Source organism: Aquimonas voraii, assembly GCF_900101825.1.
Classification (GTDB): Bacteria; Pseudomonadota; Gammaproteobacteria; order Xanthomonadales; family Xanthomonadaceae; genus Aquimonas; species Aquimonas voraii.
This window is the reverse complement of the sequence record NZ_FNAG01000002.1, coordinates 453,572-511,242: the sequence shown is the minus strand read 5'-3', so window position 1 is coordinate 511,242 and position 57,671 is coordinate 453,572. Positions and strand designations below refer to the sequence as shown.

47 protein-coding genes and 1 tRNA gene (2 of these 48 running past the window's edge) are annotated in these 57,671 nt (G+C 68.1%); 30 read left to right on the top strand and 18 right to left on the bottom strand.

The window, feature by feature from the left end; translation table 11 throughout:
* Together BLP83_RS06805 and pulA are read left to right on the top strand one after the other, a co-directional pair.
* Window positions 1-114, top strand: the 3' portion of a protein-coding gene (locus tag BLP83_RS06805) for an alpha-amylase family protein (RefSeq protein WP_091240464.1). Its footprint begins 1,383 nt before the window's first position; the window shows 114 of its 1,497 coding nt (coding positions 1,384-1,497); the start codon falls outside the window, past its left edge; the stop codon is at window positions 112-114.
* Window positions 115-353: 239 nt separating this feature from the next.
* Window positions 354-4,547, top strand: coding sequence for a pullulanase-type alpha-1,6-glucosidase (gene pulA, locus BLP83_RS06800; RefSeq protein WP_176764042.1), 4,194 nt, complete (start codon window positions 354-356; stop codon window positions 4,545-4,547).
* Between the two features lie 335 nt (window positions 4,548-4,882).
* On the opposite strand, the gene BLP83_RS06795 is transcribed toward pulA, so the two are convergent.
* Entirely contained in the window at window positions 4,883-5,407 is a 525-nt protein-coding gene (locus BLP83_RS06795; RefSeq protein WP_091240461.1) for a hypothetical protein, read from the bottom strand.
* Window positions 5,408-5,771: 364 nt separating this feature from the next.
* Complete coding sequence (gene hemP, locus BLP83_RS06790; protein WP_091240459.1) at window positions 5,772-5,990, bottom strand: hemin uptake protein HemP; 219 nt, start codon at window positions 5,988-5,990, stop codon at window positions 5,772-5,774.
* Between the two features lie 276 nt (window positions 5,991-6,266).
* Here hemP and metF point away from each other — a divergent pair, with 276 nt between their 5' ends.
* Window positions 6,267-7,091 (top strand): methylenetetrahydrofolate reductase [NAD(P)H], encoded by an 825-nt coding sequence (gene metF / locus BLP83_RS06785; RefSeq protein ID WP_091240913.1) that lies wholly within the window; start codon window positions 6,267-6,269, stop codon window positions 7,089-7,091.
* 55 nt (window positions 7,092-7,146) lie between these two features.
* On the opposite strand, the gene BLP83_RS06780 is transcribed toward metF, so the two are convergent.
* The 3 genes from BLP83_RS06780 to rnr form a co-directional block, all read right to left on the bottom strand.
* Window positions 7,147-7,815: a hypothetical protein gene (locus tag BLP83_RS06780; protein ID WP_091240457.1), complete on the bottom strand. Its 669-nt coding sequence runs from the start codon at window positions 7,813-7,815 to the stop codon at window positions 7,147-7,149.
* A gap of 163 nt (window positions 7,816-7,978) precedes the next feature.
* Window positions 7,979-8,707, bottom strand: a complete 729-nt coding sequence (rlmB, locus tag BLP83_RS06775; protein ID WP_091240455.1) for a 23S rRNA (guanosine(2251)-2'-O)-methyltransferase RlmB — start codon at window positions 8,705-8,707, stop codon at window positions 7,979-7,981.
* Entirely contained in the window at window positions 8,704-11,112 is a 2,409-nt protein-coding gene (gene rnr, locus BLP83_RS06770; RefSeq protein ID WP_091240452.1) for a ribonuclease R, read from the bottom strand. Before rnr ends, rlmB begins: the two co-directional genes overlap by 4 nt.
* Before the next feature lie 121 nt (window positions 11,113-11,233).
* Here rnr and BLP83_RS06765 point away from each other — a divergent pair.
* Window positions 11,234-11,318: transfer RNA gene (locus tag BLP83_RS06765), tRNA-Leu, on the top strand.
* A 294-nt stretch (window positions 11,319-11,612) separates the two neighbouring features.
* Here BLP83_RS06765 and BLP83_RS06760 read toward each other — a convergent pair.
* Complete coding sequence (locus BLP83_RS06760) at window positions 11,613-12,092, bottom strand: FKBP-type peptidyl-prolyl cis-trans isomerase (RefSeq protein WP_091240451.1); 480 nt, start codon at window positions 12,090-12,092, stop codon at window positions 11,613-11,615.
* On the opposite strand from BLP83_RS06760, the gene BLP83_RS06755 reads away from it, so the two are divergent.
* From BLP83_RS06755 to BLP83_RS06725, 7 genes are all read left to right on the top strand, one after another.
* Window positions 12,091-12,666 carry a C40 family peptidase gene (locus BLP83_RS06755; RefSeq protein ID WP_091240448.1) on the top strand — a complete coding sequence of 192 codons (576 nt, stop codon included), beginning with the start codon at window positions 12,091-12,093 and terminating at the stop codon, window positions 12,664-12,666. The two genes, BLP83_RS06760 and BLP83_RS06755, sit on opposite strands and share 2 nt — an antisense overlap.
* Window positions 12,667-12,959: 293 nt before the next feature.
* On the top strand, window positions 12,960-14,294 hold the full coding sequence (locus BLP83_RS06750; protein WP_091240445.1) for a DEAD/DEAH box helicase: 1,335 nt from the start codon (window positions 12,960-12,962) through the stop codon (window positions 14,292-14,294).
* A gap of 309 nt (window positions 14,295-14,603) precedes the next feature.
* Window positions 14,604-14,879 (top strand): DUF6116 family protein, encoded by a 276-nt coding sequence (locus BLP83_RS06745; protein ID WP_091240444.1) that lies wholly within the window; start codon window positions 14,604-14,606, stop codon window positions 14,877-14,879.
* Between the two features lie 14 nt (window positions 14,880-14,893).
* Window positions 14,894-15,664 (top strand): TatD family hydrolase, encoded by a 771-nt coding sequence (locus tag BLP83_RS06740; RefSeq protein WP_091240442.1) that lies wholly within the window; start codon window positions 14,894-14,896, stop codon window positions 15,662-15,664.
* 630 nt (window positions 15,665-16,294) lie between these two features.
* Window positions 16,295-18,634, top strand: coding sequence for a glycoside hydrolase family 3 protein (locus tag BLP83_RS06735; RefSeq protein ID WP_091240910.1), 2,340 nt, complete (start codon window positions 16,295-16,297; stop codon window positions 18,632-18,634).
* 157 nt (window positions 18,635-18,791) lie between these two features.
* A complete protein-coding gene (locus BLP83_RS06730; protein ID WP_091240440.1) occupies window positions 18,792-21,461 on the top strand; it encodes a TonB-dependent receptor in 2,670 nt (889 codons plus the stop codon).
* A gap of 237 nt (window positions 21,462-21,698) precedes the next feature.
* Complete coding sequence (locus BLP83_RS06725) at window positions 21,699-23,264, top strand: sodium/sugar symporter (protein ID WP_091240439.1); 1,566 nt, start codon at window positions 21,699-21,701, stop codon at window positions 23,262-23,264.
* A gap of 33 nt (window positions 23,265-23,297) precedes the next feature.
* On the opposite strand, the gene BLP83_RS06720 is transcribed toward BLP83_RS06725, so the two are convergent.
* Window positions 23,298-24,335, bottom strand: a complete 1,038-nt coding sequence (locus BLP83_RS06720) for a LacI family DNA-binding transcriptional regulator (protein ID WP_091240436.1) — start codon at window positions 24,333-24,335, stop codon at window positions 23,298-23,300.
* A 104-nt stretch (window positions 24,336-24,439) separates the two neighbouring features.
* Between BLP83_RS06720 and glk the strand changes: the two genes are divergently transcribed.
* From glk to BLP83_RS06695, 5 genes are read left to right on the top strand one after another with little or no spacing between them, the layout of a single operon-like run.
* A complete protein-coding gene (gene glk, locus BLP83_RS06715) occupies window positions 24,440-25,453 on the top strand; it encodes a glucokinase (protein WP_091240434.1) in 1,014 nt (337 codons plus the stop codon).
* Between the two features lie 59 nt (window positions 25,454-25,512).
* Complete coding sequence (locus BLP83_RS06710; RefSeq protein WP_176764041.1) at window positions 25,513-26,232, top strand: sugar-binding protein; 720 nt, start codon at window positions 25,513-25,515, stop codon at window positions 26,230-26,232.
* Window positions 26,233-26,242: 10 nt separating this feature from the next.
* Window positions 26,243-27,634: an MFS transporter gene (locus BLP83_RS06705; protein WP_091240430.1), complete on the top strand. Its 1,392-nt coding sequence runs from the start codon at window positions 26,243-26,245 to the stop codon at window positions 27,632-27,634.
* A gap of 14 nt (window positions 27,635-27,648) precedes the next feature.
* Entirely contained in the window at window positions 27,649-30,021 is a 2,373-nt protein-coding gene (locus BLP83_RS06700) for a GH36-type glycosyl hydrolase domain-containing protein (RefSeq protein WP_091240427.1), read from the top strand.
* Entirely contained in the window at window positions 30,018-30,524 is a 507-nt protein-coding gene (locus tag BLP83_RS06695; RefSeq protein WP_091240424.1) for a gluconokinase, read from the top strand. Before BLP83_RS06700 ends, BLP83_RS06695 begins: the two co-directional genes overlap by 4 nt.
* 183 nt (window positions 30,525-30,707) lie before the next feature.
* Here the strand turns inward: BLP83_RS06695 and BLP83_RS06690 are convergent, their stop codons facing one another.
* Both BLP83_RS06690 and BLP83_RS06685 read right to left on the bottom strand, forming a co-directional pair.
* On the bottom strand, window positions 30,708-30,929 hold the full coding sequence (locus tag BLP83_RS06690) for a hypothetical protein (RefSeq protein WP_091240421.1): 222 nt from the start codon (window positions 30,927-30,929) through the stop codon (window positions 30,708-30,710).
* A 260-nt stretch (window positions 30,930-31,189) separates the two neighbouring features.
* Window positions 31,190-31,972, bottom strand: a complete 783-nt coding sequence (locus BLP83_RS06685; RefSeq protein ID WP_091240418.1) for a tRNA threonylcarbamoyladenosine dehydratase — start codon at window positions 31,970-31,972, stop codon at window positions 31,190-31,192.
* A 129-nt stretch (window positions 31,973-32,101) separates the two neighbouring features.
* Here BLP83_RS06685 and BLP83_RS06680 point away from each other — a divergent pair, with 129 nt between their 5' ends.
* The 8 genes from BLP83_RS06680 to BLP83_RS06645 all read left to right on the top strand — a co-directional run bounded on the left by BLP83_RS06680 (window position 32,102) and on the right by BLP83_RS06645 (window position 40,232).
* Window positions 32,102-32,512, top strand: a complete 411-nt coding sequence (locus BLP83_RS06680; protein ID WP_091240415.1) for a hypothetical protein — start codon at window positions 32,102-32,104, stop codon at window positions 32,510-32,512.
* A gap of 151 nt (window positions 32,513-32,663) precedes the next feature.
* Window positions 32,664-33,098, top strand: a complete 435-nt coding sequence (locus tag BLP83_RS06675; RefSeq protein WP_091240413.1) for a glycine zipper 2TM domain-containing protein — start codon at window positions 32,664-32,666, stop codon at window positions 33,096-33,098.
* 210 nt (window positions 33,099-33,308) lie between these two features.
* Entirely contained in the window at window positions 33,309-34,013 is a 705-nt protein-coding gene (locus BLP83_RS06670) for an RDD family protein (protein ID WP_091240410.1), read from the top strand.
* Entirely contained in the window at window positions 34,010-35,035 is a 1,026-nt protein-coding gene (locus BLP83_RS06665; RefSeq protein WP_091240407.1) for a stage II sporulation protein M, read from the top strand. Before BLP83_RS06670 ends, BLP83_RS06665 begins: the two co-directional genes overlap by 4 nt.
* Window positions 35,025-36,737 (top strand): DUF4129 domain-containing protein, encoded by a 1,713-nt coding sequence (locus BLP83_RS06660; RefSeq protein ID WP_091240405.1) that lies wholly within the window; start codon window positions 35,025-35,027, stop codon window positions 36,735-36,737. Before BLP83_RS06665 ends, BLP83_RS06660 begins: the two co-directional genes overlap by 11 nt.
* A complete protein-coding gene (locus BLP83_RS06655) occupies window positions 36,734-37,936 on the top strand; it encodes a DUF4350 domain-containing protein (RefSeq protein ID WP_091240402.1) in 1,203 nt (400 codons plus the stop codon). Before BLP83_RS06660 ends, BLP83_RS06655 begins: the two co-directional genes overlap by 4 nt.
* Window positions 37,933-38,934, top strand: coding sequence for an AAA family ATPase (locus tag BLP83_RS06650; protein WP_091240399.1), 1,002 nt, complete (start codon window positions 37,933-37,935; stop codon window positions 38,932-38,934). Before BLP83_RS06655 ends, BLP83_RS06650 begins: the two co-directional genes overlap by 4 nt.
* Window positions 38,931-40,232, top strand: coding sequence for a DUF58 domain-containing protein (locus BLP83_RS06645; RefSeq protein WP_091240396.1), 1,302 nt, complete (start codon window positions 38,931-38,933; stop codon window positions 40,230-40,232). Before BLP83_RS06650 ends, BLP83_RS06645 begins: the two co-directional genes overlap by 4 nt.
* Window positions 40,233-40,326: 94 nt before the next feature.
* Here the strand turns inward: BLP83_RS06645 and BLP83_RS06640 are convergent, their stop codons facing one another.
* The 4 genes from BLP83_RS06640 to BLP83_RS18185 form a co-directional block, all read right to left on the bottom strand.
* Window positions 40,327-40,671, bottom strand: coding sequence for a hypothetical protein (locus BLP83_RS06640; protein ID WP_218121210.1), 345 nt, complete (start codon window positions 40,669-40,671; stop codon window positions 40,327-40,329).
* A 533-nt stretch (window positions 40,672-41,204) separates the two neighbouring features.
* Window positions 41,205-41,960 carry a hypothetical protein gene (locus BLP83_RS18190; protein ID WP_143006569.1) on the bottom strand — a complete coding sequence of 252 codons (756 nt, stop codon included), beginning with the start codon at window positions 41,958-41,960 and terminating at the stop codon, window positions 41,205-41,207.
* A gap of 194 nt (window positions 41,961-42,154) precedes the next feature.
* A complete protein-coding gene (locus BLP83_RS06630; protein ID WP_091240390.1) occupies window positions 42,155-42,700 on the bottom strand; it encodes a hypothetical protein in 546 nt (181 codons plus the stop codon).
* Window positions 42,701-42,781: 81 nt separating this feature from the next.
* A complete protein-coding gene (locus BLP83_RS18185; protein WP_143006568.1) occupies window positions 42,782-43,246 on the bottom strand; it encodes a hypothetical protein in 465 nt (154 codons plus the stop codon).
* Window positions 43,247-43,646: 400 nt separating this feature from the next.
* On the opposite strand from BLP83_RS18185, the gene BLP83_RS06625 reads away from it, so the two are divergent.
* Entirely contained in the window at window positions 43,647-44,648 is a 1,002-nt protein-coding gene (locus BLP83_RS06625) for an oxidoreductase (RefSeq protein ID WP_091240388.1), read from the top strand.
* A 99-nt stretch (window positions 44,649-44,747) separates the two neighbouring features.
* Window positions 44,748-45,131 (top strand): response regulator, encoded by a 384-nt coding sequence (locus tag BLP83_RS06620; protein WP_091240384.1) that lies wholly within the window; start codon window positions 44,748-44,750, stop codon window positions 45,129-45,131.
* 76 nt (window positions 45,132-45,207) lie between these two features.
* On the opposite strand, the gene BLP83_RS06615 is transcribed toward BLP83_RS06620, so the two are convergent.
* The 3 genes from BLP83_RS06615 to surE are packed head-to-tail and all read right to left on the bottom strand — an operon-like array spanning window position 45,208 to window position 47,652.
* Window positions 45,208-46,173 carry a peptidoglycan DD-metalloendopeptidase family protein gene (locus BLP83_RS06615; RefSeq protein ID WP_091240380.1) on the bottom strand — a complete coding sequence of 322 codons (966 nt, stop codon included), beginning with the start codon at window positions 46,171-46,173 and terminating at the stop codon, window positions 45,208-45,210.
* A complete protein-coding gene (locus BLP83_RS06610) occupies window positions 46,170-46,847 on the bottom strand; it encodes a protein-L-isoaspartate(D-aspartate) O-methyltransferase (protein ID WP_091240905.1) in 678 nt (225 codons plus the stop codon). The genes BLP83_RS06615 and BLP83_RS06610 overlap by 4 nt, the downstream gene beginning before the upstream one ends.
* 28 nt (window positions 46,848-46,875) lie before the next feature.
* Window positions 46,876-47,652, bottom strand: a complete 777-nt coding sequence (gene surE / locus BLP83_RS06605; RefSeq protein ID WP_091240377.1) for a 5'/3'-nucleotidase SurE — start codon at window positions 47,650-47,652, stop codon at window positions 46,876-46,878.
* Window positions 47,653-47,738: 86 nt separating this feature from the next.
* On the opposite strand from surE, the gene BLP83_RS06600 reads away from it, so the two are divergent.
* Window positions 47,739-48,302 (top strand): Smr/MutS family protein, encoded by a 564-nt coding sequence (locus BLP83_RS06600; protein WP_091240374.1) that lies wholly within the window; start codon window positions 47,739-47,741, stop codon window positions 48,300-48,302.
* 480 nt (window positions 48,303-48,782) lie between these two features.
* Window positions 48,783-51,524: an aconitate hydratase AcnA gene (gene acnA, locus BLP83_RS06595; protein WP_091240373.1), complete on the top strand. Its 2,742-nt coding sequence runs from the start codon at window positions 48,783-48,785 to the stop codon at window positions 51,522-51,524.
* Window positions 51,525-51,941: 417 nt separating this feature from the next.
* On the opposite strand, the gene BLP83_RS06590 is transcribed toward acnA, so the two are convergent.
* On the bottom strand, window positions 51,942-53,966 hold the full coding sequence (locus BLP83_RS06590; protein ID WP_176764040.1) for a response regulator: 2,025 nt from the start codon (window positions 53,964-53,966) through the stop codon (window positions 51,942-51,944).
* 28 nt (window positions 53,967-53,994) lie between these two features.
* Entirely contained in the window at window positions 53,995-55,131 is a 1,137-nt protein-coding gene (locus BLP83_RS18610; RefSeq protein WP_176764039.1) for an alpha/beta hydrolase, read from the bottom strand.
* Window positions 55,132-55,431: 300 nt separating this feature from the next.
* Here BLP83_RS18610 and BLP83_RS18605 point away from each other — a divergent pair, with 300 nt between their 5' ends.
* Both BLP83_RS18605 and BLP83_RS06580 read left to right on the top strand, forming a co-directional pair.
* Window positions 55,432-57,144 carry a right-handed parallel beta-helix repeat-containing protein gene (locus BLP83_RS18605; RefSeq protein ID WP_176764038.1) on the top strand — a complete coding sequence of 571 codons (1,713 nt, stop codon included), beginning with the start codon at window positions 55,432-55,434 and terminating at the stop codon, window positions 57,142-57,144.
* A 110-nt stretch (window positions 57,145-57,254) separates the two neighbouring features.
* On the top strand, window positions 57,255-57,671 hold the 5' portion of the coding sequence (locus BLP83_RS06580; protein ID WP_143006567.1) for a hypothetical protein. The gene runs 246 nt beyond the window's last position; only the first 417 of its 663 coding nucleotides appear in the window; it begins with the start codon at window positions 57,255-57,257; the stop codon falls past the right edge of the window.

Sequence of the window (57,671 nt, the reverse complement as noted above, 5' to 3'; positions counted from 1 at the left end):
TGGTGGTACGCCAACTACCGCGATGTTCTGGATACCAACAGCGTGGTGAACATCGGCAGCAGCAGCTACACCTTCAGCCTGCCGCCGCGCAGGGCAAGGATGTGGTTGAGGTAGGAGCCGGGAATCGGGAATCGTCGCTCGATGCTCCGCCTCCGCAAGAGGCAAAGCCCAGATTCCTGCACGCGTTGTGAGGGACCCGGCTCTGAGCCCCTCTCCCTGTGGGAGAGGGGCTATCGCGCCGAACACCCTCGATGCCGCGCCCCTTCCAACCGAAGCTCGCAAGAGCTAACAGGCCCCGGATGCCTGAGCGCACACATCACGAATCTCTCCTGCCCGTCTTTCGAGCCTCCCAAATGTACCGATCAGCCACCTCCATAGCCGCCCTCGCGCTCGCCCTCGTCGCCGCCACCGGCCTGCACGCGAACAGTCCCCAACCCGAGCGCGTCACCCTGGTCGGCAACCTGCAGCAAGCCATCGGCTGCAGCGAGAACTGGTCGCCGCCCTGCGATGCCTCGCAGCTGGCCTTCGATGAGGAAGATGGGGTCTGGCAGGCGCGCTTTGACCTGCCGGCCGGCAGCTACGAATACAAGGTCGCGCTGAACGGCGGCTGGGACAGCAACTTCGGCGCCGGCGGAGCGCCCGGCGGCGGCAATATCGCGCTCAACCTGACGAACCCAGCTTCACTCAAGTTCTACTTCCGCAGCGGAACGAATTTCATCACCGAGCCGGTGAGCTCGCTGATTCCCGTGGCCGTCGGCAGCTTCCAGCGCGCGATCGGCTGCGCCAACGACTGGGATCCGACCTGCCTGCGCGGCTGGATGGAGGACCCTGAACGCGTTGGCGTGTACCGCGCCACCGCCGCGCTGCCCGCCGGCAACTTCGAAGCCAAGGTGGCGATGAACGAGTCCTGGGACCTGAACTACGGCGCCGGCGGCGTGCAGGGCGGCGCCAATATCGCCTTCGAGGTTGGCGAGGCCTGTTCGCTGCAGGAATTCCGCTTCGACGGCCTCAGCAATCAGCTCACCGTTGCGCCAGCGCCAGCGGCGCCGCAGCCTGCGAGCGTGACGATTGCCGGCAGCCTGCAGCAGGCGTTGGGCTGCAGCGACAACTGGTCGCCCGCCTGCACAGCCTCACGTCTCACCTATTCGAGCCGCAGCGATGTCTGGCGCGGCGAGTTCCTGCTGCCGGCCGGCAGCTACGAGTACAAGGCCGCACTCAACGGCAGCTGGGACGAGAACTATGGCGCCGGTGCCGCATCGGGCGGCGCCAACATCGCGCTGAGCGCCGACGGGCAGCCGATCCGCTTCTATTTCTCCAACCGAACGAAGTGGGTGACCGACAGCCGCAACACGCCGATCGCGGTGGCCGTCGGCAGCTTCCAGAGCGAACTCGGCTGCGCGGGCGATTGGCAGCCCGAGTGCCTCGCCGCCTGGCTGCAGGACCCTGACAACGACGGCTTCGCCACCTTCGAGGCACGGCTGCCTGCGGGCAGCTACGAAGCCAAGATGGCAATCAACGAGAGCTGGGCAGAAAACTACGGCGCTGGCGGCGCTCCCGGCGGCGCCAACATCGCTTTCGATGTGCCCGAAGGCTGCGGGCTGACCTATTTCAGCTTCGATCGCGCCAGCAAGGTGTTGAGCATCTCCAGCAGCGCGGTGGCGCCGCGCGGCAACCTCGCGCAGTCGCGCGCGCACTTCATCGATGCGCGCACCTTGGCCTGGAATGCCGGCAGCGATGACGCCCGCTTCGCTCTCCACCACAGTGCCGACGCAAGCCTCCGCTTGACTGGCGCCGGCGTGGAGAACGGCCAGAGCATTGCGCTGGAGGTCATCGCTGGCGGTCTGAGCGCCGAGCAGCGCGCGCGCTGGCCACATCTGGCCAACTACCGGGCGCTGCGCCTGCCCGAGCTGCCGCGCGCCGAACTCGCGCAGATCCTGCGCGGGCAGATCGCCTTGGCTGCGCGCAGCCCGGCAGATGTCCCGCTGGACGCGACCGGCGTGCAGATACCCGGCGTGCTGGATGCGCTCTACCGCACCGATCGCCCACTGGGCCCCGTGGTCACCGGCAGCGGCGTCAGCCTGCACCTGTGGGCCCCGACCGCGCGTCGGGTCGAGCTGCTGCGCTTTGCCGGCAGCAACCCCAACGCCGCGCCGACGCGGCATGCGATGAGCTTCGACGCCGCCAGCGGCGTGTGGAGCGTCAGCGGCCCGCGCGACTGGAACCGCCAGTTCTATCTGTTCGAAGTCGAGGTCTTTGCGCCGACGACCCGCCGCATCGAGACGAACCGCGTCACCGACCCCTACAGCTTGAGCCTCGCCGCGGACAGCACGCTCTCGCAGATCGTCGACCTCGACGAGGCGGCACTGATGCCGCCGCTGTTCAGGCTGACGCCGAAGCCCGAGCTGCGCGCGCACGAGGACAGCCTGCTGTACGAGCTCCACGTCCGCGATTTCAGCTGGACCGATGAAGGCGTACCCGCAGCCCAGCGCGGCACCTTCGCGGCCTTCGCGCATCCTGCCTCGACCGGCATGCGTCATCTGCGCGGGCTGGCCAAGGCAGGCTTCAGCCATGTGCATCTGCTGCCCGCCTTCGATCAGGCCAACATCCCGGAGCGCCGTCAGGACCAGCAGTCCGTGCCCTTCGCCGAGCTCGAAGCGCTGCCGCCCGATTCCGAGCAGCAACAGGCCTTGACCGAGGCGATCCGCGACGCCGATGGCTTCAACTGGGGCTACGACCCCTGGCACTACACCGTGCCCGAGGGCAGCTACTCGACCGATCCCGATGGGCCGGCGCGCATCCGCGAGTTCCGGCAGATGGTGCAGGCCCTGAACCTCTCGGGCCTGCGGGTGGTGATGGACGTGGTCTACAACCACACCAACGCCGCCGGCCAGAACGCGAAGTCGGTGCTGGACCGCGTGGTGCCCGGCTACTACCACCGGCTGAACAACGCCGGCTACGTCGAGCAGAGCAGCTGCTGCCCCAACACCGCCAGCGAGCACGCGATGATGGAGCGGCTGATGATCGACTCGGTGCTGACCTGGGCGCGGGCCTACCGCGTCGACGGCTTCCGCTTCGATCTGATGGCCCATCACAGCCGCGACAACCTGCTGAAGCTGCGCGCTGCACTCGACCGGCTGACCCTGGCGCGTGACGGCGTGGATGGCCGCAGCATCATTCTCTATGGCGAGGGCTGGAACTTCGGCGAGGTCGCCAACAACGCGCGCTTCATCCAGGCCTCGCAGGCCAACCTCGCCGGCACCGGCATCGGCACCTTCAGCGACCGCTCGCGCGACGCGATCCGCGGTGGCAATCCCTTCGGCGACATCCGCGAGCAGGGCCTCATCTCGGGTCTGGCGCTGGCGCCGAACGGATTCCAGGGTGCCGGCTCGGGCGAGTTGGCCCAGCTGCTGCATCTGAGCGATTTGGCGCGGATCGGTCTTGCCGGCGATCTGGCCGACTTCGAGTTCACCAATGCCCAGGGCCAGCGCGTGCGCGCCGACCAGGTGGACTACTTCGGCCAGCGCGCGGGCTACACCGGCGACCCGGCCGAGCACATCAAGTACATCGAAGCCCACGACAACGAAACCCTGTTCGACGTGCTGCAGCTGAAGCTCGCCAGCACCACCCCGCTCGACGAGCGCGTGCGCGTGCAGAACCTCGGCCACAGCCTGATGCTGCTGGGCCAGGGCATTCCCTTCTTCCACGCCGGGCAGGAGATCCTGCGCTCGAAGTCGGGCGACCGCGACAGCTACAACAGCGGCGATTGGTTCAACGCGATCGACTGGACGCGCAACCGGCACGGCTGGAGCCGCGGCCTGCCGCCGGCGGAGAAGAACGCGGGTGTGTGGCCGCTGCTGCGTCCGCTGCTGGCCGATGTCTCCCGCCGTCCACAGCGCGCGCAGATGGACGCCTCGCTGCAGCACGTCGCCGAGATGAGCCAGGTGCGCATGAGTTCGCGCCTGTTCCGTCTGCGCACCGCCGAGCAGGTCAAGCAGCATCTGCGCTTCCACAACACCGGGCCGCAGCAGCTGCCAGGACTGATCGCCTTCGAACTGGCCGACGAGGCCGGGGCGTTGGAGCGTCGGTGGAAGCGCATCCTCGGGCTGATCAACGTGCGGCCAGACGCCGCGACGCTGCAGCTGCCCGAGCATGCGGCGCGCGCGCTGCAGCTGCATCCGCAGCTGCGCCGCTCAGCCGATGCCCGCACGCGCGCCAGCACGGTTGCCGCCGGGCGCTTCGAGGTCGGCGCTCGCACCAGCGCGGTGTTTGTCGAGGCGCGCTCCGCCGTCGAACAACTTGTCCTGCTGCGCAGCGATGTGACCGCCGCGCGCGACAGCGGCGCGATCCGCGCGCCGCGCGTGCAGGCCTTGCTGAGCCTGCTCGACAGCACCGAGCGTCACCTGCAGGGCGGGCGTGGGAACTCGGCACGTGTCACGCTGCTGGCCTTCAGCGGGATCGTCGTGGCGGCCAGCCTGGTCGGCGACATCGAGGCCGCGACCGCGCGCACCCTGGTCGAGCATGCGGCGGTGCTGGTGGAGTCGATCTGAGCTGAGCCGTCGATGGACCGAGGCGGATTCGAGTCCGTGGTGGGCCGGTGCCCACCCTATTCGAAAACCTGTGCGGGCTTCGAGCCCGCGGCGGGCCGGGGCCCACCCTATTCGAGAAGCTCCGAAAGGTTCGAGCCCGTGGTGGGCCGAGGCCCACCCTATTCAGACACCCGGGCAAGGTTCCAGCCCACGGTCCACCCTGTGCGTAGCAGCTGCGCCGGCAGCACCCCAAGGCCGCGAGCGCGCACGTGCTCATGGGGTGGGCCCTGGCCCACCGTGAACTCGACACTCGCCGCAACCGCGAACCGCGCGACCCATGCCCCATCCGCGAAGCTTCAGCGCAGACAGGCCCCGCAGTGATAACGCGCGCACCAGGCTTCGGCGATGCGCTGGCCGGAGGCCGACATGGGCGCGCTGCAGGGCTGGAAGCGCAGACTCCCGCGGGTATCCAGGAATCGACCCGTCCGCGCGCGCCAGCGCAGTCGCACCCGCCACGAAGGCCAGCACAGCGCTTCGTCGGGCATCGGAGCCGCCGACAGGCCAAGGAGCAGTCGCTCCCAGACAAGGAAGTCGCTGTCGGGCAGCAGGCAGAGCTGCAGGATAGGCTGCCCTTCCCGATCCTCCAGGCGTAGGGCCTCGCGCGGACCCTCCGGATCGACTTCGCAAATCAGCTTCGCACGCGCTTGTGCCAGCAGGGGTGCGGGATCAAGGATCAGGCGCGCCTCGTCCTCTCGACGGAACAGGCACACCACGGGACCCAGGGCGATCAGGGTCGACGCCGACAGGCGACGCCCTGCGGAGGCGGCTACGAGCGCGCGCTCTTCGTTGGCCAGCGCAGTGTCGGCATCGAGTTCGAACACGGGTCAACGGTTCCCGGTGAGGGCAGCCGGCGCCACAGCGCACCCCTGCCGCCTGCCGCACCTCTGCGCCCACCCGAATTGGGCGACGCTTGACGGTTCGCAGCAAAAGGTGCGAAAGGCGCTTGAGGCATCACGCGCGAATGCGGAACGGGACATTGCGTCTCCGAAGCGGTCGATCGGAGCTGGCGGCGCCGGGGCGCTGGCTGGCCGGTGGGACGAAAAAGGGCTGGGCCGTGCTGATTCACAGCGCGGCGGCCTGCCGCTCGAGGTGCCGCGGGGCGTGACCCCGAAGGCTGGCTTCCCGGGCCCGTCCGATGCGGCGGCGACAGGGCCTGGTCACCCGGCGAGGATCACCGGATGAGAATCACTTGGTGAGGATCAACTTGTCGTTCTGGGTCAGGCGCAGGCGGTATTCGTGCTCGCCGTGCAGGATGACCAGCTCGCGACCTTCGCGCAGCAGGGTCCGGCTGTCGATGGTCGCCCGCGCGGCCCCTCGCGTGGCGGCTCCCTGCGTCGATGCTGACTCGACACGGTCGAAATCCAAGCAGGTGGCGATCTCGGAAACGGCTGGGTTCAAGCTCATCTCGGCTCTCCGCGTGGGCTGAAGGTTGCGTCGCGACAGATGATAATGCTTCGCATTTGCGAGTCAAGCGACCACCGCGTTCTGACCAGGCCAACGCGGCCAAACTGCCTGTACGGCGTCCCGGCCCACCGGGCCTGCGCCGCGCCTTCCGCGCCCCACGAGCTGGCACGCCACAGACGCCTGACGGATGCCGGGCACGCGGCCGCTTTCCGCAGCGCGCGCATGCCGCTACCATCACCAATACCTTCCATCGCGATAGAAAGATACATGCCTGCCCTGCCCTCGCTGTCCTTCGAATTCTTTCCGCCCAAGACCGACGAGCAGCGCCTGCAGCTCGACCGAACGGCAGAGAAGCTGAGGACGTATTCCCCCCGATTTGTCTCGGTCACCTTCGGCGCCGGCGGGTCGACCCTGTCCTACACCGCCGACACGGTGCGCCGTCTGCACGAGCAGCACGGACTGGACGCCGCCCCGCACCTGTCCTGCATGGGCGGCACCCGCGAAGAGATCCGCACGCTGCTGGTGCAGTACCGCGCCATCGGCTGCCGGCGCATCGTCGCGCTGCGCGGCGACCTGCCCTCCGGCATGGCCCGACCCGGCGACTTCCGCTACGCGAGCGAACTCGTGGAATTCATCCGCAAGGAAACCGGCGATCACTTCCATATCGAGGTGGCGGCCTATCCGGAAGTGCATCCGCAAGCCGAGGACGCACTCGCCGATCTCAAGCACTTCTGCACCAAAGTCAGGTCAGGCGCGAATTCGGCAATCACCCAGTACTTCTACAACGCCGACGCCTACTTCGCCTTCGTCGACGCGGTGCGACGCGAAGGCATCGACATACCGATCGTGCCGGGCATCATGCCGATCTCGAACTTCAGCCAGCTGAAGCGCTTTTCGGAGATGTGCGGCGCCGAGATTCCGCGCTGGATGTCCAAGCGCATGCAAGCCTACGGCGATGACGCTGCTGCCCTGCGCGAATTCGGAGCGGACGCCGTCGCCGCATTGTGCCGACGCCTGATCGAGGGCGGGGCTCCCGAACTGCACTTCTACTCGCTCAATCTGGCGAAACCGACCCTGGCCGTTCTGGAACGCCTCGGCTGAGCCTGTCGCCTCTTGAGCAGCCCCTGGCCTCCATCCGCAGCGGGCCCGGGTGTCGTCACCAGCGGGCGTCTTGCAACAGGCGTTCGGTCTGCGCGTCCGCAGGCCGAGCCACCAGCCCGCCACGCGGGCCGAGACTGACGCGGTAGCGGGCGCCATCGATCAGGGGCAGATACACACCGCTTCCAAAATCCGCATCGACGAATCCGAGGTACTGCGGGAACTGCCGGCGCAGCGTCCACAGATCGGGGAACGCCTGCGCCCCCAGCGCATGCACGCTGCGCGGCGCCTCGCGCTCCTGTTCGGCCTCCGAATAGCGCGAGGAAAGACGCTCCAGACGGTACAGCGAGGGCGCACCGGCAAGCAGGGCCGGCAGCCTCCATCGCAGAACGCGCGCGTCGAGCTGCCATTGGTCGCCTGTCAGTTCGAAGCGATGCTGGGTCCCGTCCGGCAATCCAAGGTCGACCGCGAAACGCTGGGGTTCGACCTGCCGGACCGCCAACGTCGCCACGTCTGTCTCTTGCAGCAGGCGCGCGTACCCGAAAATCGCCAGCCCCAACAACGCGAGGATCAAGGCAAAAAACGCCAGCGCCAGGGCGAGCCCGAGGCGAAGCAGGCGTCCGCCAAGACCCGCTGGGCGACGACTACGCCAGAACAGCGCGACCGAAAACAGCAGCGGCAGTGCGGCAGCCACGATCAAACAGGTCGCAGGCGAAACATCGAGCATGCCCAGCCTCCGAGGAAAGCCCCAGTCTGCCAGCTTGGTCCCGAGCCGACACTGCGAGGCGTTGACGACCGCACCCGCATCACGGCCCCGGCCGGAGCGCCCTGCACTTTTAGGTGCGCCGGGGGCAGACAGGCTGCTCGCCCTCCGCGCGCAGCTGGAGCGCTCAGGTGCGCTGTCGCACGGCCTCGAACAGGCTGATCCCGGCGGCGACGGACACGTTGAGACTCTCCATACCGGAGGACATCGGGATCTTCGCAAGGTAATCGCAGTGCTCGCGGGTCAGGCGCCGCAGGCCCTCGCCCTCGCCGCCCATGGCAATCGCCATCGGACCCTTGAGATCGATGCTGTAGAGGCTCGCCTCGGCCTCACCTGCCAGGCCGACGATCCAGATGCCGGCGTCCTGCAAGTCCTTCATGCAGCGCGCGAGGTTGGTCACGCGCACCAGGGGCACGCGCTCCGCGCCGCCGGCGGCAACCTTGCGCGCGGTCGGTGTCAGCGTGGCGGCGCGGTCCTTGGGCACGATGACGGCAGTCGCTCCGGCAGCCGCAGCGGAGCGCAGGCAGGCGCCGAGGTTGTGCGGGTCCTGCACGCCGTCGAGGATCAGCAGCAGCGGTTTCTCCGCTGCCGTGATCAAGCCCTCCAGATCGCGCTCGTCACAGATGCGGGTGGACTGCACGCGGGCAATCACGCCCTGATGACGCACGCCCGCGGCCTGGCGCTCGATCTGGTCGAGCGGCACGAAGCGCAGGGCGATGCCGGCGGACTTGGCCGCGCTGCCGATCTCGGCCAGACGCGGGTTCTTGGCCTTGCCGTCGATCAGCACTTCGGCAAGGTCCTGCCCTGCCTCCAGCGCGGCGGCGACGGCGTTGATGCCGGCGATCCAGTCACTCATCGGCTGACTCCCACCTTCTTCGACTTCTTGCCGCCCTCGACCAGACGGAAGTCGATCTTGCGATCCTCGATCGAGGCACGCAGCACCAGCACCCGCACCTTGTCGCCGAGCTGGTGCACGCGGCCCTGGCGCTCGCCGCGCAGCAGGCGCTGCGCCGGATCGAAGTGGTAGTAGTCGTTGGGCAGCTGGGTGACATGCACCAGACCGGTGATCTTCGACTCATCCAGCTCGACGAACAGGCCGAAGCTGGTGACGCCGGCGATGGTGCCGTCGAACTCGGCGCCGACGTGGCGCTCCATGAAGGCACAGCGGTAGCGCTCATCGACCTCGCGCTCGGCCTCTTCGGCACGACGGCTGCGCTCGCTGCACTGCAGGCTGAGCGCGGCCATGTCGTGCGCGGCGTACAGGTAGCTGGTGGCGCGGCCGCCGATCAGGGCGTGTTTGATCGCGCGGTGCACCAGCAGGTCCGGATAGCGACGGATCGGGCTGGTGAAGTGGGCGTAGGCCTCCAGCGCCAGGCCGAAATGGCCGATGTTCTCGGGCTGGTACACGGCCAGCGCCTGCGAGCGCAGCAGCACGGTCTCCAGCAGCTCGCAGTCGTCGCGCTTGCGGATCTTGCGCAGCAGCGCAGTGTAGTCGGCCGGGGTCACCTTCGACCATTCCGGCAGCTTCAAGCCGAAGCCCTTCAGGAACTCCAGCAGCTCGCCGTACTTGGATTCCGGCGGGCGGTCGTGCACGCGGTACGGCGCCGGGATCTTCTTCTTCAGGAGGTACAGCGCAGCCTGCACATTGGCCGCGATCATGCACTCCTCGATCAGCTTGTGGGCATCGTTGCGAGGCTGCGGTGCAGCCTGGATGACCTCGCCGGCCGGGCCGAGTCGGAAGTCCACTTCGGTGCTCTCGAACTCGATCGCACCGCGGCGCTGCCGCTGCGCGGCCAGCACGTGATACAGCGCGTACAGGTTCTCGACGTGCGGTAGCACGCCGCCCAACTGGGCGCGCGCGCCTTCGTCCTGCTCACCGACCGCCGCCCAGACCTGGGTGTAGGTCAGGCGCGCATGCGAACGCATCACGGCCTCGTAGAAACTCGACTTGGTCACCTCGCCATCGGCGTTGATGCGCATGTCGCAGACGAAGCACATGCGATCCACTTTCGGGTTCAGTGAGCAGATGCCGTTGGACAGCGTCTCCGGCAACATCGGCACCACGTAGCCCGGAAAGTAGACCGAGGTCGCGCGCTTCTGGGCCTCGTCATCGAGTGGCGTGCCCGGGCGCACGTAGTGCGAGACGTCGGCAATGGCGACGATCAGGCGGTAGCCGCTGCGGGTCGTCTCGCAGTACACGGCGTCATCGAAGTCGCGAGCGGTTTCACCGTCGATGGTGACCAGCGGCAGGTCACGCAGATCGACGCGTTCGCCGATCTCATGGGCACCGACCTCAAGGCTGACGCCCGCCGCCTGCTCCAAGACGTCCTGCGGCCAGACATTGGGAATGTCATGGCTGTGGATCGCCATCTCCACCGCCAGCGAGGCCGTGAGCGCCTCACCCAAGGTCGTGAGGATGCGGCCGATGGGAAGCCGATGGGAGGACGGCGGCTGGGTGATTTCGCAGACCACGATCTGACCGCTGCGGGCTTCACCGCGGGCATTCGGCGGAATCAGGATTTCCTGATGGATACGTCGATCATCGGGGACGACGCTGGCGATGCCGTCGGCTTCCTGGAAGCGGCCCACCACGCGCTGGGTGCGACGCTCCAGGACTTCGACGATGGCGCCTTCCGGGCGACCGCGGCGATCAAGGCCGGTGATGCTGACCAGCACGCGATCGCCATGCAGCACTTGGCGCATCTGCGTCGGCGGCAGGAACACATCATCACCACCGGCATCGCGACGAAGGAAACCGAAGCCATCGGCATTGGCCAGCACCACGCCGGCGATCAGGTCGAGCTTCTTGGCGGGCGCGTAGCCACCGCGACGGTTCACCAGCAGCTGGCCGTCGCGGAGCATCGCGCGCAGACGATTGCCCAGGGCATCGAAGCGCTCGGGTGCGGTCAACTGCAGGTCGGCCGCGAGGTCCTCGGCGGTGACCGGCTCACCCTTGGCCTCGAGGTGCTGGAGGATGGCCTCGCGGCTGGCGATCGGGTTCTCGTACTTGCTCGCCTCCCGCTCGGCATAGGGGTCGGCGACGGTCGGCTTGGGCAGGCGACCGCGCGGGCGCGGCAGGACATCGTCCGGCGAGGCCGTGCGCGAAGGCGGCGGCGGCAGCGGCGCCGGGGGAAAATCAGGCAGCCAGGGCGCCGGCTTGGACGACTTGCCGCGCGGCTTGGAAGAGGAAGCGGACGCGCCGCTGGAAGGCTTGGTGCCGGTGCCGCGACGCGGACCGGGTTTGCTTGGGCGTTTACTCATCCGCGCATGGTACACCCCGCCTCAAATTTTCCTCGCCCACCCCGTTGACAGTCGCAAATGCGATCCGTAAAGTGCGCGGCTCTTCGGTGCTGCAACGCAAGGCGCAGATCGCAGACCACCTGCCCAGGTGGCGGAATTGGTAGACGCACTAGTTTCAGGTACTAGCGGGGCAACCCGTGGAGGTTCGAGTCCTCTCCTGGGCACCAGATCGAAAGCACAAGGCCCGCTCGCAAGAGCGGGCCTTGTGCTTTTCAGACGATTGGAATCGACACGGCGGAAGCCTCTTAGACCTGCGCTCAGTTTCGCCGCAGTGATTGCGACAGCGAGAACCGGCTTGGCAGCTCGGAAACCCAGACCTCGCCCTGCGCCTCATCCGAGGCCTCGCGCAAACTTCTCCAGCGGAGAAGTTTGCGCGGCGAGAACCTCAGGCTCCGGCGCTCTGCAAATCCCGAATCCCGAATCCCGCTGCCTCCGCCGCGCGGGCGGAGGCAGCCGATGGCTCAGTGCTGCACGCCGCCTTCGCCGTGGACGTGACCGTGATCGATCTCCTCCGCGCTGGCTTCGCGCACTTCGACGATCTCGATGTCGAAGCTGAGCTGCTTGCCGGCCATCGGGTGGTTGAGGTCGATATCGACCACGCTCATGCCGACCTTCTTGATAGTGATCGGGCGCGGGCCCTGCTGGGTCTGCATCACCACCGTCTGGCCCACGGCCAGCGGCATGTTCTTGAAGTGCTTCTTCGGCACGCGCTGGCTCAGTTCGGGGCGGTAGGGGCCGTAACCTTCCTCCGGGCTCACTTCGGCCTGCACCTTGTCGCCGGCCTCGCGGCCCTCGAGCGCCTTCTCGACGCCGGGGATCAGGCCACCCTTGCCGAACAGCACGGCCAGCGGCTCGCCGACGCTGCGCGAGCTCTCGACTTCGCGGCCGCCTTCAGACACGGTGTAATGGAAACGGACGACGCGGTTTTCTTCGACTTTCATGCTGGGGTCTTCGCTGGTGAACGGATTGGACGAAACGCGCAAGGATAGCCGCCGCCCGAGCCCGCGTCACGGCGCGCCGCGGCTGCTGCTCGGGCTGGGCCTGCTGGCGCTGGCGGCCTGCGGCTCCGCGCCCAAGCGCCCGCAGGAGCCGTCAAACCCGCCGCCGCGGGCCGAGCACGGTCGCGCAGGCGTCATTGGCCATGCCGCCCAGGACGTGCTGTTCCTCGCCATCTCCCTGGTCGGCACGCCCTACCGTTTCGGCGGCAACACGCCCGAAGGCGGCTTCGACTGCAGCGGCCTGATCGGCTACGTGTTCCGCGAGGCTGCCGCACTCGCGCTGCCCCGCACCACTCGCGAGCTGAAGGACATGCGCGGCCGCGAGGTGCGGCGAACCGACCTCGCTTCAGGCGACCTCGTCTTCTTCGGCGCGCGCGGCCGGGTCAACCATGCCGGCATCTATGTGGGCGAGGGCCGCTTTGTGCACGCCCCCAGCAGCGGCGGCACGGTGCGGCTGGACGCGCTGGACGGCCACTACTGGCGCGATCACTACCTGGGCGCCAAGCGCATTCTGTGAACGCCAGCGGTCGCATCGCGCCCGGTTCACACGAATTGAAGTGACCGCGGCCGGCCGGTGCTGTAGTCTCCGCCCTGCCCCGAGGTGCCGTGCGCTCTCCCCAGGGCCTCAAGTTCTCCGTCTGGCCCTGCGCCATGCGGACGAACCGCCGGGTCCAGCCGCCGCCCTTTCCCATCCTCGGAGCTGTCCTCGACGCGGTGTTCGCGTCGACGGTCGCAGGCGAATCCTCGCCAGTCGATGTATCCCTTGAGCGCGGTTGCAGGGAGCGCTCGGGACCCCTGATGGAACTCCCAATGTCTTTTGAAACCCTCGGGCTTTCGAGCCCGCTGCTGCGCGCTTTGGCCGACCTCGGCTACACGCAGCCCACCGAAATCCAACAGCAGGCCATCCCGCTGGTGCTGGAAGGCCGCGACGTGCTGGCCGGCGCCCAGACCGGTACCGGCAAGACCGCAGCATTCGCGCTGCCGCTGCTGCAGCGCCTCGCCGGCGGCCAGCCGGCGCAGGGCAAGCGCCCGCGCGCGCTCGTGCTGACCCCGACCCGCGAACTCGCAGCCCAGGTGCAGGAGAGCATCCGCGACTACGGCAAGCAGCTGCGCATCCGCTCGACCACGGTCTTCGGCGGCGTCGGCATGAGCCCGCAGATTGACGCCCTGCGCCGCGGCGTCGACATTCTCGTGGCCACGCCCGGCCGCCTGATCGACCATATGGGCCAGGGCACCATCGATCTGTCGCACATCGAGGTGCTGGTGCTGGACGAGGCCGACCGCATGCTCGACATGGGCTTCCTGCCGGCGATCAAGCGCATCGTCGCGCGCGTACCGCACACCCGTCAGACCCTGCTGTTCTCGGCCACCTTTGCCGACCCCATTCGCGAGCTGGCCCAGCAGTTCCTGAAGAACCCGGCCGAAGTCCAGGTCACCCCGCGCAACAGCACGGTGGCGATGATCGAGCACGTGGTGTACCCGGTCGATACCGCCAAGAAGCGCGACCTGCTGCTGCATGTGTTGAGCCAGGACAGCCGCCGGCAGACACTGGTGTTCAGCCGCACCAAGCACGGTGCTGATCGACTGGTCCGCCAGCTCGAAGCCGCCGGCCTGCGCGCCGCTGCCATCCATGGCAACAAGAGCCAGGGCGCGCGCACCAAGGCATTGGGCGACTTCAAGTCGGGCCGCATCAGCACGCTCGTGGCCACCGACATCGCCGCTCGCGGCATCGATATCGACCAGCTGCCTGCCGTCATCAACTTCGACCTGCCGATGGTGGCCGAGGACTACGTGCACCGCATTGGCCGCACCGGCCGCAACGGCAGCACCGGCCACGCGATCTCGCTGGTCTGCCACGAGGAAGTCGGCCAGCTGCGCGACATCCACAAGTTGATTGGCCGCGAGATTCCGCAGGAGGTCATCCCCGGCTTCGAGCCGACGCAGCCCCTGCAGGTGAACCGCCCGGCCCCGCGTCCGAATGGCGCACCCAAACCGCAGGCGCGCCGCGGCGGCGGCGGACGTCGCGGCGGCGGTGGCGGTCGTCCGGGCGGTCAAGGCACGGGCGGCGGCAACGCCACCCCGAAGCCCCAGGGGCAGCACGCCAACCCGCCGCGTCGCGCCCAGGGCGGCGAGCGCAGCCGCTGAGCACGACCAAGCCTGCGCGGATCCCGCGCCGGCCTCGCTGAAGCACCGACAGGCCCGCCATGCGCGGGCCTGTCACGTTGTGGGCCTGCCGCATCTCCCGCACCACGAGCCGAGCGGTTCAGCGCAGGGAAACATGCGGGCAGGCCAGTCACGCTACGCTCGGCAAATGCGCAAAGCCGTGGGCTTGATGCTCGCGAGGCCCGGTCCGCGAATCCCGAATCCCGAATCCCGAATCCCGAATCCCGAATCCCGAATCCCGAATCCCGAATCCCGAATCCCGAATCCCGAATCCCGAATCCCGGCTCCCCAATGCCCCGCTTCCTGCTCGCCCTGCTACCGAACTTTCTGCGCCGTCACCTGCAGCGCCTGCGCTTTCCGCAGCTGGCGCTGGTGACCGGCCTGCTGTTTCTGGTGACCCTGTTCGTGCCCGACCCCCTGCCCTTCGTCGATGAGCTGCTGCTGTTCGCCGGCGGCCTGCTGCTGGCCAGCTGGCGGCAGCGACGACAGCCAGAGCCGCCGTCCGACGATGCCGCCGGTGGGCGCCCGCCGATCGAGGGCGAATCGCGCCGCGTCGACCGCCCCTGAGCCGCGCCGCCGCCATGCTGCTGATCGACAGCCACTGCCATCTCGATGCGCCCGAATTCGACGCCGATCGCGACGCGGTGCTGGCGCAGGCGCGCGCGGCCGGCGTGGTGGCGCAGGTGCTGCCGGCGGTCACCGCCGCCAGCTGGCCGGGCCTGCGCGCGCTCTGCGCGCGCGAGCCTGATCTGTTCCCCGCCTACGGCCTGCATCCCATGTTCCTGGCCGAACATCGGCGCGAGCATCTAGACGCACTGCAGGACTGGGTTCGGCGCGAGCGGCCGGTGGCCGTGGGCGAGTTCGGCCTCGATTTGTACGTCGAAGCACTGGATCCGGCCGAGCAGCAGCACTACTTCGAGGCCCAACTGGCGATCGCGTCCGACGCCGGCCTGCCGGTGATCCTGCACGCACGACGGGCGGTCGAAGCGACCTTGATTGCGCTGAAGCGCCATCGCGGCCGCCTGCGTGGCGTGGTGCACAGCTATGCCGGCAGCGCCGAGCAGGCGCGCCAGCTGTTCGATCTGGGCTTCCTGCTGGGCATCGGCGGCCCGGTGACCTACCCGCGCGCGCAGCGCCTGCGGGAGCTTGTTTCGACCATGCCGATCGAGTTCCTGCTGCTCGAATCCGACGCGCCCGACCAGCCGCTGATGGCCTACCGCGGTCAGCGCAACCTGCCTTCGCGCGTAGCCGAAGTCGCGGCCTGCATCGCCGAACTTCGCGGCGATGCAGTTGAGGATGTCGCCGAACAGTGCAGCGAGAACGCGCGTCGTCTGTTCGCGCTTCCCCGTTAGGACAACACGGATCAAGTCGCTCCTGGCCTTGATCCGTGGTCGTGAGTCCGGCACAGGTCCGGACCCGTTTGCGCTGGAGCACGCACTTGCGTGCTCCATCCGCGGGCGCTTCCTCCACGTCGCGCGACGACGCTGAGTTGTTTCGCGTTGCCCTGCAGCGGAATTTCGACACAGGCCCGCAGCGGGATCCGTCATCGCGAACGCAGCGCAGAAGCCAACCGGAGGCCGATTGCAGCCGGCAACGGACAATTCGATCAGCGCCTCAGAAAGTGATTGACAGCGATGTCAGTTTGGGCAAAGTTAGCGTCCACGGCGCATCAAGACGCCCGAACGTTCGCCCCATGCGAGCGCGGATCAAGCGGCGGGAGGGACATCGTGAATTCACTTGAATCAGCCGGCTGCCCTGTGCAGTCCGCGGCGCGGGTTTCTGCGGCCAGGCGAACGCCTTCACGAGCGGGAACGCTGCGCTTCGCCGTGTTGGCGACGGGACTCGCACTGGCGGCTCCGTGCCTTGCCTCGGCCGCCACAGACCTGTCGGCGGAAACAAATCCAGCGGTCTGGCCTGAGACGCGGTCGGGCGCGAAGCGCGAGGAAGCCATCGAGACCCGCGTCCGCCAGCTGCTCACGCAGATGAGCCTGGAAGAGAAGGTCGGCCAGATCATCCAGGCTGACATCGCCAGCATCCAGCCCGAGGACCTGCAGCGCTACCCACTCGGCTCCATACTTGCCGGCGGCAACTCCGCTCCGGGCGGAAAAGCCTACGCCACCGCCCAGGAATGGCTTGCTCTGGCGGACGCCTTTCATGCGGCCAACGCCAGTCGACGCGGCACGGTCATCCCCCTGTTGTTCGGCATTGACGCCGTGCATGGCCACAACAACGTGATCGGGGCAACTCTGTTCCCGCACAACATCGGCCTTGGCGCCGCGCGCGACCCGGAGCTGGTCCAGCGTATCGCCGAGATCACCGCGCGCGAACTGCGCGTCACCGGCGCCGAATGGACCTTCGCCCCGACCCTGACCGTACCCCGCGATGACCGTTGGGGCCGCGCCTACGAGGGCTTCTCGGAAGATCCTGCGGTGGTCGCCAGCTACGCTGCCGCGGTCGTGCATGGCCTGCAGGGAGAACCCGGCACGCCGGGCTTCCTCGGCGAGGACAAAGTGCTGTCATCCGCCAAGCACTTCGTGGGCGATGGCGGCACGACGGACGGCCGCGACCAGGGCGACACCCGCGTCAGCGAGGCCGAGCTCCGCGATGTGCATGCGGCGGGCTATCCGCCGGCAATCGCAGCAGGCGTACAGAGTGTCATGGCCAGCTTCTCGAGCTGGAACGGCATCAAGCTGCACGGACACCGCGGCCTGCTCACCGATGTGCTGCGGGGACGCATGGGTTTCGACGGCTTCGTCGTTGGCGACTGGAACGGGCACGGTCAGATTCCCGGCTGCACGCCGACCGACTGTCCCGCTTCGATCGAAGCCGGCGTCGACATGTTCATGGCCCCGGACAGCTGGCGCCAGCTGTTTGACAACACGCTCAAGGCCGCGCGCACCAAGCGGCTGAGCCCGGAACGACTGGACGAGGCGGTCTCGAGAATCCTGCGCGTCAAGCTTGCTGCAGGGCTGATGGACGCGCCCCCGCCCTCGAAGCGTGCATTGGGGGGCCGCTTCGAGCTGATCGGTGCCGATGGCCATCGCCTCGTCGCCCGCGAAGCCGTGCGGCGCTCACTCGTGCTTTTGAAGAACGAAGGGCAACTGCTGCCCTTGAATCCGCGCGCACGCATCGGTGTCGCGGGCGACGGTGCGGACAGCGTGGCCAAGCAAAGCGGTGGCTGGACGCTGACCTGGCAGGGCACGGGCACCCAGCCCTCGGATTTCCCTGGCGCGACGTCGATCTGGCAGGGCCTTCGCACTCAGATCGAAGCGGCTGGCGGCTCGGCCGAACTGGCGGTCGATGGACGTTTCGAGACCCGACCCGACATCGCGGTCGTGGTGTTCGGCGAGGACCCCTACGCCGAGTTCCAGGGCGATATCGACACCCTGGTGTATCGACCCGACGACGAGCGCGACCTGCAGCTGCTGCGTCGGCTGCGCGGCGACAACATCCCGGTGGTTGCGGTGTTTCTGTCCGGTCGGCCACTCTGGGTCAACCGCGAGCTCAATGCCGCCAACGCCTTCGTGGCGGCGTGGCTGCCGGGCAGCGAGGGCGGTGGCGTCGCCGATGTCCTGTTACGTGCCGCTGATGGGTCCATCCAGCACGATTTCCACGGACGGCTGCCTTTTTCGTGGCCGGCGCGGCCCGACCAGTACCAGCTCAACGTCGGCGACGACGGCTATGCCCCTCTGTTCGCCTTCGGCCACGGCCTGCGCTACGGCGAACCCGGTGAAGTACCGCCCCTGCCTGAACAGATCGACCTTCCTGCAGCTCCGCGAGCGGGACAGTGGTTCGCGCGTGGCAGCCTGGCACCGGGTGCCCACTTCGAGCTGGTCGATGCCGACGGCGTGCAGAGAATTGAAGGCAACGGGCCCGCGCACAGCCCCGCTGGCCAGCTGGGCATCCGCGCCGTCGATTACCAAGCCCAGGAAGACGCCCGCCGCCTGCAGTGGTCGGGGCCTGCCGAACTGAAGCTCAGCCTCGCCGAGGCCATCGACATCGAGCGCGAAACCAATGGCGATGTGCGTCTGGTGGTGCGTCTTCGGGTCGATGCACTCGGAGAGGGAAGCATACGGCTCGGCATGGGTTGCGGCGATGACTGCGGTGCGGCGCTGGAGGTCGGCTCCGCGCTGGGCGCGCGTCTGGGCGCGTGGCAGCGGCTTGCCCTGCCCCTCAAATGCCTGCGCAGCGCAGGACTCGCCACACAGCGGGTCGATACGGTGCTGCGGCTGTCCGCAGATCGCGGCACCGACCTGCGCATCGCCAGTGTCGAACTGGGCACCGATGCGGATGCCGTCGTGGAATGTTCTTCTCCCCGATGAATTCGGGCGAGCGTATCGAGGCCTGAAGTAGCAGCACAGCATCGATCCAGCCGATCGATGCGATGAGGACGCCCGCCGCGACGCGACGGGAGAGCTTGGGAAAACAGCAACGGGCGTACGGGCGTAGACAGCCGCAGGCGCCGGGAGGGGTTCGACAATGCGCAGCACCAACCACCTGGGCCGGCCGACGCCGCGCCGTCATCGACTCGCCGTCGCCACCGCCGTGGCCCTGACCGCGGTGGTCCTGTCAGCGCCTGCAGTCGCGCAGGAATCCTCCGCTGAAGAGCGGGCCAAGCAGCTGGACACGGTCACCGTGACCGTGGATCGACGCGAACAGGACCTGCAGAAGTACGGGGGCACGGCGCAGGCCTACACCGGCGAAGAACTGAAATCGCTGGGCATCAACAACGAACTGCGCAACGTGCAGGTCGCGATTCCCGGTCTCAGCATCGCCAACCAGGAAGGCAACGTGGAGATCTTCATCCGCGGCGTCGGTTCCTCGAACAACACCGAGCTGGGCGATCCTGGCGCTGCTCCCCACATCAACGGTGCCTACATCGCGCGTCCGCGCGGCCTCGGCGCGATGTTCTTCGACGTCGAGCGCGTCGAAGTCAACAAGGGTCCGCAGGGCACGGTGCGCGGCCGCAATGCGCTGGGCGGCACCCTGAACATCGTCACGGTCAAGCCTCAACTCGGCGAGACGGGCGGCTATGTGCTTGGCGAGTTCGGCAGCCGCGACCACGTCGGCGGCGAGTTCGGCTTGAACCTGCCGATCGGTCGCACCGCCGCAATGCGCATCTCCGGCTACCACGTCGAGAAGGAGACCTCGTACAAGAACGTTGGCGACCCTTCCCTGAAGCCGGCGGGCTTCCAGAACGAGGACGCGGCACGCCTCTCCTTTCTCTGGGAGCCGAACGAGGCCCTGCGCGTGTTCCTGATGGCCGATTACGGCCAGGAAGGCGGCACCGGATACCCCGGCGCCAACATCTATGGCGCCGCCCTCGAAGGGTTCGCGCCGGATGACATCGATCTTCGCGAAGTCGTCTACTACGGCATCCAGGGCAAGCTCGACTCGACCAACAAGGGCGTCATGGCGAGCGTCGGCTATGACTTCGGCGGCCTGCGGGTGGAATACAACACATCCTTCCGCGATGTCGACTACACGCAGACCAATGCCAACAGCGCGGGTGTCACCTGGCCGGGCCGCAACCTCGAGCCGCGCCCGCCAGGCAGCGGGGACGCCACCCGTCCGGACTACGACCTGTTCTCGACGAACTACTGGGAAACGCTGTCGGAGTCCCAGACCCACGAGCTGCTGGTGTTCTCCCCCGACTCGGCGCGGTTCCGCTGGACGGCGGGCGGCTTCTACTTCAACGAAGACCAGAAAGTGGGCCTGTTCTCGCTGGCCGACAAGGGCGTGTTCTACTCCGGCACCGAATTCACCATGCCGGACGTCAATGGCAAGTCCTGGGCGGTGTTCGGAGACGGAACCTTCGATGTCAGCGACACCTTCCGGCTGAAGGGCGGCCTGCGCTATACCGATGAATCGAAGTACCGGTATGGCATCGGCGGCAACTGGACGATCGGCCTCGGCGCCGAGGATGGCTGCTGCTTCTCGGTGCGTCTCGGCACACCGGGCTTCCTGCCGGCGCTGACACGGCGTCCCAACTTCGATGTCCGCGGCATCACCACGAACGCCGACCGCGCGCGCTTCCTGCTGCAGGGCATCCTGGCGGCGGGCCGCAACGACACGATCTTCCAGCAGATCGGGCCGATCGCGGACGGCACCAATCCCAACGGCGGCTGTGTCGACCGCCAAGACACCGGCGGCGACAACCTCAGCTGCACACCTGCCGGCTCGCACCCGTGGATCTCGCTGGGCATTCCCGCGCAGCAGGAGGGCAGCAGCGAGTTCAATTTCAACGACTGGCGCATCGGGTTCGAGAAAGATCTCTCGGACGATCACCTGCTGTACGGAACTGTCAGTACCGGCCACAAGTCCGGCGGCTTCAACGACAGCTTCGATATCAACGTGATTCCGGAAACCTACAAGCCGGAGAAGATCACCGCCTTCGAACTGGGCTCCAAGCAGAGTTTCGACTTCCTGGGTCGCCGCTCCACCTTCAACCTCGCCGGCTTCTACTACGACTACCGCGATCAGGTCTTCCAGGATCTGACCGCCATTGCCTTCAACCCGGAGACCGGTGAAGCGACCGGCTTCGCGTTGGCCAACCGCAACGTCGGCAAGTCCGAGATCATGGGCCTCGAAGCCGAAAGCATGCTGAGCCTTTCGCAAGACTGGACGCTCAGCCTGAACGCCCTTCTGCTCGACACTGAGATCAAAAGCGGCGTGGTGGCCGATGTGCGCAGCATTGACTACGGCCTCGGTGGCGTGACCTCGGAGATCGATCTCGCGGGCAACGAGCTCCCTCTGTCCTCCAAGCTGACGCTCAACGCGCGCCTGCAGCACGTTTTCGACCTCGGCAACGGCGTGTTCGACTGGCAGATCCTGGCCAGCTATCGCTCGGCCTACTATCTCACCCAGTTCAACAATCGCGATGTGGTCTTCGTCTCCGACACGGCCGGGACGGTCGACCGCGTGGAGAGCGCTGCTGCCGCCGGATTCCCCGATCGCCAGAGCGCCTACACCACCATCAACGCCGGTGCCGGCTACAGCCCGACGAACAGCAATTGGCGCTTCGAGATCTGGGGCTCCAACCTGCTCGGGGATGATGTCTCGCAGAAGGCCCTGGTGGGTTCGCAGCTGAACATCCGCTTCCTGAATGATCCGCGCACCTACGGACTGCGCGTGCGATACCAATTCTAAAACCAGCGGACGCGTCGCACGCTGCACGGCCCGCGACGCACAGCCACCTTCGGGATCGAGTCGCATCGGTTCAACCGCTTCATCGGCGCGCGGCGCTTCTCCCGCCGCGCGCCGGTTGTGGCAGGCCGCCCCCTCGCGGCGCAGCACTCTGGCCAAACGGCGCGCAGTTCTCCCCGTCTCCGCGCCGTCCTTTTCTGATCCACACCCAAGGTCCGCCACACGCGCCAAGGAGATGCCGTGTCCGCACTCTCGACTCTCGACCTCGCCGTCGTCGCGATTTACGCCGTCGGCCTGATTGCGCTCGCCACCTGGATCTCGCGCGAGCCGCGCGGACACGAGCGCAATGCCAACGATTATTTTCTCGCCGGTCGCGCCCTGCCTTGGTGGGCAGTGGGCGCCTCGCTGATCGCGGCCAACATCTCGGCTGAACAGATCATCGGCATGTCCGGCTCGGGCTTCGCGATGGGCCTGGCTATCGCGAGCTATGAATGGATGGCTGCGATCACCCTGATCCTGGTCGGCAAATTCATCTTGCCAGTGCTGCTGCGCTCGGGCATCTACACCATGCCGCAGTACTTGGAGCAGCGCTACGACCGCAGCGTGAAAACCGTGATGGCGGTGTTCTGGCTCGGCGTCTACGTGTTCGTGAACCTCACTTCCGTGCTGTGGTTGGGTGCGCTGGCGATCCATGCGTTGAGCGGCCTCGACATGACGCTCGGCCTGATCGCCCTGGCCGTATTCGCGCTGGCCTACTCGCTCTACGGCGGCCTGCGCGCCGTCGCGATGACCGACATCATCCAGGTGGCCTTGCTGGTGCTCGGTGGCCTGCTGGTCGCGTGGATCGCGCTCGACAAGGTGTCCGGGGGCGCAGGCGCCTGGGCCGGCCTTTCCACGATGTACGCGCGCATGCCCGAGCGCTTCGACATGATCCTCTCGCCCGACAACCCGCAGTGGTCGAACCTGCCGGGCCTCAGCGTGCTGCTCGGCGGCATGTGGGTGATGAATCTGTCCTACTGGGGCTTCAACCAGTACATCATCCAGCGCGCGCTGGCAGCGGGCAGTCTGCAAGAGGCCCAAAAGGGCATCTTGTTCGCGGCCTTTCTCAAGCTGCTGATGCCGCTGATCATCGTGATTCCGGGGATGGCGGCGGTACTCCTCAGTCCCGATCTGGCAAAGCCCGACCAGGCCTATCCCGAAATGATGAAGCTCGCCCCCTCCGGCATCCGCGGGCTGATCTTCGCTGCCCTGATCGCCGCCATCGTGTCGTCCGTGGGCTCGATGATGAACTCGGTGGCGACCCTGTTCACGATGGATCTGCTGCGGCAGTTCCGCCCCCGAACCAGCGAGCATGGCCTGGTGCGGAGCGGCCGCATCGCCGGTGCCGTATCCCTGCTGGTAGCGGTAGTGTGCGCACGCCCCCTGCTGGGAGGCTTCGAACAGGCCTTCCAGTACATCCAGGAATTCACCGGCTTCTTCACCCCGGGCATCTGCGCGATCTTCCTGCTCGGCGTGTTCGTGCGGCAGACGACGGCGCTCGGCGCACTTGCCGCCGCGCTGGGCTCCTTCGTGCTGTCGATGGCCGCACGCACCTGGCTGCCCGACCTGCCATTCATGGACCGGGTGGGCTACGTCTTCCTGGCCTGCTGCGCGCTGGCGCTGGGCATTTCAGCCCTGCAGGGCTGGAAGGTGCAGGTGAAGTCGCAAGCGCTGCCCGCGGGAGGTTTCGCCACCAGTGGCGCCTTCAACATGGGGGCCGCCGCGGTGACCGCCGTGCTGATCGCGATCTACGCGGGCCTTGGCTGAATTCCATCGATGCGAATCCAGCACAAGCCGCACTCACCGCAGGTGCCTGACGACACGCCGGGACTTGGGCGCCGGGCCGGAGCTGGCGCGCAGGCAAAGGCTGTAGGGAACCCTGCGCATCTCCGCCTGCCCGGGGTCACGCATGCACTTGAGCAGCTCGGCGGCGGCGGTCGCGCCCATCTCCCGCGCCGGCTGATGAACGGTGCTGAGTGCAGGAAAGATCTGGCGCGCGATGGGGATATCGTCGAATCCGCAGACCGAGAGCTCTCCGGGCACCGACAGGCCACGCTCCAGCGCGACGCGCACCACGCCCGCCGCCATGTCGTCGTTGGCGGCGAAGATCGCGGTCGGCGCGTCTTCGAGGTCGAGCAGGATGCGCGCTGCCTGCATGCCCGAATCAAACGAGAACTCGCCCTGCACCAGCAGTTCCGGGTCGAAAGCGATCCCGGCGCCAAGCAGCGCATCACGATAGCCATCCACACGCCAGCGCGAGGCACCGTGTGCCACATGCCCGCAGACATGTGCGATGCGGCGGTGCCCCAGCTCGATCAGATGCGCGGTGATGTCGCGCGCCGCCTGGCGTTCATCGAAAGTGACGCCACACCCTTCGGGACGCTTGGGCGAAATGCAGGCGAACGGTACACCCCGCTCGCGCAGATGCGCCAGAAGTGCGTCGTCGTCGGTCAGCGGAGGGGTCAGCACCAGTCCACCCGGTCGCGACTGCGCGAGCATGGAATCGACCTCGCGCAGCAGATCGGCACGATCGAAGCGCAGCGGACACAGCAGCGTCTGGTAATGCTGCGCTTGGCAGGTATCCAGCACGCCGCTGATGATCTCCATCAGGTAGCTGTCGGACGGGTTGTCGTACACCACGCCGATCAGATAGGAGCGGCTTGCCGCCAGGCTGCGCGCGGACGGATCCGGCCGGAAGTCGAGCTTCTCGATCGCCGTGCGCACGCGCTGCCGGGTCTGCTCACGCACATTCGGCTCGTTGTTGATGACCCGCGAGACCGTCTTGGGCGATACGCCCGCAGCCTCGGCAACGTCGTCGATGGTGACGCGACCCGTCATACCTTGCATTCCCCTTCTGGACCGCACCGGCCATCGGACGGCGCCGCGTGCCCGCAAGCATACCCGTGCAGCCTCAACAGCGCGCCGTCGAGGAACCCTTGCCCATGAGTCTTCTGCTCGAGAACCGACGCGACCCGCTGCTTTCCCTGCAGGCCCGCTGCCTCGCGGCCGACATCGGTGGAACCAACGCGCGCTTTGCGACCGCGGCGCTGGGCAACAACGACCGCATCCGACTCGGCGCCCAGCGCAACCTCAAGGTCGCCGATTACGAGGGTGTCGAATCCGCCCTGGAGAGCTATTTCCGGGAAAGCGGCGAGCCGGTGCCCGAGCGTGCCGTGCTGGCCGTTGCAGGGGCCGTGCTGGACGACCAGGTGATCCTGACCAACAGCCGCTGGAGCTTCTCGATCCGCGCGCTCAAGCAGCGCATCGGCTTCCGCGAACTGCAGGTGATCAACGACTTCGCGGCCGTCGCCTGGGCCGTCCCCGGCTTGGGCGAGGCCGATCTGCATCCGATCGGCAGCGCCCCGGGTGCGGCCTTCGATACCGCAGCCGTGCAAGTCGTGCTTGGCCCCGGCACAGGCCTCGGCGCTGCCGCCATCAGACGCGATGCCCGCGGGCTCGCGGTGCTGGAGACCGAGGGGGGTCACGCCAGCTTCGCGCCGCACGACGAGCGCGAGATCTTCATCCTCCGCTTCCTGCAGAAACGCTACGGGCGCGTGTCCTACGAGCGTCTGCTCTGCGGCGAGGGCCTGGTGAACCTGCATGACGCCTGCCTGCACATGGCGAGGGGGCGCGATCAGCGTCTGCCCGACTCTGAAGCCGTGGTGGCGGCTGCCCGTGCAGGCGACCCGGATGCGCGCAGCGCCATCGATCTGTTCTGCAGCATCCTCGGTCGCTTCGCCGGCGATGCGGTCCTGCTCTATGGCGGCTGGGCCGGGGTCTTCCTTGCCGGCGGCTTGCTTCCACACGTCCTTGACGCCCGCGGCGAAGCCCTGTTCCGCGCCGCCTTCATCGACAAGGGAAGGTTCTCTCCCCTGCTCTCGCGCACGCCCACCTTCCGTATCGTCGCCGCGGATATCGGCACGCTGGGTGCGGCGCGCGTGGGGCTAACGGGATGAGGCCCTCCACCGCCCTGGGTGCTCCCCAGCTCGGGGCCGTACTGGTTGCAAGCCTGCTCATGGCGTGCGCCGCAGAGGCCAAACCGCCTGCTGCAGACCCGCGTGGCATCCCCTACGCAGCGGAGGCTCCTGTGCTGGATGGCCGCGCCGACGAGTCGTCGTGGTCTGTCGCTGACTGGCATCCGTTGAGCCATGTGCTGGTCGGCACTCCTGTGAGTGACGAGGCCGATTTCAGCGGGCGCTATCGACTGCTCTGGCGCGAGGATGCGCTGTATCTGCTGGCCGAGATCCGCGATGACGTGCTCAGCGATGGCAGCGCCGATCCGCTGCTGGACTACTGGGCGGATGATGCGCTCGAAATCCTGATCGACGAGGATGCCAGCGGCGGCGGGCACAAGGCCAACCACAGCGCATTCGCGTACCACATCGCACTCGACGGAGAAGTCGTCGATATGGGCGAGGATGGCCAGCCCCTGAGGCTGATCGAGCACGTCGAATCAACGTGGCGACGTAGCCCTGCGGCACCACACAGCCTGCTCTGGGAGGCGCGTATCCGGATCTACCCTGACCCTGCCGCACTGACGCCGGCAGCGGACTGGCAGCCGCGGGCGCTGAAGGCCAGCGAGATCATGGGCTTCTCGCTGGCCTACTGCGACAGCGATGCGCCCGGCGAGCGCAGGCGACTGATTGCCGATGTTGAGGTCGAGGCGGTTGATGGCGACCGCAACCGGCTGTATCTCGACGCCGGCGTGTTCGGCCGCATCGCACTTCTGCCCTGAGCGCGCGCCCATGGCCCCATCGCCCGCGCCCGCACCGATTCCGAGCGATCGCCAGGCGCGATTGCACTGGCGCGAGCGCCTCGGCTACGGCGCCGGTGACCTCGGCTTCAATCTGTACTGGACCACGATCGCCTCGTTCCTGGCTGCCTTCTACACCGACGTATTCGGCCTCGGCGCTGCCGCTGCCGGCACCCTGCTGTTCGTGACCCGCTTGTTCGATGCGGTCACCGATCCGCTGATGGGTGCCGTCGCCGACCGCACGCGCACCCGCTGGGGACAGTTCCGCCCCTGGCTGCTGGTCGGTGCGCTGCCGCTGGCCGTGATGGGTGTCCTCACCTTCAGCACCCCCGACTTCGACGAAGGCGGCAAGCTGGTCTGGGCCTACGCGAGTTTCACCCTGCTGATGCTGGCCTACACCGTGCTCAGCACGCCCTACTCCGCGCTCAGCGGGGTGATGAGCTCGCGCAGCGAAGAGCGCACGACGCTGAACAGTCTGCGTTTCCTGTTCGCCTTCGGCGGCGGCGCCCTGGTTAACAAGTTCACCCTTCCGCTCGTCGACCTGCTCGGCGACGGCGATCCGCAGCGCGGCTGGCCGCTGACGATGGCCCTGTACGGCCTGATCGCCTGCGGACTGTTCGCTTTCACCTTCGCCAGCACGCGCCAGCGCATCGCGCCGCCGCCCGCGCAGACCAGTTCGCCGGCCACCGATCTGCGCGATCTGCTGCGCAATCGCCCATGGCTCATCCTGTTTGGCCTCGCCATGCTGATCATGCTGACGATCACCCTGCGCGCCGGCTCGGCCTACTACTACTTCACCTACTGGCTGCAGCGCCCGGATCTGCTGCCCGACTATCTGCTGGTGCAGATGCTGGCCTATGCCGCGGGTGCTGCGCTGGCACCGCTGCTGATCCAGCTGTTCGACAAGTCCCGACTGCTGGCGGTGCTGATGCTGATCGTGGCCGCACTGTCGACCTTATTCTGGTGCGTCGGCCCCGAGGACATCGCCCTGGTCTTCGCGCTGAACATTCTGATCAGCCTGGCGCTCGGGCCGAAGTCGCCGCTGACCTGGTCGATGTACGCCGACAGCGCCGACTTCGGCGAGTGGCGACACGGCCGCCGCGCCACCGCCATGACCTTCGCCGCTGCGACCTTCTCCCAGAAACTCGGGGGCTCGCTGGGTTCGGCGGCCCTGCTGTGGGTGCTGGCCGCCATCGGCTACGCCGCCAACCAGGCCCAGAGCGGCGCGTCGGCCACCGGTATCCAGCTCCTGCAGACCTTGGTACCCGGCGTCTTCGCCCTGCTCGCCGCTGCCCTCGCCTTCGCCTATCCGCTGAGCGGCACGCGGCTCAAGCAGATCCAGCAGGAACTGCAGGAGCGCGACGCCGCGGCTGCGCGCCCGTAAGTCCCGACACGCCCATGTCCGCCATCGACCTGATCCGCCACACTGACGAGGCCGTCGAGCTGCTTTGCCCAAAGCGCATGCCGCGTGCCAGCACCTTCCTGTGGAACCGCAGCCTGCTGCTGCAGTTGAACTGCCGCGGCTATGCGAGCGCCCTGCACCTGCAGCCCGAGCCCGGCAAGTACGCTCGCGCCCCCGTGCTGGAGGCCACCACCTTCCTGCAGCCCGAACAAGCGCTTTACGCGCACCACCCCGGCCGCTTCGTCTACGTCGTCGATGAAGACAGCGGCGCGCTGTTCTCGCTGCCCCATGAGCCGGTGCGCGCGGGGGCCGATCGCTTCGTGTTCCGCGCGCGTCCCGATGGCGTCGACTGGGAGGTCGTGCACGGCGATCTGAACTGCCAGTGGTCGGTCGGGCTACCGCCCGAAGAAGCGCTGGAGCTGTGGATGCTGCGGCTCGACAACTGCGGCTCGCAGCCCAGGCACCTGCGCGTATGCCTCTACTTTCCGCTCGGCTACATGAGCTGGATGAACCAGTCGGCGCGCTATTCGCCCGAACTGGGCGGCGTCGTCGCCCGCTGCATCAGCGGCTACCAGAAGCGCGAGGACTGGCCGCGGATCGCACGCCTCAAGGACCACACCGTGCTGCTGCACGACAGGCCGCCGGACAGCTGGGAATGCCGGCAAGCCGCGTTCGAGGGCGAGGGCGGCCTGCACGCGCCGGAGTCCTTGCTTTCCGACCGGCTCGCGGGCGGCGAAGCACAGTATGAGGTGCCGGCTGCGTGTCTGCAGTACCGCATCGCGCTGGCGGCCGGCGCCACGCAGAGCCTGCGCTTCGCCTTCGGCCCGGCCCATGACGAAGCCGAGATCCGCGCCTTGCGTCAGCGCTACCTCAACGACGATGGTTTCGAGCGTGCGCTCGCCGAACGCGCGGCCGCACTGGCGCCCGCCCGCGAAGCCCTGCGGCTGTCCACGCCCGATCCTGCACTCGATGCCTTCGTGCAGCCCTGGCTGTGCCGCCAAGCGCTCTACCTCGGCGAGGCCAACCGCTTCTGCACCGATCCGCAGACCCGCAACTATCTGCAGGACGCCATGGGCCTCAGCCTCCTGCAGCCCGCGCTCGCCCGTAGCCACTTCCTGCGGGTGCTGGAACAGCAGGAAGAAGACTTCGGCCTGCCCGACGGCGTGCTGCTGCACCCCGAAGCCGAGCTCAAGTACATCAACCAGATCCCGCATACCGACCATGCGCTGTGGCTGCCGATCTGTCTCGCGGTGTGGCTGCAGGAATCGGGTGACTACGCCTTCCTGCGGTGCGTGGTGCGCGACCGCCACGGCCGCGAGCGGGACGTTGCCCATCGCGTCGAGCAGGCCCTGCTCTGGCTGCTGCGGCGGCGCGACGGTCGCGGCTTGAGCCTGATCGGCAACGGCGACTGGTGCGACCCGATGAACATGGCGGGTCATCTGGGGCGTGGCGTTTCGGGTTGGCTGTCGATTGCTCTGGTGCATGGCTTGCGCGTATGGGCGCAGGTCTGCGATGAGGCTGCAGATCTGCTCGATGCCTCCCCTGCAGCGCTCCTGCGCAGCGAGGCCGACGGGCTGGCTACGGCCGTGCAGACCTGGCTGTGGGACGGCGACTGGTTCGCCCGCGGCATCACCGACCACGGCCGCCGCTTCGGCGTGCAAGCGGACGAGGAGGGGCGGATCTTCCTGAATCCGCAGGCCTGGGCCCTGCTGGCGGGGCTGCCGTCGATGGATCAGCGCAAGCGCCTGCTGCAAGCCGTCGACAGCCATCTGCAGACGCCTTCGGGACTCGCGCTGTGTGATCCGCCCTTCACCCGCCTGCACGAGGACATCGGCCGCGTCACCCAGAAATTTCCGGGCTCGGCCGAGAACGGCTCGGTCTACAGCCATGCCGTCGCCTTCCACATCAACGGGCTGTACGCGGTGGGCGAAGGCGATCGCGCCTACGCCCTGCTGCGGCAGCTGCTGCCCTGTGCGGACTCCGAAGCCGCGCTGGCCCGCGGCCAGCTGCCGAGCTTCATTCCCAACTACTACCGCGGCGCGCATCGGCTGCATCCGCACACCGCGGGCCGCAGCAGCCAGCTTCCGAACTCCGGCGCCGTCGCCTGGCTGCTGCGCGCCCTGCTGCAGGGCCTGTTCGGGCTGCACGGTGAGCGCGACGGTCTGCGCTTTGATCCGCAGCTGCCGAAGGCCTGGCAGCAGGCGCGGACCAGCCGACGCTTCCGCGGCAGCGTCCTCGACATCGAGTACCTGCGACACGCGGGCCCCCTGCTGCTCTGCGTCGATGGCGTTCCGCTGCCCGAGCCTCGCCTCGGCGGGCTGCAGCCTGGTCAGCGCTATCGCATCGAAGTTCGGGTGCCGATGCCATGACTGCGCCGCGACTGGTGGTCTGCATGGGCGTCAGCGGCTGTGGCAAAAGCACGCTGGCGCAGGCCCTGGCCACGCGACTGGGCTGGTCGATGCTGGAAGCCGACGATTTCCACAACGCGGCGAACCGGGCGCACATGGCGTCAGGGCAGCCCCTGACCGAAGCGATGCGCGAGCCCTGGTTGGCCTCGATCTGCAGCGCCCTGCGCGCGCGCAGCAACGACTGCGTGCTGGCCTGCAGCGCATTGCGCCGTGCGCATCGCACATGGCTGCGCGCGCTGGGCTGGAACACGCGCTTCCTGTTGCTGGAGATCAACCCCGAGAGCGCACGCGAGCGGCTGCAGCAACGCAGCGGCCACTTCATGCCGGCGAGCCTGGTCGACAGCCAGTTCGAGACGCTCGAATGGCCGCTCGGCGAGATCGATGTGAGCCGTCTGGACGCAAGGCTGCCGGTACGCGAGCTGGTGACCCTGGCGCTTATCGAGCTGGAGCGCTGCGACACCTGAACTCGGCCCTGGGTGAATTCGGCCCTGGCGGATTCGAGGCATCCCCTGCGCTGTGGGCCGCACCTCGCGATGGCCCCCATACCCGGGCTCGACGTATCCGGTAGCGGTGCGCGCCGCGCCACGCGGGCTTGGGTAGAGAAGTTCGCGGCTGCGGGCGCAGACAGCGCCCGCAGCCGCAGCACCTCAGAAGATGTAGCCGACGCCGGAGTCGTCGCGAATCAAGTACTGGCGGATGATCTCGAAGTTGTCGCCGTACTCGGTGCACTGCATCCAGCCCGGATACACGGGCATGCAGACAGTGGTGGTATCGGAGTTGCCGACATAGGCATGGGCAGTGGTCGGAGCCGCTCCGGCGAAGGCCACCAGAGCGACGAAAGCGGCGGAGAAAAGCGTGTTGCGGATCATTGCAGTACTCCTGAACGGATTAGAGGTCCAAGGTGTCGACGCGAGCAGTCCTTGCTGCGACGCCTCGACACACACCGCGTCCACATCACCGGAAGCGATGCCTTCCGCCACCCCCTGAAGAGAGCGGCAGACGGCAGTCGCCACGGGCTCACGGACTGCAAACACCCGCCTCCACGATCACGCGATGCGGGGTGCCTGCAGGCATCCATTCGCAGCCCGGCGTGGAAATCGATCACGCCCGTCCATCGCGCGGGGCGCGCTCAGCGCAGCAGCCTCTCGATCAGCTTGGCCACCGCAGCGAACGCGAAACTGGCGGTGACGTGCGTGGCCGCGCCCAGCCCACCGCCGCCGCAGTCGAGGCCCAGGCTGTCGCCGCCTTCCGGGCGCAAGCCACAGACGCTGCCGTCGGCCTGCGGGTAGCGCACGTTTTCGCGCGAGAACACCGCCGGCACACCGAAGTAGCGGTCGCGGTTCTTGGGGAAGTTGAACTCACCGCGCAGCTTCTTGCGGACCAGCGCCAACAGCGCGTCGTGCTCGGTGCGCGAGAGGTCGCGCACTTCGATCAGGGTGGGGTCGGCGCGCCCGCCCGCCGAGCCGCTGACCACCATCGGGATCTTGCGGCGACGGCAGAAGGCGATCATTTCGACCTTGACCCGGAACGCATCGCAGGCATCGAGCACCGCGTCGTAGCCGCGCAGCAGCAGCGGATCGAGGGTCGAGGGCGTGAGGAACTGGGCGAGTGCGTCGATCTGGATCTCGGGGTTGATGCGCCGCAGGCGCTCGCCCAGCACCTCGACCTTGAGTCGGCCGAACTCGCCGTCCAGCGCATGCAGCTGGCGGTTGACGTTGCTGAGGCAGATGTCGTCGGCATCGATCAGCGTGAGCCGCCCCAGCCCGCTGCGCGCCAGCGCCTCCGCCGCCCAGGAGCCAACCCCGCCCACCCCGACGATGCAGACATGCGCGCGCGACAGGCGTTCGACGCTGCCGACACCGTATAGACGATCAATGCCGGCGAAGCGGCTACGCAGATTCGAATCGGTCATGGCAACAGGTCTCGGGCCGGGCGCGGATTCTAGCGCTGCCGGCCGCGCGGGGCCGACGCACACAGCACGGACCGGCACGAGAGCTGGGCTATGCTTCCGGCCCCGTTTGCACCGCTCCGGTCGCCTTGCATGAAGATCCTGCTGTCGCTGATCGTCGGCCTCCTGGCTGGCGCCATGCTCACCGCCACCTTCCTCAACCTGGGCAGCATCAAGAAGGGCGCGCGCCCGCACGCCGCCGCCATGGTGACCTTGAAATACCAGCTGGGCGAGGCGCGCAGCGCCATCGAAGGGGGTTGCAGCGCCGGTAACGGCGAGCGGCAGCTGCAGGTAATGCGCGGCATGGCCGACGACGTGGAGCCCCTGTTCCGCGACCAGGGCTTCGAGCCCGAGATGTTCGGCCGCCACGCACAACAGATGCGCGATCGACTCGATGCCGCCCTGGCCCTGCCCGCCGACGCAAGCTGCGCCCAGCGTAAAGAGGCGCTCACGGCCGTGCACAACAGCTGCGACAGCTGCCATCGCGACTTCGGCCGCGGCTGAGTCGCTCCACGCGCTTTGGATAGCACCAGACGGCGCCTGAACGCATGGCTCCGGAGCTAGGGGCGGTTCAGCCGAGGGCGTTCAGGGTCTAGCCGCGGCCCGATCTGATCCGGCCACTGTTCCGACACTGCTCACCGCGACGAGGTTTCCCATGCGCATCCAACTGCTGATCACCGCCGCCCTTGCCCTGCTGCTCTCCGCCTGTGTCAGCACCGCGCCACGCAGCTATGGTCCCAGCGACGGCTATGCGCGCTGCTACGACTGCGGCCAGGTCGAGCGCATTGACCGCGTCTACGGCCAGCGCGAATCGACCGGCGCCGGCGCCGTGCTGGGCGGCATCATCGGCGGCGTGGTCGGCAACCAGGTCGGCGGCGGCTCCGGCCGCACGGCCGCGACCGTGGCGGGCGCGATCGCCGGCGGCGTCGTGGGTAACGAGTTGGAAAAGGACTCGCGCTCGGCGCCGCGCTACGAGATCTATGTACTGATGGACGACGGTCGCCGCATCATCGTCACCCAGCCGGAATTGAACGGCATCCGCGAGGGCAGCTATGTGCGCGTGACCGGCACTCGCGCCCGCCTGCAGTAGTCCGCCAGCCGCCGCTGCAACGCCACCCGGGCCCCGCCGCGCCATCGCGCGGCGGGGCTTGCTTTTGCAGGCTCCCCCGCTACAGTGCGGTGTCGCCGGCTTCGCGCCTTCCGCCGCTGGCATACTTCTTTCGCGGGGACGTTTTGCGGTGTCGATGAGCGTGCTGTGGCCCGCATGCGGCCTTTCCATCCTGCGCAGGTGCGTGACCGCATGAATGCGCGCCCGCTGCTCGACACCCGCATCGAGATCGAAACTCCCGAGGGCATTCGCCTGCACCTGCTGCCCGCCGGCATGGCGCCGCGCGCCATCGCCTGGGTGGTCGATCTGGTGCTGCGGCTGGCGGTCCTGTGGCTGTTGGGCATGGCCCTGCTGTTCATGGGAAACGTCGGTAGCGGCCTGCACATGATCGCGGTCTTTGCCCTGATGTGGCTGTACCCGGTGCTGTTCGAACTGTTCTGGCGCGGCCAGACGCCGGGCAAGAAGCTGCTGGGCCTGCGCGTCGTGCACGCCGACGGCACGCCGGTCGGCTGGGTCGCCTCGGCCACCCGCAACCTGCTGCGCACCTTCGACATGTTGCCCTTCGGCTATGCCGTTGGTGTCGTGACCAGCCTCCTCGACGGCCGCAGCCGCCGGCTGGGCGACATGGCCGCCGGCACTCTGGTGGTGCACGTGCCGGCGCCACCGCGGGCGCACGCAGCGATCTCGGCAACGCCAGTCGACCCGCCGCCGCTGCAGCGCGGCGAGCGCGAGGCCCTGATCGAGTTCGGCGAGCGGCACGCACAGCTGAGCCCTGAGCGCCAACTGGAGCTGTCGGGGCTGCTGCAGCCATTGACAGGCCGCGCCGGTGAAGCCGGCCTGCAGCAGGTCCTGGGCATGGCGGCGGCGCTGACCGGCCAGCGCGGAGGGCGCCGATGAAGCAGGCGCAGTTCGAGGCCTTGCATGCGGCCGAGTGGCATCGTCTGGAGGCCTGGCTGAGTGCGGGCCCGCGACGCAGCGCGCCCAAGCCCGCAGCACCGCCACCGCTGCCGGACGCCGCGCCCGTCGAGGCGCTCGCCGATCTCGAGTTTCCTGCCGCCTACCGCCGGCTGTGCCAGCAGCTGGCCCTGGCGGAGCGCCGCGGTTACGGCCAGGCCCTGATCGAACGTCTGCGCCATCTCGCCGAGCGCGGGCATCTGGCGCTGTACCGTCCGCCGCGCGCGCGGCTGGGCCGCATCCTCGACTTCTTCGCCCGCGAGTTTCCGCAGCGCGTGCGCGCCTGGCACGGGGTGATGCTGGCCGCGGGCCTGCTCTATTTCGGGCCCTTCCTGGTGTGCCTGGTGCTACTGCAGTACCGGCCCGAACTGGCCCCGCTGATCATGGGCCATGAGCAGCTCGGCCAGATGGAGGCGATGTACGACCCCGCCGCCAAACACACGCGGCTGGGGCGCGACAGCGGCTCGGACCTGCAGATGTTCGGCTTCTACATCCTCAACAACGTCAGCATCGGCTTCCGCACCTTCGCCATGGGCCTGATCGCCGGCATCGGCGCGGCCTTCGCCCTCGTGTTCAACGGCGTCTTCCACGGCAGCGCCGCCGGCCATCTCACCGCGATCGGGTTTGGCGACCCGTTCTGGCGCTTCGTGTCCGGCCACTCCGCGCCCGAACTGCTGGCGATCGTGCTGTCGGGTGGGGCCGGCATCAAGCTGGGTCTCAGCCTGCTCATGCCCGGCCAGCGCAGCCGTCTGCGCGCCTTCAAGGAGACCGGCATCGACGGCGCACGGATCATCCTCGGCGTGTTCGCCATGCTCGTGTTGGCGGCCTTCATCGAAGCCTTCTGGTCGTCGATCGGCTCGATTCCCGCACTGGTGAAGTACACGGTCGGCATCAGCCTGTGGGTGCTGTTCCTCGCCTGGCTGCTGCTGGCCGGGCGCGGCCGCGGGAGTCTGCATGCGGATTGACGATCTCTCCGTGCTGCTGCGCCCGCGCTCGGGCTGGGAGGCCGTCGAACTGGGCTTCGCGCTCACCCGCCGTCATGCCCGCGTGGTTTGGCTGAGCTGGCTGGCGACCACCCTGCCCGTGTTTGCGGTGCTGAACGCGGCCGCCTGGTGGCTGGATCTGATGTGGCTGCCGCCGCTGTTGCTCTGGTGGCTGAAGCCGGCCTTCGAGCGTGCGCCGCTGTATGTCCTCTCGCGCGGCGTGTTCGGCGCCGCACCCGGCATGCGCGAAACCCTGCGCGGTCAATTCCACTTCGCCCGCTCGATCTGGCCTTGGCTGCTGTGGCTGAGGCTTTCGCCCTCGCGCGCGCTGCTGATGCCGGTGGATCTGCTGGAGGGTGTCAGCGGCCCGCTGCGACGCGCACGCCGCCAGGCACTCGCGCGCAACGCCAGCGGCACCGCGGCACTGGTGCTGCTGGTCTGCGCCAACGTCGAGGCCGTGCTCGCCTTCGGCCTGATCGGCCTGGCACTCACGCTGACCCCGATCGAGTTCATGGAACCCGCCGCGCAAGCGCTGTGGGAAACCCTGTTCGAGGCACCACCGCTGTGGGCGCAGCTGCTGCTCAACCTGATCTTCTGGATCGGCGCCAGCCTGATCGCACCGTTCTACGTCGGTGCCGGCTTCGCGCTCTACCTCAACCGCCGCACGCAGATCGAAGCCTGGGACATCGAACTCGGCTTCCGTCGGCTGGTCGCGCGGATCACCGGCCACGGACAGCCACCGCTCGCGCTGCTGGCGCCACTGCTGTTGCTGCTCAGCCTCTCGCTGGCGGCGCCGCCACAGGCACAGGCACAGGCACAGGCACAGGCACAGGCACAGGCACAGGCACAGGCACGGGACGAGGCTGCGGCGGACGCGCCCCAAGTCGAAGAGGCCTTCGATGACACCGAGCCCAGCCTGCGCACCCGGCCCGAAGCGCCCACCCGCTACGACCACGTCGGCCCGGGCGGATCGAGCGATGTGAAGCCCGAGGGCGGTGATCGACTGCGCCAGGTGTTCGCCCACGAGTATCGCGAGGGCACCGATGACTTCGTGACGCAGGCGGCCGAGGTCTACGAGCAGGACGCCCTGAGCCCGGTCAGCACGCAGACGATCTGGGTGCCACGCGAGAAGCCGGAAGCGCGCCGCCAGCCGCCACGCACAGAGATCGGCTGGCTGCACAGTCTCGGTCGCGGCCTCGCCTTCGTCATGGAGAACATCCTCTGGCTGCTCGCCGCCGCCCTGCTGGTGCTGCTGATCGCCACGCACCGCCGCTGGCTGCCGGTGCTGGGCGTGCAGATCGAGCGTCGCCATGGCCCGCGCCAGCGCCACGAAGACGCCGCCCAGGCGCCCGAGCCTCTGCCCGAGAACCTGCTCGAGGCCGCCCAGGCGCTGTGGGCGCAGGGCCAGCGTCGCGCCGCTCTCGCGCTGCTGTATGCCGGCGGCGTCGAGCGCGTCGCCGAAGCCACCGGCGAGCCGCTGCCGCCAGGCAGCACCGAAGCAGATTGCCTGCGGCGCGCCCGACGGCTGGGCGCGCAGGGCTTCGGTGGCGTGTTCCCGCGCATCGTGCAGCGCTGGCAGTCGGCCGCCTATGCCGATCGCCTGCCCAGTGAAGCGGAGTTCGATGCGCTGGTGGACGCCTGGCGTCGCAGCGAGAACGCGGCTGTCGGGAGCGCGTCCGCATGAGCCGCAGCCACCTGATCGTCGGCCTATTGCTGCTGGTGCTCACCGCACTCGGCCTGTGGTGGTGGCGCACTTTCGAGCTCAAGGAAGTCACCCGCGCACTGCCCCTGAGCGGCGAGGCGCGCATCAATCCGCTGTACGGGCTGCAGCAGGTGCTGCGCGCGCGCGGGCTCACCGTCAACACCCAGGCGGTATTCCGCGCGGATGCCTTGCCCAGGCCGCCGGGCCTCGTCGTGATGAGCGGCGACCTGCGCGGACTGTCGCAGAGCGCCAGCGACACGCTGCTCGACTGGGTCCATGCCGGCGGCGAGCTGGTGGTGGCGCTGCCGCCCGGCGAAGACGACTCGGCCCCGCTGCTGAACTTTTTCGATCTGTTCACGGTGCCGGGCTACACCTGCATCGATTGGAACTATCGGGCGCCGCCAGCCGCACTCAAGGCGGCGAAGCGGGCCCGCGGCGGCGCGCCCGAGCTGCCCACGTTGGAGGACCTGTTCGACCTCGATGCCCTGCGCGGCGGCGACACGCGATGGTGCGCCTCGCTGCGCCTGCTGGCCGGCGAAAACTTCGACGACACGCGCTTCGACTGGAGCTGGGGCAATGCCAAGGATGGCTGGCTGCTGGCGCGACTGCCGCACGGCGCCGGGCGGATCATGTTCGCCAGTGAGCTTGGCTTTCTGGAAACCCACGCGCTGCGCTCGCACAGCCATGCCGCGCTCGCCTGGCAGGTGCTGGCGCCGGCGCTGGAAGCCGGGCCCGAGGTGCTGCTGATTTACTCGGCCGACCTGCCGCCGCTGCACGTGCTGATCGTGCGCCATGGCTGGCCGATCCTGCTGCCGCTGCTGCTCGCCCTGCTCGCCTGGCTGTGGCTGCACAGCCAGCGCTTCGGGCCGCTGCAGCCGGAAGTGGCGCAGCCGCGTCGCGCCCTGCGCGAGCACCTGCGTGCGGCCGCGGAACTCGCCCTGCGCCGCCATCAGGGCACAGCCCTGCTGAAACCCCTGCGCCAGCGCGTGCTGCAGCGGCTGGCGCTGTCCTCCCCCGAGATCGCCGCCCTGCCCGCGCGCGATCTGGCCCAGGCCCTGGCCTCGCGCCACGGGCTCTCTACCCCCGCCGTCGAACTGGCCCTGTTCGGCCTCGGCATCGACCGCCCGGCCGCCCTGGCCGAGGCCGTGCGCACCCTCCATCGACTGAGCACCCGCCCATGAGCACCGAAACCCCACCCGCCGTCGTCCCCGCGCCCCCGCTTGGCACCGCCGAGGCCTCGACCATTGTCGCTGCCATCCGCGAGCAGATCGGCGGCGCCTTCTACGGCCAGGAGCAGGTGCTGGACGAACTGCTGGTGGCGCTGATGGCCGGCGGCCATGTGCTGCTGGAGGGCGTGCCCGGCCTCGGCAAGACCCTGCTGGTGCGCTCGCTCTCGGCCGCGGTCTCATGCAGCTTCGCGCGCATCCAGTTCACCCCCGACCTGATGCCCAGCGACGTCAGCGGCCACGCCTTCTACGACCCCAAGACCGAGGGTTTCCGCATCCGCCGCGGGCCGGTATTCACGAATCTGCTGCTGGCGGATGAGATCAACCGCGCGCCGGCCAAGACCCAGGCCGCCCTGCTCGAAGTGATGCAGGAAGGCCAGGTCACCATCGAGTCGCGCAGCTTCCCGCTGACGCCGCCCTTCATGACCATCGCCACCCAGAACCCGGTCGAGCAGGAAGGCACCTACCCGCTGCCGGAAGCCCAGCTCGACCGCTTCCTGCTCAAGATCCTGATGAACTACCCGAGCCATGCCGACGAGGTGCGCATGGTCGAAGCCGTCAGCACCGGTCGCATCGCGCACGACTTCGACCTCTCGCGGGTGCGCCGGGTGGCCAAGCCCGAGACCCTGCTCGGCCTGCAGCAGGCGGCGGCGCAGGTGCGCGTCGACCCGGTGGTGCTCGACTACGCAGTGCGCATTTGTCGCGCCACCCGCGAGTGGTCAGGCCTCGCGATGGGCGCCGGCCCGCGCGGCAGCCTGGCGCTCGTGCGTGCGGCGCGTGCCCAGGCGCTGCTGGCGGCGCGCGACTTCGTCACGCCCGACGACCTGCGCAGCATCGCCAAGCCGGCCCTGCGCCATCGCCTGAGCCTGTCGCCCGAACTGCAGATCGAAGGCCGCCGCATCGACGATGTACTCGACGCCCTGCTGCTCAAGGTGGAGGCGCCACGCCAGTGAGGCCCACCCGCCTGCTGGTGCTGGCGCTGGGCCTGCTCGCCCTGCCGGGCGCGGCGCTCGCATTCGGGCTGTCCGGCCCCGGCCCCCTGCTGGGCGCCAGCGTCTTCGTGCTCGCGCTGGCGGCCATCGACTTCGCGCGCCTGCGCCTGCTGCCGATCCCGGCGGTGGAGCGCCGCCTGCCGCGCGTGGTCGCGGTCGGCCATCCGCTGACGGTCGAGCTCGCGCTGAGCGGCGGTCTTGAAGCGCAGCGCCTCGAGGTCTTCGACCTGCACCCCGCGCAGTGGACTGTGGAGAATCTTCCGCAACGCCTCAGCCTGCCCGCTCAGGGGCGCAGCGTGCTCGCCTACACCCTGCATCCGCAGCAGCGCGGCGCCGCCCACTTCGAGGGCTGCGCCCTGCGCCTGCATTCGCCCTGGCGGCTGTGGACACGCCTCTTCATGCATCCGCTGCGCAGCGCCGTTCGCGTTTACCCGGATTTCGCCCGCGTCAGCCACCTCGCCTTGGTCGGCACCGATCGCGCCAGCCGCGTCATCGGCGCGCATCAGCACCGCCGCCGCGGCGAAGGCACCGAGTTCCACCAGCTGCGCGAGTACCGCACCGGCGACAGCCTGCGCCAGATCGACTGGAAGGCCACCCGCCGCGCGCAGAAGCTGATCTCGCGGGACTACCAGGACGAACGCAACCAGCAGGTGGTGCTGCTGGTCGACACCGGCCGCCGCATGCTGGCGCACGACGGCAGCCTGAGCCACTTCGACCACGCCTTGAACGCCAGCCTGCTGGTCGCCTTCATCGCCCTGCGTCAGGGCGACTCGGTGGGACTGATGGCCAGCGGCGGCGAATCGCGCTGGATGCCGCCAGCCCGCGGCCTCGGCGCCATCGACCGCCTGCTCGACACCGTCTACGACCTGCAGCCGCAGCCGGTCGCCACCGACTACATCGAAGCCGCCATGCAACTGGGCGCGCGCCAGCCGCGCCGCGCCCTGGTGCTGATCGTCACCAATGCCCGCGACGAAGACATCGAGGATCTGCTGGCCGGCGTGCGCCAGCTTCAACGCCGCCACCTCGTCTGCGTAGCCAGCCTGCGCGAGGCCATGCTGGATGAACTGCTGGAGCAGCCGCCCGAACGCGTCGACACCGCCCTCGAAGCCAGCGCGGCCGCCCAGTACCTGGAGCAGCGCCAGCGCGTCCACACCGCACTGCGCGCCCAGGGCGCCACCGTGCTCGACGTCACCGCCACCCAGCTGCCAGGTGCGCTGGTCGACCACTACCTGGCGATGAAGCGCGCCGGCCGCCTGTAGGCCCCGCGCACCACCGCACCCGCTTCAGGCCGGCCGCGGCGATGCAGGACGTGCCGCAGGCCCGGACCCATGGAAGCCACCGCCGCCGGGATCGCTAGGCCAGCGTCTCAACCAGCGGGAGCAGACGCGAGTCCTCCAGAGCCGCGAGACGGTGCCCGATGCCCGCGAGATAGTCCTGGTTGGAGGCGAACTCAAGAAACGAGGCCACGCTGGATTGACGCACGAGCAGAGCCGCATCCCAGCGCTCATCGCTCGGACCGATCAGGAACCCGCCGCCGCGACCATGGAAAAGAATCTCGCCCCCGGATGCTTTGAGGAACGGAAGGGTGTGCTCCATGTAAAGGCGATAGGCGGCCTCTCCGCTGATGGGCGAAGCCGGCGCAAGCTCCGGCGTTGCCGAGTAATCCGCCACAGCCCGAAAGCGCAGCAGGTTCAGCATGACCACGGCGCCGGCAATGCCGCGCGTGAAGAAAGCCCGACCCGACTCCTGGGTAGGTTCCAGATACGTCTGAGATGTGTCCATTTTTTCCTGCAGGCCTGAGGGTTGAGTGAGGTCTTGCCGCAGAAAGGCGGCGGCTTGGATGATCGAACGGGCTCCACTCCGCATCTCCATCCGGCATCATCGAATCAGACTGAGGCAAACAGCCCTCGGACATCGTGCACCTGGGAGCAGCCAGTCATGCACGCCTTGGATCCCACGCCTCCACGCTTAAGACGCTGCACCGCTTCAACCTGATGCCTGTGCGACGGCCCCTGAAGCAGATACGCCGATAGTGCTGGCACAGCGAATGCGGCTTGAACGAATGGCCCTGCTTCGCGGATTCCATCATGGCTAGAGCCACCGCGCTCGACAAGGCCGAATACACGAATGCAGCCGCTTGCTCAGGCGCAAGAAGAGCGGGTCAGCAGGAAGCAAAGTACAGCCGACTCGTCAGCGGTTGACGGGGGAGTCCATACATGAATTGTTAGGCGCTACTGGCACACCTGTGCTCGTATCGCCCCACTGAAACCTAGTCCCTTCAGGTACTCGGGGAACTCGACGAGGAGCTCTGAGTGGCACAAGCGGACAAGATACTCCACGTCTTCTATTCGCTTGAGCACCTCCGGTCCTCCGATAGGCTGGAGCGCCTGCTTTGGCCTGTCGCAGTTATGAATGCAGTCATGGCGTCTCTGAAATATCTCGCCATAATGTCCCTCAAAGTGCTCCATAGCATCTTCGCGGAGCTTGTTCTGTTGGCTCGATGTCGCGGCAGAGTACTCAGCCGATGAAACGCCAAACATGCGCTTCTTGGCTGTTGGATGAGTGATCCAGTGGCCGAGCGTCGACTTAATAATCAGCTTGTGAGTGGGGCGGCAAAAGTGGTTGAACAGGCTGCGTATTTTCTCTAGAGAAAGAACATTCTCTGACTCGATAAGTTCGCGTGCGGCCATTCTCCACCTCCATCCGCCATTGGCTGGCCTCAGAAGAGCGGTGACGGGCAACTTCAAATTGTTGAGTCTGTCAGGAATGCACACGCCAGGCTGCAGCTCTTTTGCGCGGATTGCTCGTGAAACAAGATCTGCATATGCATCGGAGAAGTAGGCATCGCATGCACCTACAGCCATCATCCAAGCTGCTCTAAGTATGTCGGATTGCAAGACTCCGGCTGGAAGCGTGATTGCATGCAACCGAAGAGACTTGGCGCGATCAATGTCAGCATTAAAGTGTGCGATGGCAGTTGCGAGCATGTTTGATAGAGCCTAACGTTCGAGGTAACGCGGGACCGGCGGTGGGGTGCTTGGCCCGCGAGGCCGATGATGAACCACACGGCTTCGCGGGCCAAGTGCCCCGCCGCTGGGCCTCGCGTTGACCGAGGGGTTAGCCGTCTCTGTTCAGCCGGTGGTCGTGGACTTGGTGAAACGTGACCGGAGTTTACCGGCGCCTACTTCCGCGAGCTGCCCCTATCTTGACCACTTTGAAGCGAGTTCGACGCTTGATCGGAGAATCTTCCAATGATGTCTGTGACGAAGCGTTCGGAGAATCCCGCAACAAAGCACCAGAAGAGAAGTTTGGCGTAGTCAACTGCTCCTTTGGCTTCTGCTTGGAATAGCTTCGCAATGCCATTGGCAGACTTCGCTCCTGGGGTATCCGCGTTGATTTCCGGGAATAGCTGGCCGCCAAGCAGACCTGAAATCAGCAAGAGATAAAGAATGCCAGCCATAACTGCGCCAGCCACGGGAGCGAGCAATGTGTAGGCGATGGACTCTCGAAAGAGCGTCAAGTCTTCTTCCGAGAGATCCTTGAGGCGCCTCTGTAGAGAAATGAAGGCACCGAGTGAGCCAAATAGGAGGATGACCGGTAGCGTCACGATCCTGTCGGTGCTCATAAATACGATGAAGAGGATCAGCAAGAGGGTAACGACACTCACCAGGCAAACGAGCAGTCGCTTGCTGACGAGTCTGACGCTTTTTACAGAGGCGGCGGTCATCGTTGCTTCCTTTGAGACGGCTAACGTTTGAGATGAGAGGCGGCGCCCGGCTTGCCGGGCGACGTCCTCTCGATTGAAGGGTTAGGCGGCGCTTTTTGCATAGCTATAGACGCCTTCTCGTAGCTTAGTTTCCCCAGTGACCAGCACGGCAAGACAATAGGTGAGAGGGAAGAGGTCATTTGCCTTCTGTCCCAGTTCCTTGGCTGCCTCTTTCGCTAGCTTTGAAGCCCCCGACATACCAGGCCAAGGGATGAAGACGTAGCTTCCTTCTGTGATGACGGCGGCATGAACCGCCTCAAACCCTTCGGCCGTACTCACTCCAACGATGCCTTTGTACTCAGCTCCTGATGGTGTTCTCAAGTATGCGGAGACAGAGAGCGAGTAAGCATTGCCAGGTACTTGCTTTACTCGAACTGGACGCACCCAGGTTTCGTCTCGATCTTCATCGCCTTCTTCATCGGAGGCAAACTCCCAGACTGGGTAGGTTTCCAGGTCAATCGGGCGGAGCTGATCGATCGGTTTGCGAGTGTTGAGCGTTGGCTTCATGGGGTCTTTGGCGACGCCTTACTCAATGTAGACGTCAAAGTGACGTCTAATCTGTCGTATAACTCGGGCACCTCGGCGCCCGAGTCAGAAATTTTCCTGTCCAATCAATACCCTGCAACGCCCCCAATCCCGTCGCCTAATCCATTGGCTCTCAGCCCCAATGCGTCAGTGCGCTTCGGCAAGTTACCCCAGGCCCTCCGCGGATTCAATTGCAGTGCGCATCCCTCGCATCGGCTCGCGTCGGACGATTCGCTGCCCGATGCCCGCCTCCCGGAGCAATCGGCGCCAGGCCGGCTCGATCAGCGCCCGGCGCGAAGCGGATGATGGGCGATTGCCGCACCCTGCCCCAGCTGCCGCCCCTGCTATCCTCCCCGGCCATCCGACTGCACAGGACATCGCCATGAGCGTTCCCGCCCAGTTCCGCGCCTTCCGTATCCATGCCGACGGCGGCAAGCATCGCGCCGGTATCGAGTTGATCGGGCTTGACGACCTCAGCCCCGGCGAGGTGGTGGTGAAGGTCGCGTTCTCCTCCATCAACTACAAGGACGCGCTGGCCGGCACCGGCAAGGGGCGCATCCTGCGGCGGTTTCCGCTGGTGGGCGGCATCGATGCGGCGGGGCATGTGGTGGCCTCGACCGATCCGCGCTTCAAGGAAGGCGATGCCGTGCTGTGCACGGGCAGCGGCCTGTCGGAGACGCGCGACGGCGGCTATACCGAATACCTGAAGCTGGAGGCGCAGTGGGCGATCCCGTTGCCGGCGGGGCTCGACCTGCGCGAGGCGATGATCCTGGGCACCGCCGGCTTCACGGCGGCACTGTCGCTGTACCGGATGGAGCAGAACGGGCAGACGCCGGCGATGGGGCCGATCGTGGTCACGGGTGCCACCGGCGGCGTGGGCATGCTGGCCATCGACATCCTCACCCGCGCCGGCTACGAGGCGCATGCGATCACCGGCAAGCTGCGGCATTTGGACTTTCTGAGCCGGCTGGGCGCGCGCCAGGTGGTGTCGCGCGAGAACCTGCACTGGGGCCAGAAACCGTTGGAAAACGCGATCTGGGCGGGTGCCATCGACAACGTGGGCGACGAGATGCTGGCCGGGCTGACGCGGGTGATACAGCCTTACGGCAACATCGCGAGCTGCGGCCTGGCGGGCGGGCATGCGCTGGCCACCACGGTGATGCCCTTCATCATCCGCGGCGTGTCGCTGCTGGGCATCGCCTCGGCAGGCACGGCGCGACCGATCCGCGAGGCGATCTGGGAGCGGCTGGCAGGCGACTGGAAGCCGGCGCATCTGGACGCGATCTGCACGCGCGCGGTGGGCCTGGATGAACTGGCGCCGGTGTTCGACACCATGCTGGATGGCGGCTCCTTCGGCCGCAGCCTGGTCCACGTCACGGATTGAACCAAGGGCTGGTTTGTGCGCCGCGCCGAAGCGGCTAGAATCGGTCCGTCAACCGGGCATCCACATCGCGCCCGGCTCCACACCTGAAAGAGGCCCTCCATGGCACGCGTGCTGATCGTCGACGACTCCCCCTCCCAGCTGATGGGCATGAAGAAGATCATGGAGAAGCTGGGCCATGAGGTGATCAGCGCCGAGGACGGCGCGCAGGGCGTCGAGGTCGCCAAGCGCGAGCTTCCCGATCTCATCCTGATGGACGTGGTGATGCCGAATTTGAACGGCTTCCAGGCCACGCGCTCGATCTCGAAAGAGCCGGCCACGGCGCACATCCCGATCGTGCTGGTCACCACCAAGGATCAGGTGACCGACAAGGTCTGGGGCCTGCGCCAGGGCGCCAAGGCCTATCTGACCAAGCCAGTCAACGAAGCCGCGCTCATCAGCCTGGTTCGCGACCTGCTGGCGGGGATCACGCCCGAGCAAGGCTGAAGGCACGCCGCATGTCGAGCGATACCAAAAGGCCCGCGCAAGCGGGCCTTTTGCTTTCCGGGCTGGGAGTTCGCACTCAGCGCGCGGGCAGATGGGCGAGCGGATCCACCGGGCGGCCGCTGCGGCGAATCTCGAAGTGCAGCATGTCGCGCGCGGCGCCCGAGCGGCCCATCTCGGCGATCTGTTGGCCGGCGCGCACCTGCTCGCCCTCGGCCACCAGGCGCTTGCGGTTGTGGCCGTAGGCGGAGAGGAACTCGTCGTTGTGCTTGATGATCACCAGCTCGCCGTAGCCGATCAGGCCCGAGCCGGAATACACGACCACACCGTCACCGGCCGCATGCACCGGCTGGCCGGGGTTGCCGGCGATGCTGAGGCCCTGGCGGGTCGGGTCTCCGGCGACGAATCGGCCGACGACCTGGCCTGCGGTGGGCCACTGCCAACGCACGGGACCACTGGGGGCGGAGGCCGGCGGCTTCGGCGGCGCCGATGCCGTGACCGGCGCGGACGTACCGGAGGTCGTGGTCGTGGTGGACGGCGCGGGCGTACCGGCGCTGGCGGGCGGAGACGCTGGGGGCGTGGCGGCGACCACGCCGCCGGTCGCGGGCGTGGCGGGTCGGGGCGCGCTGCCGGCGGTCGAAGGTGTAGCCGTCGAGGGCGATCGCGCCTGGCCGCGCGCCTCGCTGGCCGCACCCGCATTCGAGGCAGGCCTGGAACCCGCCTGCGCCACCGCCTGGCCGGGCGGCGAGAGCCGGATCCGCTGGCCAGGATAGATCGTGTAGGGCTCGCCGATGCCGTTCCAAGCGGCGACCTCGCGGTATTCCAGGCGATGGCGGAAAGCGATGCTGTAGAGCGTGTCGCCGCGCTGCACGATATGCACCCGCCCGCTGTCGTGCTGGGCAGGGGTGCCGCGACCGGCGCCGCGCTCCTGCCCACCGCGATCGACCACCACCGCGCGCGGGGCGACGCCGCAGGCCGTCAGCGCGAGCGTCAGCGCGATCACAGCCAGCCGCAGCCCGACGCTGCGTCCCGGCAGGGCGCTCATGCCATGCCTCCCAGCAGGGGCACGAACATCACCGGGCCGAGATCGTCCTGCTGCCAGCGGTCCTCGACCCAGCGCAGGCGGATCAGGCGCTGGCCCTCGGGACCACCGACCGGCGCGACGAACACGCCGCCCGGCTTGAGCTGGGCGATCAGCTGCGGGTCGACCGAGTCGGCGGCGGCGGTGACGATGATGGCGTCAAAGGGCGCGTGCTCGGGCCATCCGAGACGGCCATCGTCGAAACGCGCGCGGACATTGCTGAAACCGAGCTTGCGCAGGCGTTTGCGGGCACTGCGCGAGAGCTCTTCGATGCGCTCCACGCTGCTGACCTGATCGACCAGCATGGCCAGCACCGCAGCCTGGTAGCCCGAGCCTGTGCCGAGCTCCAGCACCGAACCCGGCAGGCCGAATTCGATCAGGGCCTCGGTCATGCGCGCGACCACCCAGGGCTGGGACAAGGTCTGCGCGCGGCCGATGGGCAGGGCGGTGTCCTCGTAGGCGCGCGAGGCCAGGGCCTCGTCGCAGAACAGATGCCGCGGCAGGGTGCGCATCACTTCGAGCACGCGCGGGTCGCGGATGCCCTGCTCGCGCAGGCGCTCGACCATGCGATCGCGCGCGCGCTGCGAGGTCATGCCCAGGCCCAGGGCCTCGCGCGGCAGGCGCAGGCCGGGGCTCATCGCCATGGCTCCATGCACAGCCCTGCCCTCATGCGCGGCCCGGCAGGCCGTCGCTGAGCGCGCTCACCCAGCCGGAGACCTTTTCCAGCGCCTGGTAGCGGGTGAGATCGACATGGATCGGCGTGATCGAAATGAAGCCCGTGCGCACGGCGTGGAAGTCGGTGCCGGGGCCGGCATCCTGCTCGGGACCCGCGGGGCCGATCCACCAGATCGGGCGACCGCGCGGATCCTGCTGCGGGATGCAGGCCTCGGCGCGATGGCGGTGGCCGAGTCGCGTGACCTCGAAACCGCGGATCTCGTCCCAAGGCAGGTCGGGCACGTTGACGTTCAGGATGGTGTCGGCGGGCAGCGGATCGGTCTGCAGGCGCTGCACGATCAGCTGCGCCGCACGCGCCGCGGACTCGAAGTGACGCCCGCTGCCCTCACGGGTCACCAGCGACATCGCCACCGCCGGGTGGCCGAGGAAGCGGCCTTCCATCGCCGCGGCGACCGTGCCCGAGTAGATGACGTCGTCGCCGAGATTGGCCGCGTTGTTGATGCCGGAGACGACGATGTCGGGGTCGAAATCGAGCATGCCGCACAGGGCCAGGTGCACGCAGTCGGTCGGCGTGCCGGCGACGCGGTAGGTGTGTTCGTCGACCTTGGTCACCCGGATCGGCTGGTCCAAGGTCAGCGAGTTGGACGCGCCGCTGCGGTCGCGGTCGGGCGCGACCACGGTGACCGGGCCGAGGGCGCGCAAGCCATCGGCCAGCACCTTGATGCCGGGAGCGTCCACACCGTCGTCGTTGCTGACCAGAAAGCGCATGAGGGGCCTCGCTGCAAAGCCCGCAATCATACAGGCCGAAGCCGCCCGGCTTCCCCCTTCACACGCTCACCGCTATGTTGCGAATCATGTCGCGCCGCCCCGCCAAGCCCGCCGCCCCGCCCGCACGCGCCAGCGCGGACGACCTCGCCCTGTTCCACGAGGCCATCGGCCCGGTCCGGCGCATCGAGGTCGAGCCCCCAGCGGCCAGCGCACCCAAGCCCGCGCCACGACCGCGCTCGCGCGAGGCCGATGAAGTCCAAGCCGGCAAGGATTTCCGCCTGCGGCCCTTCGAGTTCGCGGCGGACACCCTGGGCGATACGCTGGAATACCTCGCCGAAGGTCATTCCCCCAAGCTGATGCGCGACTTGAAGCGCGGCCGCTACGCCGTGCAGGACGAACTGGACTTGCACCGCATGCACGCTGAACTGGCCGATGAAGCCATCCGGATCTTCCTTGCCGAGGCCCGCGACCACGGCTACCGCTGCGTGCGCATCATCCACGGCAAGGGCCTGCGCTCCAAGGATTCGACGCCGGTGCTGAAGCTGCTGACCGACAAAGTGCTGCGCTTCCGCAGCGACGTACTGGCCTACGCCTCGGCCAAACCCTCGGAGGGGGGAACGGGCGCGGTGGTGGTGCTGTTGAAGCGCTGAGAGCGGCTGATTGGGGGTTGGGGATCGTAGCTCGCTGCCTGAGTTGGCTGGGCTCGCCGGCATCAACTGCTCGACGGATCCCGCAGAGCCCCCCTCCCCTTGAGGCAAGCGGAAGAGAGGGCTTGTCGGCTGCCGGCGGCAGCCGATGCGCTGTGAAGCCTGAGCGAAGCGAATGCAGGCTGGAGGGAGGGGGACGACACCCTGCGCGAGCGTTCCCCCCTCTCCCCCAGCCCCTCTCCCTCAAGGGGAAAGGGGAGAAAGATCCGCAGCCCCAACGCGGCAAGCGTGTCTCCGCCCGCGCAAAACACGACGGAGTGTTCGTCACTCTCCAGCACCCCGCGCTTGACGGGATCCGCAAGCCCGTCTCCCTCTGAGGGAGACGGGAGAAAGCCGAATGGCTGGCACGGGCGCGTCGCGAACACCCAGCGTGAATGTCCTGTCCGCTATGGTGCGGGGTCTGACACCCGCGAGGAGCCGGCGATGAGCAACAGCTTCGATACCCTCGACACCCTCCGCCTGGACGGACTCAGCTACCGCATCCACAGCCTGCAGCGACTCGGGGCGAACCATGATCTGAAGCGCCTGCCATTTTCGCTGAAGATCCTGCTGGAGAACCTGCTGCGCTGCGAGGACGGAGTCAGCGTCACGCCCGCGCACATCGAGGCCCTCCTCGCCTGGCAGCCAACGGCCGAGCCCGACACCGAGATCGCCTTCATGCCGGCGCGCGTAGTGCTGCAGGATTTCACCGGCGTGCCCTGCGTGGTCGATCTGGCGGCAATGCGCGAGGCCGTGGTCAAGCTCGGCGGCCGGCCCGAGCAGATCAATCCGCTGATCCCCTCGGAACTGGTGATCGACCACAGCGTGCAGGTCGACGTGTTCGGCACGCCCGAAGCGCTGGACTTGAACGGCAAGATCGAAGTCGAGCGCAACCGCGAGCGCTACGCCTTCCTGCGCTGGGGCCAGAGCGCCTTCGACAACTTCAAGGTGGTGCCGCCCAACACCGGCATCGTCCACCAGGTGAATCTGGAATATCTCGCACGGGTGGTGATGACCCGCGAGGTGGATGGCGTCACCGAGGCCTACCCGGACACCGTATTCGGCACCGACAGCCACACCACGATGATCAACGGCATCGGCGTGCTGGGCTGGGGCGTGGGCGGCATCGAGGCGGAAGCCGCGATGCTGGGCCAGCCGAGTTCGATGCTGATCCCGCAGGTGGTCGGCTTCCGCTTGAGCGGCAGGCTGCCCGAGGGCGCCACCGCGACCGACCTGGTCCTGACCGTCACCCAGATGCTGCGCAAGCACGGCGTGGTCGGCAAGTTCGTCGAGTTCTTCGGCCCGGGCCTCGACCAGCTGCCGCTGGCCGACCGCGCGACGATCGCCAACATGGCGCCCGAGTACGGCGCCACCTGCGGCATCTTCCCGATCGATGCGGAATCCCTGAGCTACCTGCGCCTGTCAGGCCGCAGCGAAGCGCAGATCGCCCTGGTCGAGGCCTATGCCCGGCACCAGGGCCTGTGGCGCGACGCGGCCGTCGAGGCCGAGTACAGCAGTGTGCTCGAGCTCGACCTCGGCGAGGTCAAGCCCTCGCTGGCCGGACCGAAGCGTCCGCAGGATCGCGTGCTGCTGGAGCAGGTCAAGCAGAACTACCGCGACAACCTGGCCGCCTTCGCCGCCGCCCGCAGCAAGCGCTCCGCCGAATCCAGCGCGATGGTCGCCGAGGGCGGCGGTGCGGCGATCGGCAACCGCGACGTGCTGCAGGACGGCAGCGTCGAGATCGAACTCAAGGGCCAGAAGGTGCAGCTAAAGGACGGTGCGGTCGTGATCGCCGCCATCACGTCCTGCACCAACACCAGCAACCCGGCGGTCATGCTCGGCGCGGGGCTGCTGGCGCGCAATGCGGTCAGGCGCGGACTGAAGACGCAGCCCTGGGTCAAGACCTCGCTGGGGCCTGGCTCACTGGTGGTCACCGACTACCTGAAGAAAGCGGGACTGATGGACGACCTCGAAGCCTTGGGCTTCCACGTCGTCGGCTACGGCTGCACCACCTGCATCGGGAACTCCGGTCCGCTGCCGGCGGAAGTGAGCGCGGGCATCGCCCGTGGCGACCTGAATGTGGTCTCGGTGCTCTCGGGCAACCGCAATTTCGAAGGGCGCGTGCACGCCGAAGTGCGCATGAACTATCTGGCCTCACCGCCGCTGGTGGTGGCCTATGCGCTGGCCGGCAGCGCCGACATCGATCTCGCCAGCGAACCGCTGGGCATCGGCAGTGACGGTTCGCCGGTGTACCTGCGCGACATCTGGCCCAGCAACAAGGAAATCGGCGATCTGATCGCGGCCACCGTCGGCCCCGAGCTGTTCCGCCACAACTACGCCGACGTGTTCCGCGGCGACAGCCGTTGGAATCGGATCGACGCGCCGACCGGACAGATCTACGCCTGGGACGCCGCCAGCACCTACATCAAGAATCCGCCCTACTTCGAGGGCATGACCATGGAGGTCGGCCGCATCGAAGACCTGCAGGGCGCGCGTGTGCTCGGACTGTTCGGCGACAGCATCACCACCGACCACATCAGCCCGGCCGGCAACATCAAGGCCAGCTCGCCGGCCGGCCGCTACCTGCAGTCGCGCGGCGTGCAGCCGGCCGACTTCAACAGCTACGGCAGCCGCCGCGGCAACGACGAGGTGATGCTGCGCGGCACCTTCGCCAACATCCGCATCAAGAACCTGATGCTCGGCGGCGAGGAAGGCGGCAACACCCTGCATCAACCGTCCGCAGAGAAACTTTCGATCTTCGATGCGGCGATGAAGTACAAGGCCGAGGGCGTGCCGCTGGTGGTGATCGCCGGCAAGGAATACGGCACCGGCTCTTCGCGCGACTGGGCCGCCAAAGGCACGTACCTCTTGGGCGTGCGCGTGGTGATCGCCGAGAGCTTCGAGCGCATCCACCGCAGCAATCTGGTCGGCATGGGCGTGCTGCCGCTGCAGTTCATGCCCGGCGAGAACGCCGCCAGCCTGGGCCTGCGCGGCGATGAGGTGTTCGACGTGCAGGGCCTGGACGACGGCCGTGCCCGCGTCGCCGATGTCAGCGCGACCCGCGCCGACGGCACGCGCATCACCTTCAAGGCGCAGGTGCTGCTGCTGACGCCGAAGGAAGTCGAGTACTACCGCCACGGCGGCCTGCTGCACTACGTGCTGCGCCAGCTCGCCTGCGCGGCCTGAGCCAATCGTAGGCCACGGCCCACGCCGGCATCGGGTGGGCCGTGGCCTGGCGAGGGATTTCCTGAAGTGTTGGGCATGGCGAACGCTGCATGCAGCGGCCACGGCAGCGGCAAGGTTGGGCCTCGCTGGGCTCGGCGCCGACCCACCCAAACCGAGACCAAAACCGAAACCCGAACCGAAACCCGAAGACTGAGACGGAACCGGAACCGGAACCGGAATAGGGTGGGCCCTGGCCCACCATGAGCTGCACACTCGCCTCGTGCGTCGCGCACCTGCCCCGTGCCCATTGCCCTGCCTCGGCAGGCGAGCGGGGCTCCGCCCACGCCCAACTCATGGCGCCCCTGCCCCACCCCTTTCGCGCCTCTGCAAGGCGCTCACGCTGGATCGCTGCCGGCGCTGGGCGATGCACCGAAAACCTCACCCCACCTCGGAGGCCTCACCCTCGAAGTCGAGACGGGGCGACGCCGCCGCCAGCGCATCGCCCTGCAGGTAATCAACGCCCAGGTTCCACAGGCCGCTGACTGCCGCCATCGACTCGACGCGGTCGATCAGGATTTCGCGCACCAGCGCATGCCAGGCGGCGATGCGTGCCGCGGGCTCCGCACCTTGCAAGCACGATTGCGGCAGTCGCAGCAGCCGCACAGGCGTCGCACTCAGCTGCTCCAGCAGGTCCAGGCTCGGGCTGCGGCTGGACGCGGCCAGAGCCAGCCCCGCGGTGGCGAGGCGCGCCACCAGATCGGCATGCGCCGGGTCCAACAGCGCGTCGGCATCGACCTCCAGCCACAGGTCTTCCAGCAGCGCCGGGCGTCGTTTCAGTTCGGCTTCGATCCAGGCGAGCTGGCGAGCATCCACGGAGGCCAGATCCAAGGGCACCATCAGGCTGCTGCGACGGCCCCGCTGGCGCTGCTCCGACACCGCCTCGAACGCGTTGAACAGGGCCATGCGGTCGATCGTCGACAGCTGCCCCTGCTCGCGCGCCAAGCCCAGGAACTCGGCACGCGTATAGCCCTGCAGCGGCGCGCGCAGATCGCGCAGCTTGGTGATCAGGGCGTAGGCGCTGCGCTCGCCGCGCAGGCGCAGCAGGGGCTGGAACTCCAGCCGCAGGCTGCCGCCGCGCGCCAGCTCGGCCAGCGCGTGACGGATCACCAGCACGCGCTCGGGCGGCAGCGCGTCGGGGTCGCGCGAGAGCACGCCCTCGGCGCGGTTTCCACCCAGCTGCGCGGCCACGCTCAAGGCAGCAAAGGCACTGGCGATCCAGCGTTCGCCCTCGGGGTCCGCCGGGCTGCGCGGGGGCAAGGCGTAGCCGATCGACAGCCCGAGCTGCAGCGGCTGTGCGCCGACGTCGAAGGCCTGGCTGCTCACGCCGTCGAGCAGAGCGTCCAGCGCCGAACCCACCGCCTCGACCTCGGCGCGCTCGATCAGCACGCCGAAGCCCAGCTCCTCCCACAGCGCGTAGCAGTCGCCAGCGCCCAGCACGGTCTCGATACGTGCGGCCAACGCGCGCTCCAGGGCATCGGTGCCGCCGAGGCCAAGCTTCTCGCGCAGGGCGGCGGCGCCGTCGACACGCAGCGCAGCCAGCACGCGCCACTCGGGCGTAGTCGCCGATTGCCGCTGGCGCAGCCGCTGCAGGAAATCGCCGCGGCGCAGCTTCGGCCCGCTCGGTGCCGGGTCGTCGCCGTTGCGTTCGCCAAAGGCCCGCGAGCGCTTGATGCGGCTGCGCACGTCGGCGATCAGCACGCGCGGACGCACCGGCTTGGTCAGGAAGTCGTCGACGCCGAGGCGCAGGGCGTTGTACCGCGCCTGCGGCCGCTCCTCGCCAGACAGCACCACGATCTGCAGCTGTGGCGCGGCTTCGGCGCGCAGCCGGCGGGTGATAGCGAGGCCATCGACGCCGGGCATGTACAGATCGACCAGGACCAGATCGGGGCGCCATTCGCGCGCGCGCTGCAGAGCGGCATCGGCGTCGGCGAACTCCTCGACCTGCATGCCCACCCGCCGCAGCACGCTTCCCGCGTACAGCCGTGCCTCCGGATCATCGTCGATCACCAGCACGCGGAAGGGGGAGCGATCGAGGCCCCGCGTCCACGCCTGCAGACGCAGCGCCACCGCACGCGCATTGGGCTCCTCCAAGAACAGATCGGCGCCGGCGAGCTCCGCCGGCAGGCGCTGGTCACGCCCACCCAAGGCCACCAGCTGCACGGCCGACAGGCGCGGGTCCTGCACGCTCAGCCGATCCAGCACCTCGGCGGTCGCCGGCACGGCCTGCGCGCGCGTCAGCACCAGGTCGGGCACATCCTGCGGCAGCGCTGACAGCCAGGCCTCGGCGGATTCGAAGCTCTGGCAGCGCCAGCCGAGCGCGCCCAGCGCCGAGCGCAGCGCCTGCGCCGCCGCGGCCGGCAGGGAAAAGAGATGCACGACGAACGCCGGCGATGCACTGCTCATGTGGGGTCCTGGTCCGAAAGGGGTCGGTTCACGGCCGCGCCCAGTCACGCAGCGTCTTGAAGGCCTGGTCCACAGCCACGCTGTCGAAGGCGCAGTGGCCCTCGCCCTGCGGTGGCTGGGTGTGCACGCGACGGCTGCGGCCGGCGCGCTCGGCCAGCGCCGCATAGCGCGAAGCGAAGGGCTCGGGCACGGTCGGGTCGTACGCGTTGGAGAGGATCACCACCGGCGCGTCGGGTTTGCCCTGCAGGTCGAAGTGCTGGCGCACATAGGCGGCGGCGACAGGGTCGGCGCGGTAGCGGCGCACGCGGCTGTCGATGTCCGCCATGTCGATAAGCTCGGCGTAGCGCACCTCGCGGTTGTCGAGAGGGAAGCCGCCGCTGCGCGGGATCAGCTCGCGCAGCACGACGTAGCGCAGCATCAGGGCGCCTGCGAGGTCCTCGCGCCGAATCCCGAAGGCCTGGCCGATCTTCTCGGCCAGCGCGCGATTGCGCTGCAGCTCGCGCTCGATGAGAGCTTCCTCCACCATCGGCGGCGCCTCGGGATCGGCGAGGCCACCGGCGAACTCACCGAACAGCCCGGGCAACAGGGCTTCGGCGACCACCAGCGGCGCCAGCACGCCGTCGCGCATCGTCTCTTCAGCCGGGGCGTTGACCCCACACAGCGACAGCCCTCCCGCATACGCCTCACCGTGGCGTTCGAGCGTCGCCAGCGCGAGATGCCCGCCCATCGAATGGCCGATCAGCCAGGTGTGCTTCACGCCGGGCAGCTGCCGCAGGACGTGCTGTCGCAAACGCTCGTTATCTTCCATGGCCTCGGCCACCGCCCAGCCCTGCGTGCGATAGGCGCTGCGCGCCACCGCGAAGCCCTGCGCCAACATCGAGCGATCGAAATCGTCCTGCAGCAGGGGGAAACTGCGAGGGCTGCCGCTGGGCTCATAGCCGTGCAGATAAAGCACCAGCTCGCCGTTCCAGTCGGCCGGCACCTCGAAGCGATAGGCCGCGCCGCCCAAGGTGCCGGTCGCCTCGCCGGGAATGGCCAGGTTGCCGGCGGGCAGCGGTGCCGGCTCAGGCGCCTCGCGCGTGGCCCGGGTCGAACAGCCAGCAAGCACCAGCAGCAGGGCCACGGACAGCGTGCGGGGCAAGGCGCGGGACAGGCAGAACGGCATACGGGCTCCGAAGCGACATGCGGGACAGGCAGCGCGCATCCTCGTGCATCCATGGCCGCGACGCCAGCGTCCGGACCACGCGTCGGCCCGGATACGTCCATGCAGCGCCGATGCCCGGCAGCGGCGAGGTCATGCTCTCGGCAGGGGTCGCCGTTCGCCAAACGCCTGCGCCTGCGCCTCACGGCGTGATCGCATCCGGCGGCGTCCCGTCCGCGTGCATCGAGCTGTGCCGACGCGCTCGGTCCGCGCCATCACGCGGCTGCTAGGCTGCCGCGCAATTCAGACCCTGCCTCGATTCTCATGCCTACCCATGCCACCGCCGTGCTGCGCTGCGCCCTCCTGCTCTCACTCGGCCTCGTCGGCCCGCTGGCCCAGGCCCAGAACGCCAGCACGGCGGGTGCTGCAAGCGCGCCGGAGCCGACCCTGCAGAACCTGAGCCTGGTCTGGGAGGTGTCGGGCGACGCCAACGGCAATGGCGTGGTGAACGTGCGCTTCCGCGCGCAGGGCAGCGCCAGCTGGCGACAGGCCCTGCCGCTGCGGCGCGTGCCGGCCGGCAGCAATGTCGGCTTCACCTGGACCCAGCGCCACGCCGGCAGCGTGTTCGGCCTGCAGCCCGGCACCGACTACGAAATCGAACTGAGTCTGGTCGACCCGGACGGCGGCAGCTTGACGCGTCAGGTGAGCGCGCGCACCCGCAGCCGGCCGCAGCCAGGCGGCGGCAGCGTGCGCAGCGCCACGCCCGCGACCCTGGCCGGCGTGTTGTCGCAGGCGCAGCCGGGCGACATCGTCGAACTCGGCGCCGGCAGCTATGCCGGCTTCAACCTGCAGCGCGATGGCGCTGCTGGCCAGCCGCTGACCCTGCGCGGCCTGCCCGGCGCGCAGATCAACGGCGAGCTGGGTCTGTTCTCGCGCCGGCACGTTATCCTTCAGGCGCTGACCGTGAACGGGCGCATCCGCTTCAACGGCTCCGACGACATCAGCATCATCGACAGCACCATCAACGCCTCGGCCACGCAGTTCAATGGCGACGGCATCGCCTGCTTCAGCCGCTGCGCGCGCGCCTACATCGCCGGCAACACCGTCAACGGCACCACGGTCTGGCAGGAGACGGCCTTCGGTGTCGACGGCGACAACCGGGGCGAAGGCATCGTGGTCACCGGGCCGGGGCACGTGATCCAGAACAACCGCGTGCGCGGCTTTCGCGACGGCATCTCCTTCATGGAGGACAGCGCCGCCGTGGACCAGTACAGCATCGACGTGATCGACAACCGCATCAGCGAATCGGGCGACGACGGCATCGAAGCCGACTTCTGTCTGCACAACTGTCGGCAGATCGGCAACGTGCTGACCAACAGCTTCATCGCCTTCTCCTCGCAGCCGGCGCTGGGCGGGCCCAACTACTTCATCCGCAACATCGCCTGGAATGTCGCCCACGCGCCCTTCAAGCTGTACCGCAGCAGCCGCGGCGACGTGCTGCTGCACAACACCATCGTCAAGACCGGCGACGGCTTCAACGCCTCCCCAGGCGCACCGATCGCCCACGCCTATGCGCGCAACAACCTGTTCGTGGGCGGCGAGCCGGGCAACTGGAACGGCTACTCCAGCGGCAGCGGACGGGTGCTCGACATCGTCGACCTGCAGACCGCCAGCAGCAGCTTCAACTACAACGGCTATGGCACCACCCGCAGCGACTTCCGCGGGCGTCTGGGTGCGATCAGCTTCGGCAGCCTGGCCGAACTCCGCAGCCTGAGCAGCGAGACCCAGGCCCAGCGCGTCGACATGGGCGTGTTCACCGCCGCACCGGCCTTTCCACAGAACCCGCTGACCCAGTACGCCGAGGCCGATCTGCGCCTCGCCGACGATTCGCGCGCCGTCGATGTCGGCGAGGTGTTGCCCAACATCAACGATGACTACAGCGGCAGCGCGCCGGACTTGGGCGCCATCGAACGCGTCACCACGGGCGCCGGCCTGTTCTGTGACGGCTTCGAGCCCGCGGCTTGCCGCACTCCCTGATCCGCTGCCGTAGCCACCCGGTGGCCTTGGCTTCCCGAGCCTGCGGGCCGCGGCCGGCGTAGAGTGCGCGCCATCGAGGGCAGGCCTTGCGCACCTGCGCGGAGACCACCATGACGCTCGGACAACTGCTGCATCTGCTGCGCTGGGCGGTGGCGGCCGCACTCCTGCTGGGCGGCTGCGGGATGGGTCTGCTTGGCCTGTCCCTGCTGAACCATGGCATCCCCCAAACCGATGGCTCGCCGGCGGGCGCCCTGATCGGTGTGGTGATGCTGGAGGCCCTCCTGGGGGCGCCGTTCCTGCTGCTCGCCGGGACGGTGCTGGCTTTCAGGCTGTCGCGGGCGGGATGGCCGCAGCCCACGCCCCGCGACACCTCGATCCAAGCGCTGCCCGCCCTGCGCGGAGAGTTCTGGCTGCAGCACGCGAACGGTGCCCAGCTGGGCGCGCTGTTCCATGCCGGCCGGGCGCTGCTGGTCTGGGATCCGGGCGACGGCCAGCCCGCCGAATGCAGCCTCGGTGCGCGGCCATCC

Bases quoted from the DNA above. Each gene is read 5' to 3' on its own strand.
- pulA (WP_176764042.1), top strand. From the start codon at position 354: ATGTACCGATCAGCCACCTCCATAGCCGCCCTCGCGCTCGCCCTCGTC.
- hemP (WP_091240459.1), bottom strand. From the start codon at position 5,990: ATGAGCTTGAACCCAGCCGTTTCCGAGATCGCCACCTGCTTGGATTTC.
- BLP83_RS06780 (WP_091240457.1), bottom strand. From the start codon at position 7,815: ATGCTCGATGTTTCGCCTGCGACCTGTTTGATCGTGGCTGCCGCACTG.
- rlmB (WP_091240455.1), bottom strand. From the start codon at position 8,707: ATGAGTGACTGGATCGCCGGCATCAACGCCGTCGCCGCCGCGCTGGAG.
- rnr (WP_091240452.1), bottom strand. From the start codon at position 11,112: ATGAGTAAACGCCCAAGCAAACCCGGTCCGCGTCGCGGCACCGGCACC.
- BLP83_RS06755 (WP_091240448.1), top strand. From the start codon at position 12,091: ATGCTGGGGTCTTCGCTGGTGAACGGATTGGACGAAACGCGCAAGGAT.
- BLP83_RS06760 (WP_091240451.1), bottom strand. From the start codon at position 12,092: ATGAAAGTCGAAGAAAACCGCGTCGTCCGTTTCCATTACACCGTGTCT.
- BLP83_RS06750 (WP_091240445.1), top strand. From the start codon at position 12,960: ATGTCTTTTGAAACCCTCGGGCTTTCGAGCCCGCTGCTGCGCGCTTTG.
- BLP83_RS06745 (WP_091240444.1), top strand. From the start codon at position 14,604: ATGCCCCGCTTCCTGCTCGCCCTGCTACCGAACTTTCTGCGCCGTCAC.
- BLP83_RS06740 (WP_091240442.1), top strand. From the start codon at position 14,894: ATGCTGCTGATCGACAGCCACTGCCATCTCGATGCGCCCGAATTCGAC.
- BLP83_RS06735 (WP_091240910.1), top strand. From the start codon at position 16,295: ATGAGCCTGGAAGAGAAGGTCGGCCAGATCATCCAGGCTGACATCGCC.
- BLP83_RS06730 (WP_091240440.1), top strand. From the start codon at position 18,792: ATGCGCAGCACCAACCACCTGGGCCGGCCGACGCCGCGCCGTCATCGA.
- BLP83_RS06720 (WP_091240436.1), bottom strand. From the start codon at position 24,335: ATGACGGGTCGCGTCACCATCGACGACGTTGCCGAGGCTGCGGGCGTA.
- glk (WP_091240434.1), top strand. From the start codon at position 24,440: ATGAGTCTTCTGCTCGAGAACCGACGCGACCCGCTGCTTTCCCTGCAG.
- BLP83_RS06710 (WP_176764041.1), top strand. From the start codon at position 25,513: ATGGCGTGCGCCGCAGAGGCCAAACCGCCTGCTGCAGACCCGCGTGGC.
- BLP83_RS06705 (WP_091240430.1), top strand. From the start codon at position 26,243: ATGGCCCCATCGCCCGCGCCCGCACCGATTCCGAGCGATCGCCAGGCG.
- BLP83_RS06700 (WP_091240427.1), top strand. From the start codon at position 27,649: ATGTCCGCCATCGACCTGATCCGCCACACTGACGAGGCCGTCGAGCTG.
- BLP83_RS06695 (WP_091240424.1), top strand. From the start codon at position 30,018: ATGACTGCGCCGCGACTGGTGGTCTGCATGGGCGTCAGCGGCTGTGGC.
- BLP83_RS06690 (WP_091240421.1), bottom strand. From the start codon at position 30,929: ATGATCCGCAACACGCTTTTCTCCGCCGCTTTCGTCGCTCTGGTGGCC.
- BLP83_RS06685 (WP_091240418.1), bottom strand. From the start codon at position 31,972: ATGACCGATTCGAATCTGCGTAGCCGCTTCGCCGGCATTGATCGTCTA.
- BLP83_RS06680 (WP_091240415.1), top strand. From the start codon at position 32,102: ATGAAGATCCTGCTGTCGCTGATCGTCGGCCTCCTGGCTGGCGCCATG.
- BLP83_RS06675 (WP_091240413.1), top strand. From the start codon at position 32,664: ATGCGCATCCAACTGCTGATCACCGCCGCCCTTGCCCTGCTGCTCTCC.
- BLP83_RS06670 (WP_091240410.1), top strand. From the start codon at position 33,309: ATGAATGCGCGCCCGCTGCTCGACACCCGCATCGAGATCGAAACTCCC.
- BLP83_RS06665 (WP_091240407.1), top strand. From the start codon at position 34,010: ATGAAGCAGGCGCAGTTCGAGGCCTTGCATGCGGCCGAGTGGCATCGT.
- BLP83_RS06660 (WP_091240405.1), top strand. From the start codon at position 35,025: ATGCGGATTGACGATCTCTCCGTGCTGCTGCGCCCGCGCTCGGGCTGG.
- BLP83_RS06655 (WP_091240402.1), top strand. From the start codon at position 36,734: ATGAGCCGCAGCCACCTGATCGTCGGCCTATTGCTGCTGGTGCTCACC.
- BLP83_RS06650 (WP_091240399.1), top strand. From the start codon at position 37,933: ATGAGCACCGAAACCCCACCCGCCGTCGTCCCCGCGCCCCCGCTTGGC.
- BLP83_RS06640 (WP_218121210.1), bottom strand. From the start codon at position 40,671: ATGCTGAACCTGCTGCGCTTTCGGGCTGTGGCGGATTACTCGGCAACG.
- BLP83_RS18190 (WP_143006569.1), bottom strand. From the start codon at position 41,960: ATGCTCGCAACTGCCATCGCACACTTTAATGCTGACATTGATCGCGCC.
- BLP83_RS06630 (WP_091240390.1), bottom strand. From the start codon at position 42,700: ATGACCGCCGCCTCTGTAAAAAGCGTCAGACTCGTCAGCAAGCGACTG.
- BLP83_RS18185 (WP_143006568.1), bottom strand. From the start codon at position 43,246: ATGAAGCCAACGCTCAACACTCGCAAACCGATCGATCAGCTCCGCCCG.
- BLP83_RS06625 (WP_091240388.1), top strand. From the start codon at position 43,647: ATGAGCGTTCCCGCCCAGTTCCGCGCCTTCCGTATCCATGCCGACGGC.
- BLP83_RS06620 (WP_091240384.1), top strand. From the start codon at position 44,748: ATGGCACGCGTGCTGATCGTCGACGACTCCCCCTCCCAGCTGATGGGC.
- BLP83_RS06615 (WP_091240380.1), bottom strand. From the start codon at position 46,173: ATGAGCGCCCTGCCGGGACGCAGCGTCGGGCTGCGGCTGGCTGTGATC.
- BLP83_RS06610 (WP_091240905.1), bottom strand. From the start codon at position 46,847: ATGAGCCCCGGCCTGCGCCTGCCGCGCGAGGCCCTGGGCCTGGGCATG.
- surE (WP_091240377.1), bottom strand. From the start codon at position 47,652: ATGCGCTTTCTGGTCAGCAACGACGACGGTGTGGACGCTCCCGGCATC.
- BLP83_RS06600 (WP_091240374.1), top strand. From the start codon at position 47,739: ATGTCGCGCCGCCCCGCCAAGCCCGCCGCCCCGCCCGCACGCGCCAGC.
- acnA (WP_091240373.1), top strand. From the start codon at position 48,783: ATGAGCAACAGCTTCGATACCCTCGACACCCTCCGCCTGGACGGACTC.
- BLP83_RS06590 (WP_176764040.1), bottom strand. From the start codon at position 53,966: ATGAGCAGTGCATCGCCGGCGTTCGTCGTGCATCTCTTTTCCCTGCCG.
- BLP83_RS18610 (WP_176764039.1), bottom strand. From the start codon at position 55,131: ATGCCGTTCTGCCTGTCCCGCGCCTTGCCCCGCACGCTGTCCGTGGCC.
- BLP83_RS18605 (WP_176764038.1), top strand. From the start codon at position 55,432: ATGCCTACCCATGCCACCGCCGTGCTGCGCTGCGCCCTCCTGCTCTCA.